Genomic DNA, 57671 nt, shown 5'->3' on the forward strand with positions numbered 1-57671 from the left:
TGCCGTGGGGAAGGTGTGCCTGTAGCAGGGGCAACACCGCGCACATGCGCCGGAAACGGCCAAAAACCGCAGGCCTGAGCGTCATTGGCGCGACCGATGCGGCTTACCTCATCCTCCGATGGCGTTGTTCAGACCTTCCCTAATTCGATCTCACGCAGCTCTCGAAGCGCGACTTCCGGATCTCTATACAAAAGTTTCTTTGCCTCGTTGAGCCAGGCGCGATCCATATATGGCTCTCAACGACTCACGCCGCAGCCGGCTCCTTGACCTGCGCTTTCACGCCCAGCAGCTGCACGATGCTGCCGGCCGCGTCGCGGCCTTCGGCCACGGCGGTCACCACCAGGTCGGCGCCGCGTACGCAATCGCCGCCGGCGAACAGGCGCGGGTTGCTGGTCTGGTAGGGCAGGCGGCCGTTGCCGTCGGATGGGGCGACGATGCGGCCGTTGCTGCCGGCTTCCACGCCCTGCGCTGCCAACCAGTCCGGCAGGGTCGGCGAGAAGCCGAAGGCGATGATCACCACGTCCGCTTCCAGCAGCGATTCGCTGCCTTCCACCGGCACCGCGTTGCGGCGGCCGCTGGCGTCGGGTTCGCCGAGTCGGGTTTCGACCACGGTCACGCCGATGGCTTCGTCGTCGGCGCCGGATTCGATCGACAGCGGCTGGCGGTTGAACAAAAAGCGCACGCCTTCTTCGCGCGCGTTGGCCACCTCGCGCGCCGAGCCGGGCATGCTGGCTTCGTCGCGGCGGTAGGCGCAGGTGACCTTGGCCGCGCCCAGGCGGATGGCGCTGCGCACGCAGTCCATGCCGGTGTCGCCGCCGCCCAGCACCACCACGCGCTTGCCGGTGAGGTCGGGCAGGGCCATCTGGTCTTCCCAGCCGGCGATCGGGCGGCCGTGCGGGTCGTTGCCGCCGACGATGCGGCTGTTCTGCACCAGGAACGGCAGTGCCGGCAGCACGTTCTTCAGGTCCTGCCCGGGCAGGCCGCCATCGGTGTAGCGGTAGGCGCCGGTGCCCAGGAAGACGGCATCGTATTCGCCCAGCAGCTGCTCGATGCTGACGTCGCGGCCCACTTCCACGCCCAGGCGGAACTGCACGCCCATGCCTTCGAGGATCTCGCGGCGCTTGCCGATCACCGACTTGTCCAGCTTGAAGCTGGGGATGCCGAACTGCAGCAGGCCGCCGATCTGCTCGTAGCGGTCGTAGACCACTGCCGCGATGCCGGCGCGCACCAGACGGTCTGCGCAGGCCAGCCCTGCCGGGCCGGCACCGATCACCGCCACGCGGTGGCCGCTGGCCTGCACGTTGCCCAGGTCCGGGCGCCAGCCCATCTTGAAGGCGGTATCGACGATGTACTTTTCCACCGCGCCGATGGTGACCGCGCCGAATTCCTCCAGCGTGCAGCTACCTTCGCACAGGCGGTCCTGCGGGCACACACGCCCACACACTTCCGGCAGCGGGTTGGTGGAATGGCACAGCGCGGCGGCTTCTTCGATGCGGTTTTCCTGCACCAGCTGCAGCCACTGCGGGATCGCGTTGTGCACCGGGCATTTCCAGCTGCAATACGGGTTGCCGCAGTCCAGGCAGCGGCCGGACTGATACTGCGCGTCGGCCTTGTCGAACTTGCCGTACAACTCGCCCCAGTCACCGGACGTACGCAGCTCCACCGGAATGCGCGTGGGCATGGTCCGCGGCAGGTCGAGGAATTGGAAGGCTTGCTTGCGGCTCATAGAGAAATCCGTGGCTAATCCCCTTCTCCCGCCTGCGGGAGAAGGTGCCCCGAAGGGGCGGATGAGGGGCAGCAGGGCAGGCGCCCTCACCCCCGGCCCCTCTCCCGCGTGCGGGAGAGGGGAGCAAGACTTACGCGGCGCGCCGCAGCGACTCTGTCAGCGACTCGATGCTGGCGGCCTTGGGTTTGACCAGCCAGAACTTGCCGATGTAGTCGCGGAACTCGTCCAGGATCTGCTGCGCCCAGATGCTGCCGGTCAGCTCGCGGTGGCGGCTGATCAGGGTGTGCAGGTGCTGGCGATGGTTCTCGAAGCCCTCGGCGGAGACGCGGTGGATGTCGATCAGTTCGTGGTTGTAGCGGTCCACGAAGTCGCGTTCGATATCCAGCACGTAGGCCAGGCCGCCGGTGAAGCCGGCGCCGAAGTTCAGGCCGACCTTGCCCAGCACCAGCACCACGCCGTCGGTCATGTATTCGCAGCAGTGGTCGCCGGCGCCTTCCACCACCGCCAGCGCGCCGGAATTGCGCACCGCAAAGCGTTCGCCCGCGCGGCCAGCGGCGAACAGCTCGCCGCCAGTGGCGCCGTACAGGCAGGTGTTGCCCACGATCGGCGTGCTGCGCGCCTCGAAGCGCGCGCCACGCGGCGGACGCACCACCAGCCGGCCACCGGCCATGCCCTTGCCGACGTAGTCGTTGGCTTCGCCTTCCAGCTCCAGCTGCAGGCCACCGGCGTTGAACGCGCCGAAGCTCTGCCCGGCGGTGCCGCGGAAGCGCAGGTTCAACGGCGCATCGCTCATGCCGTGATTGCCGTGCGCCCGCGCGATGGTGCCGGACAGGCGCGCACCGATCGAGCGGTCGGTGTTGTGGATCAGGAAGCGATGGTCGCCACCGGTCTTGTGGGCGATCGCATCGGCGAGCAGGCCGTCCATCTGCGTGGCCAGGCTGTCCGGCGATTCGTACAGGCGCTGGGCGGCGCAGTGGCTGCCGTCGTAGCGCGCGTGGGTCAGCAGGCGCGAGAGGTCGACCTTGACGCCCGGGCGCGGCGAGACGTCCAGCTGCTCCAGCAGGTCGGTGCGGCCGACGATCTCGTCCAGCGAGCGCACGCCCAGGTAGGACAGCCACTGCCGCACTTCTTCGGCCAGCAGGCGGAAGAAGTGCTCCACCCGCTCTGGCAGACCGGTGAAGTAGCCCGCGCGCAGGCGCTCGTCCTGGGTGGCCACGCCGGTGGCGCAGTTGTTGAGGTGGCAGATGCGCAGGTACTTGCAGCCCAGCACGATCATCGGCGCGGTGCCGAAGCCGAAGCTGTCGGCGCCCAGCAACGCGGCCTTGACCACGTCCAGGCCGGTCTTCAGGCCGCCGTCGGTCTGCAGGATGGTGCGCGCCCGCAGGTCGTTGGCCACCAGGGCCTGGTGCGACTCGGCCACGCCCAGTTCCCACGGCACGCCGGCATAGCGGATCGAGCTGACCGGGCTGGCCCCGGTGCCGCCGTCGTGACCGGACACGGTGATCAGGTCGGCGCCGGCCTTGACCACGCCAGCGGCAATGGTGCCGACACCGGCATGCGCCACCAGCTTCACCGACACCAGCGCAGTCGGGTTGACCTGCTTGAGGTCGTAGATCAGCTGGGCCAGGTCTTCAATCGAATAGATGTCGTGGTGCGGCGGCGGGCTGATCAGGCCGATGCCGGGCTTGGCGTAGCGCAGCCGGGCGATCAGTTCGTTGACCTTGTGGCCGGGCAGCTGGCCGCCTTCGCCGGGCTTGGCGCCCTGGGCGACCTTGATCTGCAGCACCTCGGCGTTGACCAGGTATTCCGGGGTCACGCCGAAGCGGCCCGAGGCCACCTGCTTGATCTTGGAGCGCTTCTCGGTGCCGTAGCGCGCCGGGTCTTCGCCGCCTTCGCCGGAGTTGCTGCGCCCGCCCAGGCGGTTCATCGCGATGGCCAGCGCTTCGTGCGCCTCGGGCGACAACGCGCCCAGGCTGATCGCGGCGCTATCGAAACGGCGCAGCACGTCGCTGGCCGGGGCCACCTCGTCCAGCGGGGTCGGGGTGTCGGCACGCTTGAGCTGGACCAGATCGCGCAGCGTGGAGGCCGGGCGCGCATGCACCGCGTCGACGTACTTCTGCCAGTCGCCAGCATCGCCGGTGCGGGTGGCGCGCTGCAGCGTCATGACCACGTCGGGGTTGTACATGTGGTACTCGCCGCCGTGCACGTACTTGAGCAGGCCGCCCACTTCCGGCTTGAGCTGGTCGTTCCAGGCGCGTGCGGTGAGCTCGCGCGCCTCGGTATCCAGCCGTGACAGGCCCACGCCGCCGATGCGTGCGGGCGTCTCGGCAAAGCACAGCTCCACCACGTCCGGGTCCAGCCCGACGATCTCGAACAACTGCGCGCCGCGGTAGCTGGCGATGGTGCAGATGCCCATCTTGGAGATGATCTTGGACAGGCCCTTGTAGATGCCCTTGCGGTAGCGGCGGCCGATCTGCGACTGCTCGCCGCCCTTGCTCAGCTGCAGGATGCCGCGCCGGCCCAGGTCGAACAGGGTCTGGTAGGCCAGGTACGGGTACACCGCGGTGGCGCCGAAGCCGAGCAGGCAGGCCATGTGGTGCGCGTCGCGCGCGGTGCCGGTCTCGATGATCAGGTTGACGTCGCAGCGCAGGCCCACCTTGCACAGGTGGTGGTGCACCGCGCCGGTGGCCAGCAGCGCATGCGCCATCGGCCGGTCCGGGACCGGGTAACGGTCCGACAGCAACAGCATGACGGCGCCATCGCGCGCGGCCGCTTCCACTTCCTGGCAGATGCGTTCCAGGCCGGCCTTGAGGCCTTCCTCCACGCTGTAGGACAGGTCGATCAGGCGGTTGCGCTCGACGTACTGCTCCATCTTCAGCAACTGGCGCAGCTTGCGCTGGCTGAGCACCGGCGAGTTGAGGATGACGTGATTCACCGTCTCCGCGCCGGCGTGGAAGATGTTGGTCTCCTTGCCGAGCTGGGTGGTGAGCGACATCGCGATGCCTTCGCGCAGCGGGTCGATCGGCGGGTTGGTGACCTGCGCGAAGGCTTGGCGGAAGTAGTCGTACAGCGGCCGGGTCTGGCGGCTGAGCACCGCCATCGGGGTGTCGTCGCCCATCGAGCCGGTGGCTTCCTGCTCGGTCTCGGCCAGCGGACGCAGGATCTGCTCCACTTCCTCGGTGCTGAGCTGGAACAGCTTGTGGTAGCTGCGCAGGGTCTGCTCGCTGAAGGGTTCTTCCACCAGCGAGGGGTCGATCAGTTCGGTCTGCAGATAGGTCACGCCCTGCTGCAGCCATTGCTTGTACGGCGCGCGCGCACGGTTGATGCGGTCGATGGCGTCCGAGTCCAGCAGGTCGCCGCGCTTGAGGTCGATCGCCATCATCTCGCCCGGGCCGAGCTTGCCCTTGCGGGTGATGCGCTCGGCCGGCAGCTCCCACACGCCGGCCTCGGAGGCCACCAGGAAATGGCGGTCGGAGGTCAGCATCCAGCGCGCCGGGCGCAGGCCGTTGCGGTCGAGCATGCAGGCCGCGTAGCGGCCGTCGCAGGCCACGATGCCGGCCGGGCCATCCCACGGCTCGGTGTTGAGGCCGTAGAACTCGTAGAACGCGGCCAGGTCGGCGTCCTTGAACTCCAGCGACTGGGTGGCCGGCGGCACCAGGATGCGCAACGCCTGCAACAGGTCCATGCCACCGGCGATCAGCAGCTCCAGCATGTTGTCCAGGCTCTGCGAATCGGAGCCGTGCATGGAGATCACCGGATCGAACTGCGCGATATTGAAGCGCGGGGTCTGCCACACCTTGCTGCGCGCCTGCGCCCAGCGGCGGTTGCCTTCGATGGTGTTGATCTCGCCGTTGTGGGCGAGCAGGCGGAACGGATGCGCCAGCGGCCAGCGCGGCAGGGTGTTGGTGGAAAAGCGCTGGTGGAAGACAATTGCGCTGGAAGACAGGTCGCTGCGCTGCAGGTCCGGGTAGAACGTGCTCAGCTTGTCCGGCAGCACCATGCCCTTGTAGCTGATGCCGTTGGGCGAGAGCGTGGTGACATAGAAGTCCTGCACGCCCTGCAGCTGCTGCTCGGCGCGGCGGCGCGCCAGGAACAGCGCCAGGGTGAAGGCGTCTTCGGTCTGTTCGGCACCGGCATCGACAAACACCTGCTCGATGCGGGGCAACGTATCGCGCGCCAGCTGGCCGCACACGCTGTCGTCGGTGGGCACCACGCGCCAGCCACGGAACTGCACGCCGGCAGTGTGCAGCTGCGCTTCCAGTTCGGTGCGACAGCGTGCGGCATCGGCCTCGTCCAGCGGCAGGAACACCACGCCGGCCGCGTAGCGCGCGCCCAGCGCGATGCCCGCATCGCGGGCCAGCCCGCGCAGGAACGCATCGGGTTTGCGGATCAGCAACCCGCAGCCATCGCCGGTGAGCCCGTCGGCGGCCACACCGCCGCGGTGGGTCATGCGCGAAAGCGCCGCAATCGCGGTGTCCACCAGCGAACGGGAAGGCTGGTCGTCCAGCTGGGCGACCATGCCAAACCCACAGGCGTCGCGTTCGTCGCGCGCGCTGTTGTAGAGACCGTAGTCGTTGAGCCCTTGGCGAGTGCGGGGGGCCATGTCTGCCTCTTAGCGATCTTGGGAGAGCGGCGACGACGTTGCAGCGCTCGATCCGTGGAGCGTTTCGAAGAGGTCACCGGATGATCGACTAGACCACAGTTGATGCGGTGCCGCAATACACCGTTACAGCTGCAACGAGAACCGCGCAAATCCCTTGCGGCAGCTGGCTTGGCGCCGCTCCGGCGAGCGGCGCCAGGCGCTGCTCAGCCGCAGCGCACCGAGGTGACGACGTTCTTGGCATCCACTTCCAGATTCAGCCGCTCGCCGTTGAATTCCATGGTCACCATCTGGCCGGGCTTGAGCACGCGTACCGACTTGGCGCCGGCATCGCTGCGAGCCTGCTCGCCGACGGCATCGGTGATGGGCTGGCCAACCAGCGACTGCACCTGGGTGGCGTCGCAGCTGCCGATCGGCGGCGCTTCGGGGGCCGCGTCGGGTGCAGGCGCAGAGGCCTGCTCGGCCGCGTGCTGGGCCTTGGCAGCGACGGCTTCCTGCTCGTCGGGTTGTGGCTTGTTGCAGGCACTCACTGCAGCCAGCACGACCAGGGAGCAAGTCAGACGGGCAATAGGCAGGACAGCGCGCATCGATGACTCCAGCAAAGGGGGATGCCCAAGCATAAGCACAATTTGCACAACCGGCATGGCTTGCGCACACGCCGTTGTCATTGCGTTGACATGGCCTAGTCCTGCCCGGCCCAACAATCGGCCGACCACCTTCAATGTGCATGCAATGAAAGCCAAACGCGTCCTTCGCAACGCCGCCGTCGCGACCAGTCCTGCCGGCAAGCTCGCTGCTGTTACCGCCGGTGCAGCGGTGGCCACGGCTGCGGTGGCCACCGCTGCCGCCGTCGCACAGGCCAAGGCCACCGCGCGCGCGGCAGGGCTAACCTATGTCAACGACCAGCAGCCCGGCATCAGCCGGCGCAGGGCCGGCAAGAGCTTCAGCTACCGCAGTGCGGACGGGCAGCGCATTGCCGATGCCGATACCTTGCAGCGCATCCGCGCGCTGGCCATCCCACCGGCCTATACCGAGGTGTGGATCTGCGCCAAACCCAATGGCCACCTGCAGGCCACCGGGCGCGACGCGCGCCGCCGCAAGCAATACCGCTATCACGCCGACTGGGCGCAGGTGCGTGGCGAAGGCAAGTTCGAGCGGGTGATCGCCTTCGGCACGGCCCTGCCCAAGTTGCGCCGGCGCCTGCGACGCGATCTGGCACTGCCCGGCTTTCCGCGCGAGAAGGTGCTGGCCATCGTGGTCGCGCTGCTGGCCGACACCCTGGTGCGCGTGGGCAATGCCGAATATGCGCGTAGCAATCGCTCGTATGGACTCACCACGCTGCGCAACCGGCACATGGAATTTCTCAAGGGCGGCCGCGCCCGGCTGAAATTCCGCGGCAAGAGCGGGCAGGAGCACGACATCGAAGTGGACGACAAGCACTTGGTCAAACTGATCCGGCAATGCCAGCAGTTACCGGGGCAATCGCTGTTTCAATACCGCGACGACGACGGCACCCTGCAGCCGGTGGACTCGGGCGAGGTCAACGACTACCTGCGCGAGGCGATGGGCGAGGATTTCACCGCCAAGGATTTCCGCACCTGGGGCGGCACGTTGGCCGCATTGCAGCGCCTGGCCCGGCTGCCGCTGCCCGAGCGCAGCAGCGAACGTGCGCTCAAGCAGGTGCAGAACGATGTCATCCGCGAGGTGGCCGATGCCTTGGGCAATACGCCCTCGGTGTGCCGCAAGGCCTATATCGATCCCTGCGTGTTCGAGGGCTGGCGCGCCGGGCAATTGCAGGCGATGGCCAGCGGCGTGCGCGGCGAGCGGCAGTGGGAAGCGGCCACGCTGCGCTTTTTGACCGACTCGCGCAGCAAGCAACGCAAGGCCAACAAGCCAGGCAATGCGGTCACGCCCAAGCCCGGCCGCCGTCAGCGGGCGGCGTGATGCTGCGGTTCTTTACGAGAACGCGGGTGAAGTCGTTGGGAGCCACAGGCAGCTTGCCCTGAATGGCAAGCTGCTGATCCAGCGCGTGAACGCGTACGCTGAGTTACCACGCACGCAGCGTGCTGGCGGCAATCAATCATCTGCAATCTGCTTCTGGCGGCGCTGTGCCCAGGCATCGCGCACGAAGGTGTAATCGTCCGCGGCATCGCGTCGTATCGTGTCCATCGGCAACATCCGTGCGCGTCCATCGGTGAGTTGCAGGCCGATCAGGGAATTGGCAACGCGCGCATTGTTCATATAGTTGATCGGCGTCAGCTGCTGGTCGGCGACGCGACCAAAGGTATCGCGCACCGTGCCTGGCCCCAGGATCGGCATTACGAAGTAGCGCGAGTTGTCCCAGCCCCAGGCTGCGAAGGCCTGACCCACGTCTTCGCTATACCGCGGCATGCCAAAGCGCGTGGCAGGGTCGAACAGGCCAGCTACGCCAATAGTGCTGTTGACGAGGAACCGCCCCAGTGATTGCCCCGCCTTGCCAGGATGGCCTTGCAGCAACTGGCTGACCGCGGTTCCAGGTTGCCCGAAGTTGGAGAAGAGATTGCGCACGCCGGTCTTGACCGGCCTGGGCGTGACCTTGTCGTATGCCACCGCCAGTGGACGGAACACGACCCTGTCGGCACCGCGGTTGAACGCGTGAATCTTGCGGTTGTACGCCTCCCATGGGTCTCGGACAGCTGCGACGGGGTAGAGCGCCTGGGCATCGCGCTCGGGAGCGTTAGCGGGATTGACCGATGCAGACACGGCAGGGTCCGTGCGTGCTACATCTGGCGAGGCGGATGTCACATTATCGTCAGTCTCGTGACGAATGGTGCTGTCTACCGCCACCACCGGCTGATCGATCTGGTCTGGCATCGGCTGCGAGGCTGGTGGCATCACCAGTGTCGCCGTCGGTGCCGGGCCGATGGACGTCGGCACCGATGTGTGTTTTGCGGCGGGGCGGCTCGCGCAGGCCGATAGCAACAGCAGCGTGCAGGCAGCCGCCAGGTAACGGGGAATCGTCATTGCATGGTCCTTGAAGGGTGAAGTGATGCAAGGGATGGGGCGTCCGACACAACCGAAACCAGCTGCGTAACCGCTCTATGCGATCAGGCGGCACATGTATGACCACAGCAATGGGCCGGCCCACAACGCAGCGACTGCGCCGCCGGCAATGCCCGTCATCCAGCGCAGTTGCGTCAGCCGCCGGCGCCTGGCGTGGTGATGCTGCAGGTCCGGCAGGTCGTGCCATGCCTGCCGATTGCTGGTGGGCGATGGCCGCCGTGAGAGAGTGGAAGTGCGTTGGGAAAACATGCTGCGCTCCGAAGAGAGAAGGCTGCAGTCGGCCGACACTGCACCGGCATCTGGCGAGCGACCAGATGGAGGCAAGCACCGGGTTGGGGCACTGCAGCGCGGTTGCTGGAAGCGATCCTATGGATTCGCTGCGTATCGCGTTTTAAGAGTTTTTTGATCGCCCGCCACCGGTAGGTATGCGTTCACGAATCCCCTGCGACGAACGGGCGCCGGACGGCCCGATCCACGACGGCATGGACGCGATGGGTGAGGCGTGGGTGGTAGCGCTGCTGCGCCGCTGTGCGGGAGTCGCGTCAGGCGCATGGACGACGCGCAGCACTGCCGGAAATACGCTTCATTCCGATGTGCCGCCAAAACCCCAGGCCCCGATTTGCGCGCCCGGGTCAGCGCCGTGCGTGGTTCCATCGCCGTGCGTACGCACGGCCATCGATGCTGGCGCAGGGACAGGCAAAGGGCGCAATCAGCCAGGTGAACGACCTCATCACTGCAGCGGAACACCTCTACCGGCTAGACGTTCACCGACGTGGCACGTGACTTCTTGCGTATCGAAAAGAACACCACGCACTCCAGTGCGACCAGCGCTGCGGCGATCACCATGCCGGTGACCAGCGGATCGTGTCCGGTTCCGCGCAGGCAGAAGCCCACCAGCAGAAAGCACGCGTTGTAGCCGGCAATTCCAAGTGCTGCGGCCAGCAGAAAGGTCCAGAAGCGCACCCGGATCACGCCAGCCGGCAATGCCAGATAGATCCGCGCCACCGGGATCGCCTGGCCGGCCAGCGTGGCCCGGAAATCGTTGCGTCGATAAGACAGCGCAAGGCGGTCGTAAGTCGCAATGCGCAGGAACGCGAAGCGCCCATAGTTGAGCACCAGGGTGCGCACGCGATCGTTGCCGAGCGCGCGGCCGATTTCGTACCAGCTGACCGTCGCCAGCAACGATCCGGTCACGCTGATACCCCAGACCGCCAGCAGCGACGGCACCCCATCGGCAGTCATGCCGATCACCATCAGCATCAGATAGGACGGCACCACCGGGATGAATTTCTCGATGTAGGACATTGCCAGCACGCCTGGCAGGCCGAAGCTCAACACCAGCGTCAATACGTCGTTGGTCTGCATGGCGGCTAGCGCGTGCAGGTGCGGCGTTGCAGACGATAGGTCGTCGCTGGCGGAATGTTCCAATAAGTCCGCCCGATCTTGACCGCCTCCAGATCGAGCGCGTCGAGAACATGCGCCGGCACCGAGCATTTGAGGCCATAGGTAAACAGATACATGCATCCACCCGGCTTGAGATGCATGAAGGCACCACGCACGATGGCGGCCACCTGATGCGCACGCATGTTCAAGAAGCCAAGACCGCAGACCACTGCATCGACGCAGGCCCCATCGAAACGGGGTAACGCTTCCAGATCGGAAACGTCCATCTGCAACACTGTCGCGTGCGGGAAGCGGCGCGCGAGCAACGATGAGAACGTCTGGTTGTATTCGAGCAGAAACAGGTTCTTTTCGCGCACACCCTTGTCGAGCATCGACTGGGTGAATGCCCCGGTACCGGGGCCAAGTTCGAGAACACGCCCGGTACGTTCCGAGAGCTCGGAGGTGATGCTGGAGGCGAGTGCGGGCCCGGAGGGAAGGATTGCGGCAACCGAGCAGGGAGCGGCGATCCATTCGCGAAAAAAAGAAGCCATATACGAACGTGCCATCTATCCTCACAGCGTTGAAAGAGTTGAGCGCAATCTGCGGGACACAATCGCCATCCATTCGATGGTGACACGCATTCGGCACCACAACGCTAAGGCGCCAATCTGTCCGCAGTCTGTCGTTAATGCCGGACCATGGTCGGAAATTCAGCCACGCATCAGCATCGACCGCATGACGGCAATGCTGTATCGACTCGACCCTTGCGACTGCGCGAGACAACCCACGTTGCAAGTGATCGCTGGCTGACGTTGGCTGAATGCACTGCGCAACGGTGAACTGAGCACGGTCGCAGACAGGCTATCGACAGACAGCGCTGCCAGCATGCGTGGCAATCACTTCCTTCCCCGTGTTGCCGCACTGCCGCCGCGCCATGTATGGAGGCGGGGCGCGTTGCTGCCGCACAACGATCCATGAGAACACGATGAGACTTTCAGCCAGCATCGCTTCGGCGATGGCATTGCTGGTGCTGTGTGGCTGCGCCAACCTGGCGCCGCGCTACGTGCGGCCATCGCCGCACATCCCGCAACCGCAAGCGACCTCCGAAGAGCGCTTCGCGGCCAAGGCGCTGGGCGAGGTGTTCGTCAATCCGCGCTTGCGCGATACTGTGGCGCTGGCACTGGAGCGCAATCAGGACCTGGCGCTTGCAATGCTCAATGTGCAACGCGCCAGGGCCAGCTACCGGGTGCGTGATGCTGAGACGCTGCCGACAGTGACGGTGGACGGAACCGTCGCCGATGCCAGCCATCAGCAACCGCAACTTTCGGCCTCGCTCGGATTTGCCAGCTATGAGCTGGATTTCTTTGGACGGGTGAAAAATCTCAAACAAGCGGCCCTGCAGGATGTGCTGCGAAGCGACGAGGACCGACGCAGTGCCTCGCTGAGCCTGATCGCCGAAGTGGCCACTGCATGGCTGAGGCTGGACGCGGACCAGCAGCGCTTTGCGCTGGTGAGCAAGAGCGCGGGCAATCTGCAACGGGTGTACGAGTTGACGCTGGCCCGTTACAACCAGGGTGCGGTCAGTGGGCTGGAGTTGGCGCAGGCGGACACCGCGTTGGCGCAGATTGGCGCCGAGCAGGCTGGCCTGGACGCGCAACTCCAGCAGGACCGCAATGCGCTGACCCTGCTGGCCGGCGTCGAGGTGCCCGAGACGCTGTTACCCGATACCCACGCGCGTGGCGATGCAGCGCTATCGCTCAACGGTCCGTTGCCGGCCGGTGTTCCCTCCTCATTGCTGCTGCGTCGCCCCGATGTCATGGCCGCAGAGCATGCGTTGATCGGCGCCAATGCCAACATCGGCGTTGCGCGTGCGCGGTTCTTTCCCCGCATCGCCTTGACCGGCAGCTATGGCACTGCCAGCACGGCGTTGTCCACGCTGCTTGGCGCAGGTAGCTGGAACATCGCCAGCGCCGCCGCGTTGCCGCTGTTCGATCACGGCGCCAACCGCGCCAATCTGAAGGTGACCGAGCTCGATACTCAGATAGCCCAGGCGCAGTATCAGAAGACACTGCAGACCGCGTTTCGCGATGTGGCCGATGCGTTGGCCATCGGTCGCAGTATTGCCGGGCGACTGCAGGCACAGACGCAACTGATCGATGCCGCCAGCAAGCAGGCGCGCATCGCCGCCGCCAGATACGAGCGCGGACAGACCGGGTTGGTGGACCTGTTGAATGCGCAGCGAGCGTTGTATGCGGCGCAGCAGGGCGGACTGGACACCACGCTGCTGCGCGACAGCAACCTGGTGACCGCCTATCGCGTGCTGGGTGGCGAATGGATGCAGGTACCCACGCCGGGAGGTAGCACGCCGTGAGCCGCTCGATGCCGTGGTTGCAGCGCCTGGGGCGCTACCGTTGGTGGTTGATCGTTGCTGCATTGCTGTTGGTGGGCTGGCTGGTAAAGGTGCAGTTCCTTACGCCACCGAGCGCACCGCAGGTGGCCAGCTCGGCAGTGGTGCTTGGGGATATCGAAGAGACGGTGCTGGCGACCGGCAAAATCAACGCCTCGCAGTTGGTGAGCGTTGGCGCGCAGGTCACCGGCCAGGTGGTGGCACTGCACGTCAAACTCGGAGACTCGGTCAAGAAAGGGCAGCCGATCGCCGAGATCGACGCGTTGCCGCAGCAGAACGCGCTGCGCACCGCGCAGGCGCAAGTGCGCAGCGCGGACGCCAGGTTGACCGCACGGTTGGCGAGCCTGCGTCAGGCCATCCTGGCAGACCGTCGCCAGCGTGCATTGATGGCCGACGATGCGGTGGCCAGGGTCGACGCCGAGGCGGCGGAAGCTGCACTGGCGACGGTGCGTGCGGATATCGAGGCATTACGCGCGGAGCGCGAGCAAGCCACGATTGCGGCAAGCACTGCCGAACTCAATCTGAGCTACACCCGCGTGGTGGCGCCGATGGATGGCGAGGTGGTGGCCATCGTCACCGAGCAGGGGCAGACGGTGAACGCCAACCAGAGCGCACCGACCATCATCAAGCTCGCACGTCTGGACACCATGACGGTCAAGGCGCAGATCTCCGAAGCCGATGTCACCCGGGTGTCGGCCGGGATGGGGGTCTATTTCACCCTGCTGGGCGACTCCGATACCCGCTATCGGGCGGTGCTGTCTGCGCTGGAGCCTGGCCCGACCACGATCACCAGCGATGCCACCGGCGTATCGACAGGCCAGGCAACCAGCGCCGGTAACAACGCGGTGTACTTCAATGGCATCTTCGATGTGCCCAATCCGCAGCGCATCCTGCGCATCGACATGACTGCGCAGACCACGATCGTGCTGGCGCGCGCTCGCGCTGCACGCCTGATCCCCAGTGGTGCGCTGGGCGAGCGGACTGCCGATGGGAGCTACGTGGTCCATGTGCTGACCGCCAGTGGTGAGCGGCAGGTGCGGCGCATTCGTGTGGGGCTCAATAACCGCATCAACGCGCAGGTGATCGCAGGCCTTGAACTGGGCGAGAAGGTGATCACCAGCGACCTCGATACGCCTGTGCAGACGCCTTGATGCGTCGCCGTACCGGAACGGGCAGGCGCGCATCTAACGCCTGTCCCCGATCATCCACTGGAGCCTGAGTCATGCCCGCACTGTTGCAGGTGAGCGCGCTTTGCAAGGAGTTTCCATCCGCCGACGGCAGCGTTGCGATCCTGCGCGATGTCACGTTGCGCATCCATGCCGGGGAGATGGTCGCCATCATGGGTCCATCGGGCTCGGGCAAATCCACCCTGATGAACATCCTGGGCTGCCTGGATCGCCCGACGCGCGGGAGCTACGAAGTCGCCGGGCAGGATATCGGTCAACTCGATCCGGACAGCCTGGCGCGTTTGCGGCGTGCCCATTTCGGCTTCATTTTCCAGCGCTATCAGTTGCTGGGGGAGCTGGACGCGATCGGCAATGTCGAGATTCCTGCGATCTACAACGGTACCGCGGCCGATGCACGCCGTGCGCGCGCGCAGGCGTTGCTGGAGCGCCTGGGGCTGGGGACACGGCTACACCACCGGCCCGGCCAGCTGTCCGGTGGGCAGCAGCAACGCGTGTCGATCGCCCGCGCGCTAATGAACGGCGGCGAAGTCATTCTGGCCGACGAGCCCACCGGAGCGCTGGATCAAGCCAGCGGCAAGGAGGTCATGGCGATATTGCAGGAGCTGCATGCGGCAGGTCACACCATCATCCTGGTCACGCACGACCCGGAGGTGGCGCACGCGCAACGCGTCATCGAGATCCGCGATGGACGGATCGTGGCCGACCGCCAGCTGCGCCCGGCGAGCCCTGGCGCCGCGATCAAGGACGCGCTGGTCGCCGACAGGGCGGGGCGCCTGGCGGACCTGCTGGGACGCTTTGGCGAAGCCGCCCAGATGGCGCTACGTTCGATATTCAACCACCGTCTGCGTACCTTGCTGACCATGCTGGGCATCATTATCGGTATTTCGTCGGTGGTGTCGGTGGTCGCGCTTGGCGAAGGTTCGCGGCGCTCGATCCTGTCCGACATCGATGCGCTGGGCACCAATACGATCGAGGTCATGCCCGGGACCAGCCTCGGCGATCGTGATGCCGACGCGGTGCGGACGTTGAGCGCCGACGATGCCGCCGCGATCGCCGGCCTGGAGTACGTGGACAGCGCCACGCCCTCGATCTCCACCAGCGCCGGCCTGCGCTATGGGCGCCACGATGTCGCAGCCAGCATCACCGGTGTCGGCGACCAGTTTTTCAGGGTACGTGGGTATACGTTCGCGCAGGGCCGTGGCTTCGACGCACACGCCATCCGGGCCAGGGCGCCGGAGGCGGTCATCGACCAGGCTACGGCACGTGCGCTGTTTCCAGGTAGCGTATCGGCGTTAGGCAAGGTGATTCTGGTGGGATCGGTACCGTTGCGGATCGTCGGCGTTGCCGCCAGGCCGACCGCAGCGTTTGCCGGCGACAGTTCGCTCAATGTGTGGCTGCCCTACACCACGGCGATGGCGCGTGTATCCGGTGATACGCGTGTGCGTAGCCTGACGGTGCGCGTGTCCGCGCAGGTGCCAAGCGAGGTAGCCGAGCGTGGTATCGACGCGCTGTTGCTGCAACGGCACGGGCGCCGGGATTTTTTCCTGTCCAATTCCGACAGGGTACGCAAGACCGTCGAACAGACCACGCGCACCATCACCTTGCTGATCTCCTCCATTGCGCTGATCTCGTTGCTGGTCGGCGGCATCGGGGTGATGAACATCATGCTGGTGTCGGTCACCGAGCGGATTCAGGAGATTGGCGTGCGGATGGCGGTAGGCGCGCGTCAGTCCGACATCCTGCGCCAGTTCCTGATCGAAGCGACGCTGGTGTGCCTGGTCGGCGGCACCCTGGGCGTGGCGCTGGCCCTGGGGACGGGCGTGCTCGTTGGTTGGTTGAGTCCGAGTTTCGGAATGGTGTTCTCGCAGTGGTCGATCATCGGTGCGTTCAGCGTGTCTACGGCGATCGGCGTGGTGTTCGGCTTCCTGCCGGCACGGCGTGCGGCACGCCTGGATCCGATCAAGGCGTTGGCGCGCAACTGATATGCGGTGACGCGGACGAAGACGGTCCGCCGCGGCCGTCATCCACGCCAGACAGCGCAGGGCTGCTGGCGCTACGCCGGCGTTGCAAACACAAGTCGGAAGCAGGCGCCTGCGGCGCTATCCGGGACCAGCAGGACGCTGCCGCCGTGGTGACGCATGATGGTTTGCACCAGATCCAGTCCCAGGCCCGCGCCACGGCCGTCCTTGCTGTCGCGATGAAACGCCTCGAAGATGCGTTCGCGCTCGGAATCCTTGACCCCGCGTCCTTCGTCGGCCACATCCACCGTGCCTGCTGCCGAAACCCGGATCGTGATCGTTCCCTGACGTCCGCCATAGCTGATCGCATTCTGGATCAGGTTGGTGAGCGCACGCTCGATGGACACCTCATCGCCCTCCACGTGCACCACCGCAGCATCGGTCTCGAAGGCCACCTCGTAGCCTGCTGCAAATGCCAGCGGTGCCAGGTCGAGCACCACCCGTTCTGCGATCGCAGCCAGGTTCAGACGCGAAAACACCATGGTTCCGGAATCGAGCCGCTGGATGTCCAGCAGCTGCCCGGTCAGTGCGCCGAGCCGCACGGCATCTTCCATCAGCCGCGTCCGCAAGGGGCCGGGCGGCAGCGCAGACAGGCGCGTGGTCAGAATCGCCACCGGTGTGCGCAGCTCGTGCGCGGCATCGGCGATGAATCGCTTGTGCTTGACCAGGGCGGTATCCAGACGCGCCAACGCGTCATTGATGGCCTGCATGAACGGCGCCACTTCGGCCGGTACCTCGTCAACGCCCAGGCGCATGCCGGTGCGATGGAAGTCGATCGATCCGGCCTCTTGCGCGGCCTTGTCCAATCCCTTGAGGCCGCGCTTCACCGCAAACGGCATCACCAGCATGATGGACACCGAGACCAGCGCGACGATCAACAGGGTTTGCCACAGCACCGGCAAGGCCAGCCGCAGCAGTTCCCAGGGACTCACCGGGCCGTTGGCCCAGAACGCGATCTGCACCTGCCCGGCATCGGACTCCACCCAGGCCACGCTTGCGCGCATGTCCGTGGTGCTGGCCCCGCCGACATCGAAGCTTGCCGACTCCACCAACGGCAACGCCGACAGCGCCGGCCGGATGCCCGCCGGCGGCGTCCCCTCCGCAATGCGCTGGCCGTGTTTGTCGGTGACGATGAACCACAGCGTGCTCGACTTGGCGCGCAACTCGGACATGTCTGCACTGGTGCGCATGTACAGCTGGCCCGCGCGGTCGCGCGCAACCGCTTGCGTGAGCGTGTCCAGGGCCTGCAACTCGTAGGCCAGGTTGCCGTTGGGAACCTCCATCGTGGCCTGGACGACCAGGACGATGATGACCATCCCGGCCAGCGAAATCATCGCGGTCTGCGCGGCGGCCAGGCCACGCACCAGACGCCATCGCAACGACGGTGGCTTGCCGGTCATGCGCTCACACTCAACATGTAGCCCACGCCGCGCACCACGTTGATCGCAAGCGCGCTTTCCGCATCGGACAGCTTGCGGCGCAACCGGGAAACGTGGGTGTCCAGCGCATTCGGCTGCACGTCGTCGTCCATCGAAAACACCGCCTGCATCAGCGTGCCGCGCGGCACCATGCGGCCGACGCGCTTGAGCAAGGTTTCGAGCACCAGCAACTCCCGGCGTTTGAGATCCAGCGCCTGGCTGCCGATGGTGGCAGTGCGATTGACGAAGTCGTAGGACAGGTTGCCGGCGGTGACGATATCGGTCTGCAAATGCGCGGGCCGGCGGGCCAGCGCGCGCAGCCGGGCCATCAGTTCTTCCACCGCGAAGGGCTTGGCAAGGTAATCGTCTGCGCCGATTTCCAGGCCGACCACGCGCTCGGACAACTCGGCCAGTGCGGTGAGCACCAGCACGGGCGTGACATTGCCTTGCTCGCGCAGGGTCTTGAGAAACCGCAAGCCATCGCCGTCGGGCAACTGCCGATCAAGAATCATCACGTCGAACGCGCCCAGTTCGGCCGCGCGGGCTGCAGCGGCCAAGGTCGGAGCGTGATCGACGATCATGTCGTACGTTGCCAGGACGTCGCGGATGGCGGATGCCATCTCGGGCTCGTCCTCAACCAAAAGCACCTTCATGGTGACGCTCCTGCCCCGGTGGATCGGTCCTTCTACGCCTGCGACCTGTCGTGAACATGTCTGCGGCACGCGGCCCAGCCTACCGCAGGACCCGGCACTTGCAGCAGGCGGCCACCCTGGCGGACCCAAGCGCAAGGTGCTGCAGCGATCGACCGCTGTGGCGGGCGGCGTTCGCATGGCCGCTTGCGGACGGCCGCGTCGGCACCGCAAGCGCGGTCGCCCTCGAGCGACCGCGACAGACACCGACAGACACCGACAGACCCATGGCCAGGACGCAGCCGGCTGGCCCGCGGGGCTGCTCACTCCACCCGCACTGGCCTGCCGCTTAATGCAGAATTAAACCCACTCCAGGATGCTCTGGCCCTCTATTGCCCACCGACCAGCACCCCATGAAGCTGCTCCTTGTCGAAGACGACACCATGCTCGGCGACACCATCTGCGATGGCGCACAGCAGGGCGGGTGGGAGGTGGACCATGTCGCCAATGCCGCTGCGGCGAAGGTGGCGCTGGTCGATCATGCGTATGCGGCGGTGTTGCTCGATCTCGGTCTTCCCGGCGAATCGGGGCTGTCGGTGCTGCGCGGCATGCGCAGCCGGTGCGACCCCACCCCGGTGTTGATCCTGACCGCGCGTGGGCAGCTGAGCGAGCGCATCATCGGTCTGGATGCCGGTGCCGACGATTACCTGGTCAAACCGTTCCAGTTCGACGAGTTGTGGGCGCGCGTGCGCTCGGTCATCCGCCGCAGTCAGGGCAGCGTGGTGCCGGTCTTCAGCTTCGGCGACGTGAAGGTGGATCGTAGTCGCCGCGCGGTGAGCAAGGCTGGCGTCGATGTGGTGTTGAGCGCACACGAATACCGCACCTTGCTGGCGTTGATCGAACGCCCCGGCCATGTGCTGACCCGCGACCGCCTGCAGGATCTGGTGTACGGGCCGTCCAGCGAGCTGGAGAGCAATACCATCGCGGTGTTCATCCATCAGTTGCGCCGCAAGCTGGGCGAGGACCTGATCAGAACCGTGCACGGCCTGGGCTACGTGGTGGGGCAGCCGACCGGATGAGGCCCCAATCCATCACCGCGCAGCTGTTCATGGTGATCGTCAGCGTGATCGCCCTGTGCTGGGTCGCGGTCATCGCCCTGGTGCTCACGCTGCTCTCGCTCAATCTGGAAAGTACCTGGGACGAAAAGCTCGAAGCCATCGCCACCCAGATTCTGATCACCATTCCGGCCAAGAGCCGGTTCGACACCACGGCCGGCCCCGGCCTGCAATTGCCGGACAGCTTTACCGGTGCGCGTGAAAAGCTGGTGTTCCAGGTCTGGATCGATCGCTCCCGAATGGTGGCGCGCACGCCGGGTGCACCGGATTCGGCACTGCAGCCGTCGTTTACCAATGGAGCGGCCACCACCGTCGTCGATGGAGAACAATGGCGGGTGTCGGCGATCACCGACAAGACCGGGCGGGTCAGCGTCCAGGTCGGCAACCCGCAGAGCGTGGTCGATGCGGACCTGCGCCATGAGGCGTGGCACGCGCTCGCCCTGGCCACCTTGTTGGTGGTGATCGCGGGCGTCGTGATGTGGTTCGTGGTGCGTCGCTCGCTGCAGCCAGTCAGGGCGCTGGGCAAGGCAGTGCGGCGGCGCAAGCACCTGGATCTCACGCCGTTGCCGTTGTCCAGGCTGCCGCGCGAAATATATGCGCTGGTGGCGTCGTTCAACCATCTGCTCGAGCGGCTGGATGCGGCGATCGAAGGCGAACGCCGGTTCATCGGCGATGCCGCGCATGAGCTGCGCACCCCGCTGTCGGCACTGCAGGCGCAGGCAGAAATCGCACTGGGTGCCCCGGATCTGCTCAGCAAGAACCAGGCGCTGTTGAAGCTGCTGCGCGTGGCCAAGCGCAGCACGCGCCTGTCCGAACAATTGCTGGATCTGGCGCGGTTGAACGCAGGGCGTAGCGCATCGATGCATCAACCGACCGAACTCAGCGTGCTGGTGCATCACGTGGCACAGGAATTCGAGGTGCATGCGACCCAGAACGGGCGTGCGCTGTATCTGGACATCCACAGTTGTGTCGTTGCGTGCAACGTGGACGAGATCGGCATCCTGCTGCGCAACCTGGTGGATAACGCGATGCGTTACACCCCCGAGGGCGGCAATATCCTGATCAGCTGCGGCTATGTGATCGATGCGGCCGAACAGGACGCGCAGACCCTCAGCAATGTCTATCTGCAGGTTGCCGACGATGGGCCCGGCGTTCCCGAATCCGAGCGTGAGGCGATCTTCGTCCGCTTCTATCGCGTGGCCGGCACCCCCGTCCGCGGCAGCGGCATCGGGCTGTCGTTGGTCGCCGGTATCGCGGATCTGCACCAGGCACGTATCGAAACCGGGCCAGGTCTGAGCGGGCGAGGGTTTAGCGTGCGCATCGTCTTCCCAGGCAGCGCCGGGGGCTGAATGGATGCTCCGGCATGGCGATGGGAGTTTGCAGGTTGTCGGCCTGGCACCGATCGGCCCGACTGCGCTGGCGGCCGAGGCTGAACGCTTCGCACCGCTACCACGGTGCGCTTAAAGAATTCTTCAACCGACTAAAATTTCTTTAACGGCTGCTTGCAACGATGCCATCCAGCCACTGGTTCGCTGGCGCTTGCGATGCGCTGATCGCTGCGCAGCGCCGAGCTTGCCAACGCAACGCGTCGGCAGCGTGCGCGTAACGCCAGAGCAGGCGCACGCTGCTGCTTTCGGCACCACGCGGCTCCCACTGCCACGCGACCGTGCGCTCGGAGGCTGTCGGGCGTGTTGATGTCCTTCCCTTGCCTCAGACCGCGTAACGACCATGACCCCAACCGACACACCCGCTAGCGCGCATCCCCACGCCGCGTCATCCAGGCGCGGGCCGCGACGCTTCGCAATGCCCCTGCTGTGCTGTCTGCTGGCCAGCGGTGCCATCGCCTCGGGCTGGTGGTGGTCCACGCGCGCCCAGCCGCCGAGCCACGCGCTTGCGATCAGCGCGTTGTCGGTCACGGCGATCACGCCACGTCAGGTCGAGTGGCCAAGCACGCTGTCGGCCACCGGGATCGTGGCGCCCTGGCAGGAGGCGGTGATCAGTTCGCAAAGCAACGGGCTGCGGCTGGTGACGCTCAACGTGGCGGTCGGCGATGTGGTGACGCGCGGGCAGCTGCTGGCACATTTCGATACCGCAACCTTGCTGGCAGCACGCGCAGAACTGCGTGCAGGCCTGGCCAAGGCGCAGGCGGCCGCGGACCAGGCCCAGACCAATCGCATGCGCGCCGTGCGCGTGCAGGCGGCCGGAGCGATGAGCGATCAGGAAGTGCAGCGCTACGTAACCGAAGCGGTAACGGCCAACACCCAGATCGCGGTGGCGCAGGCGCAGCTGGATGCCAACCTGCTGCAACTGCAGCAAGCAGACATCACCGCCCCGGACGATGGCGTGATCAGCGCGCAGAGCGCGACGCTGGGCGCGGTGGCCAGCAGCGGCCAGGAACTGTTTCGCCTGGTGCGTCAGGGCCGCCTGGAATGGCGCGGAGAGTTCACGCCCGAGCAGATCGCGCGCATCGCGCTGGGCCAGCAGGTTCGGCTGCGGCTGCCCGACGGCAGCACCGTGGCGGCACGCGTGCGCCAGATCGCGCCGCTGCTGGATGCGCGTTCCCGGCTTGGTGTGGTGTATGCGGATATCCAGCCCGGCAGCCGGCTGCGCGGCGGGATGTACGTCGATGGTGCAGTGGCCTTGCCGTCCAGCCGCGCGCTGGTGGTGCCGGCGGCGAGCGTGGTGGTGCGCGATGGCCGCAGCCTGGTGTTCCGCATCGTCGGCAGCGGCGCCGCTGCCAGGGTGCGCGCGCTACCGGTGACGGTGGGGCGACGCTTCGGTACCGAGGTTGAACTGCTGCAGCCGTGGACCGACGGCGAGCGCATCGTGGCGCAGGGCGCGGGATTGCTCGCCGATGGCGACACGGTGCTGGTCAAGACCACACCGGCCGGCCCGCTGGTCGGCATGCAGCTGATTCCACGTGGGCCACGATGAATTTCGCTACCTGGTCGCTGCGCAATCCCATTCCTGCGGTATTGCTGTTCTTCCTGCTGACGCTGGCGGGCGTGTATGGCTTCCGCAATCTTTCCATCCAGGCGCTGCCGGATCTGGATCTGCCCACCGTCACCGTCGCCTTGACCCAGCCGGGGGCGGCGCCGGCGCAGCTGGAAACCGATGTGGCGCGCAAGGTGGAAGACTCCCTCGCCAACGTCAGCGGCCTGCGCCACCTGCGCACCACCATCAGCGACGGGCAGGTGCAGATCGTGGCCGAATTCCGCCTGGAGAAATCGCTGTCCGATGCGTTGATCGAAACCAAGGATGCGGTCGACCGGGTACGTTCGTCGTTGCCTGCGGAACTGCTGCAGCCGGCCATCAGTGCGGTGACCGAAAACAGCACGCCGATCCTGACCTATGCGGTGACCTCCACAACGCTGGATGAGACCGCGCTGTCCTGGTATGTCGACGACAGCGTGAGCAAGGCGCTGCTGAAGGTGCCGGGCGTGGGCCGTGTGCAGCGCCTGGGCGGCGTGCAGCGCGAGATACGGGTGGAGGTGGATCCGGTGCAGATGACGGCACTGGGGGTGACCACGTCCGATGTGTCGCGCGCGCTGCAGCAGATGCAGCAGGATTCCTCCGGCGGACGCGTGCAACTGGGCGGTGCCGAGCAATCGGTGCGCACGCTGGCCGGTGTGCGGCAGGCCGCGCAGCTGCCCGGCATGTCGATTGCGCTCGCCAGCGGCGGCAGCGTGCGCCTGGAGCAGATCGCGCGCGTGCACGACGGCATCGCCGACCGTCGGCAGGCCGCGCTGCTGGATGGCAAGCCGGTGATCGGGCTCAGCCTCTATCGCACCAAGGGCTTTGACGAAACCAGGATCGCCGACGGTGTCGCGCAGGCGCTGCAGCAGTTGCAACGGAGCGACACCTCGCTGCGCATCACTCCGGTCTCCGGCACCGTGGCCTACACCCTGGAGCAATTCGAAGGGTCGATGTCGATGCTCTACGAGGGCGCGCTGCTGGCGGTGCTGGTGGTGTGGCTGTTCCTGCGCGACTGGCGCGCCACCCTGATCGCCGCATCGGCGCTGCCGCTGTCCATCCTGCCGGCGTTCGCGGTGATGTGGTGGCTGGATTACTCGCTCAATACGCTGACCTTGCTGGCCCTGGCAGTGGTGGTCGGCATCCTGGTCGACGATGCCATCGTCGAGATCGAAAACATCGAACGTCATCGGCGCATGGGCAAATCCGCGTTTCAGGCCACTGCCGACGCGGTCAACGAGATCGCCTTGGTGGTGATGGCCACCACTGCCACCCTGGTGGTGGTGTTCGTGCCGACCACGTTGATGGGCGGCATCCCGGGATTGTTCTTCAAGCAGTTCGGGTGGACCGCCGTGATCGCGGTGGTGGCCTCGTTGATGGTGGCTCGGCTGATCACCCCGATCATGGCGGCCACCTTTCTGCGCGCGCGCCACGACAATCCAGCCGAACCGACGACCGGCATGGTGACTGCCGGCTATCTGCAGGTGGTGCAGTGGAGCCTGCGGCATCGCGCAGCGACCTTGGGTGCGGCCGGCGTGTTCCTGCTGTTGTCGCTGGCGTTATTGCCGCTGCTGTCCAAGGGCCTGGTGCCGGCCAGCGACCGCGGCTTCATCACCGTTAGCGTCGAGCTGGGGCCGGAAAGCGACATCGGGCAGACCCGCCAGGTCACCGAGCGGGTGCGCGCGGCGGTCGGCCGCATCGACGGTGTCGGCGCGGTGTTCACCAGCATTGGCGGCACTGCGTCCGGGCGCGGTGCCCAGGTGGCGGAGGTGCGCAAGGCAGAGATGACCCTGGTGTTGTCGCCGCGCAAGACGCGTGCGGCGCAGGCGCAGATCGAGCGCGCAGTGCGGCGGGTCCTGGTCAACATCACCGGCGCACGCGTCGCCGTGAGCGGCGGCGGGCCGGGCGAACACCTGTCGATGATTCTCACCAGCGAATCGGAAGACGCCCTCAACGCCACCGCCACGGCGTTCGCAAGCCAGTTGCGCGCGGCCGGTCTGTCGGGTGTGCGCACCACCGCAAGCCTGCAACGCCCGGAACTGGTTGCGCGGCCGATCCAGAGCCAGACCGCCCGTTACGGGGTGAGCAGCGCCGATATCGGCCAGACCCTGCGCACCGCGACCAGCGGCGATTTCGACCCGCAACTTGCCAAGCTCAACCTGGACAACCGGCAGATCAATATCCGCGTGCAGGTCCCCGACCGGGTCAGTGCCGATCTGGAGGCCTTGTCCAATCTGCGCGTGCCATCGCGCGATGGCCTGGTGCCGTTGTCCAGCGTCGCGGTCCTGGCAATGGAAAGCGGCCCGACCGAGATCAATCGCTACGATCGCCAACGCTACGTCACGGTCAGTGCCGACCTGGGCGAGATGCCGTTGAGCAAGGCGCAGGCCTTGGCCACCACGCGTCCGGCCATCCGGCAACTGCCTGCAAACGTGGCGCTGATCCAGTCCGGCGATGCCGAAGTGGCGGCGGAGCTATCGTCCAGCCTGCTGCTGGCGATCGTGATCGCCACCTTGTGCATGCTGTGCGTACTGATCCTGCTGTTCAACGACTTCTTCCAGCCGTTGACCATCCTGTCGGCCATTCCGCTTTCGCTCGGCGGCGCCTTCATCGCGCTGTTGCTGTGCGGCAGCGAGCTCGATGTGCCGTCGATGATCGGCCTGGTGATGTTGATGGGCATCGTCACCAAGAACTCGATCCTGTTGGTGGAATACGCGGTGATCGCAATCGGCGATGGGGCGACCTGCGTCGATGCCGCGCTACTCGATGCGTGCCACAAACGCGCGCGTCCGATCGTGATGACCACCGTGGCCATGATCGCCGGCATGCTCCCAATCGCGTTGGGCTTCGGCGCCGATGCCAGTTTCCGTCAGCCGATGGCCATCGCGGTGATCGGGGGACTGATCAGTTCGACACTGCTATGCCTGGTCGTGGTGCCTGCAGTGTTCAGCTGCATCCACGATGGCCAGACATGGCTGCATCGACGTTGGCGCGGCGCGTTCGGCCGCGTTGATGACGATCCAGCCGGCCAGCCGCGTTCGGCGGACTGAGAACGGCGAACGTCACGACGCAGCCAGCGGGCGAGCGCAGCCCTTGCCCGCGGTGATGCGTTGGCTGCGCTTGCCCGGTGCCGGCCAGATCCCTCCGACCGCCGCCGGCAACGGTGTGCCGGCGCCTTTGGCACCGCGCCAGGCACTTCCGGTTGACCGGCCGGCAGCCGGTACTTCGGGACCGGTGCGCTGGTGATGCGCGCAGGGCGGTGATATGCCAGCCGCGCCGGTGTAGCCACCGTCACGCTGCGGTCCAGGGCCATCGCCTGCGCAGGACTCGCCAGAGCAGACCGCGGTGATTGCAACCCACCGATTCGCGGCCAGGTGCGTTGCGGTCAGCCGCAATACACCGCGGTGATGTTGTTGGTCGGGCCGGTTTCGATGCTCAGGTGATCGCCGCCGCTTTCGCTGGCGCCCTGCGCCGGGTCGGCCAGGCCGCTGGCGGTGGTGCCGCCGGTGGCGCGCTCGCCGCGCCGCACGCTGACCTGCAGGCTGTCGCTGTCGACGCGCGCACGCTCCACCGTCTGCGCCGCTGCGGCCAGACCCACGATGCCGCGGACCTTTTCGATATGGCACTGGCCGGAGATCACGCCGTCGATGGGCTGCACCTGTGCCACCTGGTTGGAGGCGCAGGCGGACAACAACACGGTAGCTGCAAAAGAAACAACAAGACGGATCACAAGGCGCTCCCAAAGTGAAGATGCAGTGCAGCGTGCGTGGAGTGACGTCGCCGTGGCATGAAGATTGCCTCATTTTCCGGCGTCGCCTGGATCGTTCACGGCGGGTAGGCCTGAATCATCCACAGCGGGTAGACTGAGTCGGTCGCCACGAGGAGCATGGAATGGGTCGAAGCCAGTCGCTGTATCCCGATACCGGCAGGCAGCTGATGGCACTGCGTGCCCCAGCTACCAGCAATGTCGTCCCAGCGCGATCCTGATCGCCGCCACGCGTCGTGCGCATCATCCTGGCTACCGAATCGATTCGTCACCCGCTCACCGGCGTAGGACGTTACACGCAGGAGCTTGCCGTGCATCTGGAGCGCTTGCCGCAGATCGAATCGTTGCAGTATCTGCACGGGCGACGCTTGATGCAGCAGCGCCCCGACCCAGGATCGGCATCCACGGTGACGCCGTGGCTGCGCGATCGTTTCTCGCGCATCGAGGTTGCCACGGATGTCTACCGACGTCTCAATAACCTGGCCAAGGCGCGTGCCCTGCGCGGGCAGGACGCGTTGTTTCATGGGTGCAACTACTACGTCCCTGCGTATGCAGGTCCGAGCATCGCAACGTTCCACGATATTTCGATCTATCGCTGGCCGGAATGTCACCGTGCCGACCGGGTGCGCTACATGCGCAAGGAGCTGGCGCTGGCGGTGCGACGCGCACAGCTGATCGTGACGGTGTCCGAGTTCTCGCGGCAGGAGATCGCCGCGCATTTCGGGTTGCCACTCGCGCGTGTTCGCGCGATTCCATTGGCGGCAGATGCGGCATTCCGCCCGCATGCCCCGGCCGAGCTGGCCGCGCCGCTGCAAGCATTGGGCCTGGAGACCGATGCGTACTGCTTATGCGTGAGTACCATCGAACCGCGGAAGAACATCGACATCCTGCTGACAGCATATGCTGCCTTGCCCGCCGCATTGCGTGTTCGCTACCCGTTGGTGATCGCTGGCCACAGCGGCTGGTCGAGCGATTCTCTGCATGCGCGCATGCAACGGGCCGAACAGGCCGGTTGGCTGCGCTATCTCGGTTATGTTCCACAAGACAGCTTGCCGGCGCTGGTGGCCGGTGCGCGCCTGTTCGTGTTTCCCTCGCTCTACGAAGGCTTCGGTCTGCCGGTACTGGAGGCAATGGCCAGCGGCACGCCGGTACTTTGTTCGTCCGCGTCCGCATTACCGGAAGTGGCTGCCGATGCCGCGGCACTGTTCGATCCTGCAGACAGCACGGCCTTGGCCCAAGTGCTGGCGAGAGGTATCGACGATGCGGTCTGGCGCGAGGCCGCGAGTCGGGCCGGGCTGCAGCGCGCCGCTCAGTTCAGCTGGCAGCGTTGCGCTGCAGCGACGGCCGACGTCTACCGACACGTGTTGGCCGCTTGAGCCCCGCATCCTCTCCGCTGCGGGTGCTGCACGTCTACAAGACCAGCTTGCCTGAGACGATGGGCGGAACCGAACAGGTCATACGCACGCTCGCCATGCAATCGCACCGGTGTGCCGTGGACAGCGAGGTGGTGACTCTCTGTGCCGATGGTCGTCTGGCGGGGATCAGCGCGCAGGGGCCTTACACGTTGCATCGCTTTCAACGCGATTTCGAAGTGGCCTCGATGCCGGTATCGATGCGCTTGCTGCGGCACTTCGCGCGCCTGGCCCGGCGCTTCGATCTGATCCACTACCATTATCCTTGGCCGTTCATGGACCTGCTGCACCTGGCGGGCGTAGCCCGAACGCCCTCGGTGCTGACGTATCACTCCGACATCGTGCGGCAACGACACCTGCTGCGCCTGTATCGGCCGCTGCAACGACGATTCCTCGACCGCGTTGACCATATCGTTGCGACGTCGCCGAATTACCGCGCCACCAGCCCGGTCCTGGCCGGTTATCAGACCAAGCTGAGCGTGATACCGATCGGACTGGACCAATCCAGCCACCACACTCCGGACGCCGAACGCGCGCAGCGCTGGCGCACGCGGCTGGGCCCGCGATTCCTGTTGTTCGTCGGTGTGTTGCGCTACTACAAAGGTCTGCAGTACCTGCTGGAGGCCCTCCGCGACACACCGATCCCGGTGGCCATCGTTGGAGACGGACCGGAAGGCGCGCGCCTGCGTCAGCAGGCGCGGCAGCTCGGCCTGACCCACGTCCACTTTCTGGGCGTGCTGGACGATGCCGACAAGCATGCCTTGCTGTCGCTGTGCGAAGGGCTGGTGTTTCCGTCGCATCTGCGCTCGGAGGCGTTCGGCATCACCTTGCTGGAGGCGGCGATGCATGCCAAACCGATGATTTCCTGTGAAATCGGCACCGGCACCAGCTTTGTGAACGTGGCCGGACAGACCGGCCTGGTGGTGGCGCCTGCAGATCCTGTGGCCTTACGCGATGCAATGCGTTATCTATGGAACCATCCGCAACTGGCCAACGCATTGGGGCAGGAGGCGTTGAGCCGTTATCGGCAGTATTTCACCGGCGCGGCGATGGTGCATTCCTATGCCACGCTCTATCGCCAGGTGCATGCTGCCGGATGCGGAGCTGCCGCTCTTGGAGGAAACCAGGGATGAAGGGAGAGGGATGCTGATCAATCCATGCGTAGGCTCGCCGGTCTACCGCCAGGTTGCGGTCACCGGATGAGCTCGCTCGATCCACTGCTGCCGCGCGTCGCCATCGCGACCAGGCGATCTGGCGATCTGCTCGGGTCAGTGGCCGGTCTGGCGAAAATCGCCGACATGGGCGTGGTGGTCGGCACCGGGTTGTTTGCTTATGCCATGCGGGTCGGTCAACCGGCATTGCCGCAGGCGCCCCGCTATACATATGCGCTGCTCGCCGCTGCGGCGCTGACGCTGCTGGTGTTCGGGCGCTTGTCGCTTTACCGCCAGCGGCCGCATCTGGCACCGACGATGGTGGCGGGGCGTGTGTTGACGGGGTGGGCGATCGTGCTGAGCGTGCTGATGTCGATCGGTTTCCTCAGCGCCACCGGGGCGACTTTTTCGCGCCTGTGGTTTCTCTATTGGGCTGGATGCGGCGGTGCTGGTCTGCTCTGCGTGCGGCATGCGATGAGGGGCGCGCTTGCCTGGCTGCATCGCCACGACATCGGGCGGCGGCGCATCGCCCTGCTCGGTCCGTCCGAACGCACCGACGCGTTGGCGACGCGGATCCAGCGTCAGCCGGGCTCCGGAATCGACGTGTTGCAGGTGCCGTCGGATCTGGCGCTTGGCGGCACGGCCGGGCTGTCGTGCTGGCTGGAAGCCCAGCATGTTGGCGAAGTTTGGGTCACCTGGCCGATCCGCGACGAGGCGCGGCTTCGCCATAGCATCGCGCAGCTGGAGGCGTGCGGCGTGGATGCGTGCTGGATTCCGGACCTGTTCGCATTTGGCCCAGACCAGTCTTGTCTGGAGGAGCCGACCGGCCTGCCGATGATGGCGTTGTCGGTCCGTCCGCTCACGGGCCTGTCGCGCCTGCTGAAGGAGGCGACCGACCGTGTGCTTGCCTTGGTCATCGTGGTGGTGAGTGCACCGCTGATGCTGGCCCTGGCCGCGGGCGTCAAGCTCTCCGGCCCCGGACCGGTCCTGTTTCGGCAGCTGCGACAGGGTTGGGACGGGCGCCCGTTTGAACTGTGGAAGTTCCGCAGCATGCAGCTGCACGATGCTGCCACTGCCGCGCCGCAGACCAGCCGGGGCGATCAACGGGTCACGCGCTTCGGCGCCTTCCTGCGGCGTACCAGCTTCGACGAATTGCCGCAGTTTCTCAACGTGCTTCAGGGGCACATGGCCATTGTCGGGCCGCGGCCGCATGCGCTGGCGCACAACGCGCAATACCAGGACGTGGTGCCGAACTACCTGCAACGTCAGCGGGTCAAGCCGGGCATCACCGGCTGGGCGCAGGTCAATGGCCTGCGCGGGGAGACCGACACGGTGGAGAAGATGCGCCGCCGCGTTCAACACGATCTTGCCTACATCCAGCATTGGTCGCTTTGGCTGGACCTGAGCATCATCGCGCAGACTTGCGTGATCGTGCTGTTCGACCGCGACGCCTATTGAACCCGGATCGGGAGTCCCATGCACATCACCTATGTTCTCGGCACCCGCCCTGAAATCATCAAGCTGGCATCGTTGATCGCGGCCAGTCTGCGCGACGGGCTGCACTTTTCGATCGTCCATACCAACCAGCATTACGACGAGGCGATGGACCGGGTGTTCTTCGACGAACTGGGTCTGCCGCCGGCCGACTACAATCTCGGTGTGGGTTCGGCGCCGCATGGCGTGCAGATCGGACGCATGTTGTGCGGCATCGAGCCGGTACTGGCGACGCTGCAGCCGGATGTGGTGGTGGTGCAGGGGGACACCAACAGCGCCTTGGCAGGCGCGATGGCTGCCAACAAGCTGGAGATCGCCGTTGCCCATGTCGAGGCGGGCCTGCGTAGCCGCGACCGCAGCATGCCCGAAGAAGTCAATCGTGTCCTGATCGACCACTTGTCCGACTACCTGTTCTGCCCCACCGCGCTGCAGGCGCAGATCCTGCGCGACGAAGGCCTGACCGGCGCACGCATCCGCATCACCGGCAACACCGTCGCCGACGCAACGCTGGCGCATGCCCAGACCGCGCTGCGCCGCTCGACCATCCTGCAACGCCTGGGGCTGCGCGAAGGCGGCTATCACCTGCTCACCTGCCATCGCCGCTCCAACACTGAAGATCCGGCGCATTTTGCCGCCCTGATGCAGGCAGTGACTTCGATTTCCGAGGAGCAGGGGTTGCCGCTGGTGTTTCCGATGCACCCGCGGCTGGATGCGCTGGGGAGCGCGGCGGCCGCGCGCCATCGCGCACTGCGGGCAATCGGTCCGGTGGGTTACCTGGATATGCTGGCGCTCCAGCAGGGCGCGGCCTTGATCATGACCGACAGCGGCGGGATCCAGGAGGAAGCCTGCATCCTGCAGCGCAAATGTCTGGTGCTGCGCACCAACACCGAGCGGCCGGAAACCCTGCAGATCGGCGGGGCGGAACTACCCCATGGCCTGGACCAGGACGCGCTGCGGACTGCTGCCGATCGCCTGCTGGCGCGCGCGGTGGCATGGCGCAATCCATTTGGCGATGGGCATGCGTTCCGCTGCATCCTCGATACGCTCCTGGCGAGAGACGAACGCGCCAGCGCGCCGCGCCCACGCCTGCAGCACGCCTAGGCAGGCCGCGATGGGTCTCAGCGCGCAAGCCGATTACAACGACGCCGCCTCGCTCAGCGCGCGGCTACGTGCGCGCCGCTTGCGCGTGTTCCTGGAGATGGTACGCGCCTGCCATCTGCGGCAGGGCCATTGCCGGGTGATCGACGTCGGCGGCACGCTCGCCTATTGGGCGCATGTGCCGGATGCCTTCTTTGCCCAACACGCTTGCGAGGTGACCGTGGTCAATCTCGACGACTCCCCGCCGCCGGCAACGCGCACCCATCTGCGTTCGCAATGGGGCGACGGCTGCGCACTGGGGTACGCCGACAACGCTTTCGACATCGCCCACTCCAATTCGGTGATCGAGCATGTGGGCGATGCCGCGCGGATGCGTGCATTCGCCGACCAGATCCGGCGGGTGGCACCGCAGTATTACGTGCAAACACCCAATTACTGGTTCCCGATCGAACCGCATTATCTGGCTCCCGGCATCCAGTTCCTGCCACGGGCCTGGCAGGCAGAACTGTTGTACCGGTTTCCGCTGGGGCGCATCGACCGACCGCAGACGCGCGCGCAGGCACGCTGCTTCGTGGACGAGATCCGCTTGCTGCGCAGGCGCGAGATGGCACGGCTGTTTCCCGAGGCGACGCTGATCGCCGAGCGCTGGTACGGCCTCAACAAATCCTGGATCGCGGTGCGTCGCTGAGCGCGGCATGGTGGGCATACAGCAGCGCCACTGCCAAGGCCGCATGCAGGGAAAAGGGATAGAACAGCGGATAGAAGTCGAAGACGTTCAAGCCCAGCAGGAACAGCAGCCAGATCAGCGCCCAGCCGCGCTCGGCAGGGTTGCGCAGCAACGGCGCCCAGAGCGCCCACACCAGGCATAGACAGGCAAACAGCCCGCACACTCCGGTTTCCGACAACACCGCCAGCAGGCCGTTGTGTGCGTGCAGTTCGCCGCGATCGAAGCGACCACCGGTGTAGTCGGGAACCAGAAACTGGAAGACACCGGCGCCGAGCCCGAACCAGGGATGCGTACGCCATGCCTGAAGAGCACCGGACCACAGATAGGTGCGCCCCAATGAGAATGCGGTCAGCGGGCCTTCGTGTACCGCGCTGGTCATCTCCGCATAGCGCTGCCAAAGCACGAAGCCGGCAACGGCCAGCAAGCCGAGCAAGGCGGACAAGACCGCGCGGCGGCCAGGGCGTGCGTCATTGCGGCGCGACCAGGCCCACCAGAGGATCAATGCGGCTACCGGCAGCAACGGATTACGCACTTCACTCAGCGCCAGCGCTGCGGTCGACGCCAGCACTGCTGCGGCTAGCTGCCCGCGTCCAACTTCGTGACGCTGATACAACTGGATCGTGAGCAACGTAACGATGACGGCAGTCGCCGCCAGCAATGCCGGATGGTCGTACATGCCCGACACTCGCGGCAGATATTTGAAGCTGTCTTGCGCATGGAAGGCCAGCGACACCTTCAGTGCCGGCGACCACTGCAGTCGTACCGCCATGCCCAACAGCAGATTGATCCACACCGCGATCAACGCCGCCAGCGTCGCCGCGCGCGGCCAGTGCGGCCACGCCACCGCCAGATTCAACAAGGCCCATAGCCACAGCAAGGCAGTGGCATAACGCACGGCGTACTTGAATGCCAAGGCCGCATGGTCGGACGCCAACACCGACGCTGCCAGCGCGGCCATGCAGAGCAGGATCGACAGCAATGGCCGGCGCAGGCATGCCGGCACACCATGCCGCCATAACGCCCACGCACTCAGGCCGAGCGCAACGCTACGGATCGCCATCGACCCCAGCGACAGACCAACCCCGAAGTAGCGGCCGGTCAACACCACTTGCTGCAGACAGAACAGCAGATAGAGGCCCAGGCACACGGCCACCAGCCCGGTCTGCGCAGGCCGGCGGGCAGGCGCGCCCGCGGTCATGTGGGCCAGGTCGTCAGCGCCTGTGCGCGGTAGCGTCGGCTGAGGCGGGCGCGCAGCAACAGCACCAGGTACGCGGCATTGGTGCGCAGATAGCGCCAGGCCAGCCGACGAGGTTCCAGCGCGAGCCGAAACAGCCACTCCATGCCACAGCGCTGCATCAGCCGCGGCGCGCGCGGCAACATTCCCGACAGCACATCGAACGAACCGCCCACGCCCATCGCCACGGGCACGCCAAGCGTCTGCCAGTATTTCTCCAGCAGCAGTTCCTTCTTCGGCGAACTGATGCCGATGAACAGATAGCGTGCACCCGACTGGCGAATTGCCGCGATCACCGCGTCCTCCTCGGCGTCGCTGAAATAGCCATCGCGCGTGCCGGCAATGTGCAGACCCGGCCAGTCCGTGCGCAGGCGTTCAGCCGCGGCCGCGACCACCGCCGGACGCGCGCCGAGCAGATAGACCCCGGCACCGCTGCCGGCCGCCTGGGCGCACATGTCCTGCATCAGGTCGATGCCGGCCCTGCGCGGTGGCACGTCCACCCCGAACCAACGCAGGCCCAGGCTGATGCCGGCACCGTCGATGTGCACCACCTCGGCCTGTTCCAACGCCTGGCGCAGCGGCAGCTGGGCACGCGCATCGATCAGTTTGGCGACATTCAAGCCCTCCACCCGGATCGGCGCGCCGCCCTGGACGGCATGCTGCGCACGCAAGAGAATCTGCTCCGGTGGGAGGAGGTCCAACGGACATCCGAAAAAGGACAAGCGAGCCGGCGATGTGGTCAAGGTGCGGGTTCCTGTGCGACCTGAGCATCGTACAGTGCCAGCACCTGCGCTCGCAGGCCCTCCCAGGTGAAGTCCGCCTGGACGCGTGCGATGCGTTCCTGCCCGATCCGCTGCTGTCGCTGCACGCCGATGCACGCTGCCAGCGCGGCGCTGTCGCCGAGCCGGTGCAAGGCCTCCTGCAGACCGATCTGCGCAAGGATCGAGCGATTGCCGGGAATGTCGCTGGCAACTACCGGACATCCATGCAGCAGCATTTCGATCAGCACGGTCGGCATGCCCTCCACCGCCGATGGCAGCACGAAGACATCGGCCTGTGCCGCCATCGCCGCGACGTCGGCATCGTTGACGAAGCCATGGAAGTGCACGCGTGCAGCAACCCCCAATGCCACGGCGCAGGCTTCCAGGCGTGCCCGATCCGGCCCACGTCCGACCACGTGCAGCACGGCCGCGTCCATGCCCGGCTGGGTGAGTGCTGCGATTGCATCCTGCAGCCGCTTGACCGCGTCCAGGCGGCCGACCGACAGCAGCGCGGGCGTACCGCGCAATGCGTGTCGTGGCGTTGCCGGCAGGCATTGCTCGGCGGCGAGCACGGCATTGGGCAGCAACAGGGCGCGCCTGGGCGGCAACTGGCGACGCGAGAGATAGTCCAGCCAATACGCCGACAGCAGCACGGTGGGGTGTGCGCTTCGCAGCAGCAGCTTCTCGACCAGGCGGTCCCAGCACCACTTGCGCGCGCGCTTGCTCACTGCAAGATCGTCGTCGTAATAGCAATGCGGGGTGTAGATCAGACGCCTGCCGCGCAGCCGTGCCAGCGCCCCGGCGATCGCGGCGATCGGCGTGCGTGCACCGTGTACATGCACCACATCGGCCCAGCCGACGTGGTGCCAGAGGTGCCATGCGCTCGCACGCACCACCGCGTAGCCGTGCGGCGAGATGCCGCCATCGGCCAGCGGTGCCAGGATCCGCAGCGTATGCCCGGCGTTGACCAGGGTCACCGCCAACCCATGGATATGCCGCGCCACGCCGCCGCCACCGCCGTGGGGCGCGAAATCCTTGTAGACGTGCAGGATGCGCATCGCTCAGCCCGCGGCCATGCCGGCGGCGGGCATGGCGTGGCCCCTGCGCGTACGCTCGAGCGGTCGTCGCGAGGGCCGCAGGGATTGGCACTGGCGCAATGCGCCACCGAGCAGCAACCAGAATCCCCCGGCGCCGGACACGGTCATCGCGTTGTCGGAGGAGATCAGGGTCGTTGCCATACCGCACAACAGCCAGAACATCGCCAACGCCAGGTGATCTTTGCGTTGGCGATAGGCACGCCACAGCGCGTGCAGGCTCCAGCCGATGAAGGCCAGGAACAGCAGGGCCGCCGGCAAGCCCATCTGATACGCGATGGTAAAGATGGCGCCTTCGCCGCCGCCGAGATCGGTCAGCGCCTGGCGCGCGGCCACCGCCCCCTGGCGGCCCAGCCCGCCGCCCCACAGCACGACCTGATGCAGATCGGCCAGATTGCGCAGCAGCGCGCGCCAGTGGCCGATGGTGGAGCCGTCGCGGAAGTTTACGGCAGTCACCACGATCCCGTAGGAGGCGATCGCCAGCATCAGCGCGATTGCGCCCACCAGCAGCAGCCGCGCCACGGGCGATCGCACCAGGCCGCGTGAGCTGACCAGGTAGCCCAGTACCCCGACGATGCCGGCCAGCATGGCGCCACGCGTGCCCGACATCCACACGCCCACCAGTAACCCCAGGCATGCCAGCAGGGCGCGCCACGGCCAGCGCCGCTGCCACAGGCCCAGTGCCGTCAGTGCCGCGGTGAGCAGGAACTGGCCCTGGGCCAAGGGCGCTGCCACCAGTCCACCGGCGCGGCGCGCGTAATCCTCGCCGCCGAAGAAGTTCCATGGCAGCCCGGTCTCCGGGCTGGTGTCCTTGGGAAGCACGCCTTTCACCTCCGCCAGATAGTCCGGCAGCCGCACGGTCTGCACCCAGAAATCGGTATGCGCCAGGTCCCACACGCCAAACAGCGCGCTGACGATGCCCAACCAGACCAGCGCGCGCGCCCCCCGCCTGACATCATCCGGATGCGGCATGCACCAGTAGCCGGCAAGCACCAGCAGCATCGGCAGCAGCAAGGTTCCAAGCGAGCCGACGACGATGCCGGCGGGCAACCCATGGGCATATCCGACCGGCGCGTAAGCGAGCCCCATCAACCCGAACATCAGGATCATCGCCAGCAACGCACGCGGCATGCGGACCGTCACCAGCGCAATGCCGGCCAGCACGATGAGCATGCCATCGCGCATCGGCCGTAACAGGGCCGCCGCCGGCAGCGCCCCGCCGTGGTAAAGCCATGCCACCACCAGATCGCCCAGATGGATCGCCAGCAGCACCGCCAGCAGCAGGTAGGCCCGCTTCAAGGCGTTGCTTCCAGACGTTGCGGCCATCGCGCATCGGCAGCGAAGGTCTGTTGCAGCCAGTGCCGTTGCTGCACGGCAAATCGCATCCGCGTATCGGCATCGCTGCGCAGCGCATGGACCAGGGCGGACAGCGCGCCGGCATCGGCGACCTGGTGTGCGGGCCGCCCGACCGCCAACGCATCGTGGGACGCGGACGCGGGCCAGGCCATGCCGATCACGTAGTGACCGCGGCAAGCGGCTTGCAGCAGGGCTGTGGAACAGAATCCCACGACCAGGGCCGGACGCACGTTCGCCTCCAGGATCGCGTGCGGGGGAGGCTGGCAGCGCTGGTGCAGTGCCGGCTCTGCATACGGATGGCTGCCTCGCACTTCCTCCGGGTGCAGCAGGATGCGCACGGCCATCCCCTCGGCTTCCAGTGCCAGCAGCGCCCGGGCCAAGGTCAACAGATGCGCGGCGAGGGTGGGGCCGTAGATCGGCGTGTGGGTCTGCGACATCAGGTACAGCGTGGTCGGTGCGGTCGCGGTATCGAGATCGGTCAGCGCCACGGCCGGCCCGTAGCCGATGGCGGTCGGTGCCACCCCGTGATTGCGGTAGACCTGCGCACTGCTGGGTCCCCACAGCAGATGGTGCCGGGCCCGAACCGGGAAGAACTCGTCGGTTGGCAGACCATGCTGGATGCAGACGCTCCGCCAGCCGTCGCCGGCAGCCTGCAGTGCTGCCGCCGCATACATGTCGAAGTCGTTGTGCAACAGCAGCGTGGCTCCAGTGGGGGCTGCGCGCAGCGTCCGTTGCCAGGCGCCGTGCCATAGGCGCTGCCGGAACACGCAGGCGCGCACGATCCAGAGCGAGGCGGCCGCCGGCCCGGACCCGGTGCGGCGCAATGCCAGGGCACGCAACGCCGCCCGCCAGCTGGCCCAGGCCGGCCGGGCGGGCAGTCGTCCCTCGACGCTGCCGCGCAGGCGCGGATGGATCAGCACCGTGCATGCCGCACCCTGCCGCTGCAGATCTGCCAGGTACGGGGCCAGTGCGCCCCAGCCGTTGCTGCCCGGCAGGGTCGCCAGCGCCGTCCACGCCGACAGCACGGGCGGGCGTGGCGGCAGCCGCAGGCACAGCCATGCATCGCGCAGCACGGCCAGCGCAGCACGCAGCCCTGCGCCCCGGCGGCGGGCCAGGAAGTAGATCTCATGGCGTACCGCGGCCGCCTCCGCGCCGAACTGGGCGTGCACGGCCTGCTGGAAGTCAGCGAAGTCCATCGTGTGCCTGGTCCTTGCGCAGCTGGCGGTAGCCACGCCAGCGCTGCAGCTCACCGAACAGGCCTCTGCCGAGAACCCGAATCAGGCCGTGCTTGAGTTGCCGCTGCAGCCGGTTCCTCCGGCTCCATCGGACCGTGTCCAGGCGTGCGTCGACCGCCGCGACCTCGGACGCATCGGCCAGCGTCAGCGGCGTGGCAGCGCGTGGTTGCGCAGGCTGTCGCAGGTGCAGCCAGATATTTTCGGCCAACACACCGCGATCGGAATATGGACCGCAGGAAACGACCTCCAGGCCTGCCGCGCTGACCAGCCGCCGCAGCAACGGCGCCGAAAAATAGCTCAGATGGGCCGGGTGGACATAGTTGCGCGAGCGCCATCCACTCATCAGGTCCGGGACCTCGATCCACGCCTGTCCCTCAGGCACGAGGATGCGCGCCAGCGACGACAGGAACGCGCGCGGGTCGATCAGGTGCTCGAGCACATGGAAGGCGACCACGGCCTCGAACTCCCCGTCGCCCAGCGTCTCCAGCGCAGGCAGGAAGGTCACCGCCGCGCCATCCAGCAGGACGTGGCGATGCGTCACATCCGGTTCGCAAGCCGACAGACGCAGGTCTGGTCGCACGGCGGCCGCGGCGCCAAGAAAGGCACCGAAACCCGAGCCCACTTCCAGCACCCTGGCCGCAGATGCAAGTGCGGGCGCGATCCGCCGGAGCCGGTTGTGCGCGATCCACCGGTCGCCGCGCCACGCAAAGAAGCGCCGTTGGCTACCCCACGGGATTTCGGCGGGAAACAGCTGCCGATAGTCGTGGGCATAGAAGTGCTGCAACGCCGCTTCGGTGAGGTCCGGAGCCAGATACACCGCCGCACATGCCCCGCAGCGGCGCAGCTCCTGGCCCGTCCCCACATAGACTTCCGCCCAGACCGTGCGTTGTGCCTGCGTGCTGCCGCAACAGCGGCAATGCCCGTGGTCGGGCGTCCACAGCGCCTGCGATGTGGGCGGCGCGCTACGCATAGACGCTCCGATACCACAGTGCGACCGAGACGGCGAACCATAACGTGCTGTGGGACCTGCCGCTGGCAAGCTCCTTGCGAAGCCGCGCGACATCCAGCAGCGCGTTCACGCCCGCCGGCAACGTCGCCAGCGCCTGCTGCAGCGGCATGCGGTCGACCAGAAACTGTTCGGCATGTCCAAAGCCGGTGCTCTTGCGCTGTGTGGTCACGCTCGCCGGCAGGCGATCGGCAAACGCGTGCCGCAACATCGCCTTGCCATGGTAGTCGCCCATGCGCTGCTGCGCCGGCGTCGACAACGCGCGCTCGACAACGCGATAGTCCAGGAACGGCGCGCGCACCTCGACCCCGGCGGACATGCTGTTGCGGTCGGTCATGCGCAACACCATCGGTAGATTGGTCGATAGCACGTCGCGACGCAGGCGCGCCTCGATATCGGCGCGGCGATCGACCTGCAACAGCTGCAGCCGCGCCGCCTGGTCGTGCCACAACGCCGAGGACATGCAGGCCACACTCGGCCGATGCCGGCGCAGCAGTGCGCCCAGCGGGCCGACCGGCAGATCCCATGCAAGGCGGTTGAGCAGCAGGCGCGGGTCCACCGCACCGGTGGACAGCAGCCGGATGGCGGTCGGTAGCCGGGCTTGGTGCAGCGCGCTGCGCGCGCTCAGGGCCAGATACAGGCGCACGTACCCACCGAACAGCTCATCGGCACCTTCGCCATTGAGCACCACCTTGTAACCGGCGGCGCGAATGGCGCGATACATGCGGAAACTTGCCAGTATCGACGGCGTACAGAATGGCTCTTCCTGTGCGGCCACCAGTGCCAGTAGCTCCTCCTCGTCCGGAATCGCGCGGACGCGATGAAGGAAGTGACGCTCGCTCTGCCCCAGCGTGCGCATCAGGCTTGCCGCGGCGTCGGTTTCATCGAAGCCGGCTTGTTCGGCATCGTCGTAGCCATAGGTGAAGGCGCCGGCGAAGCAGGTGCGTGGCAGCGCACCGGCCTGCACGCTAAGGGTGGTCAGGATGGAACTGTCCAAGCCGCCCGACAGCAGCGAGACGGTGGGTGCATCCGAGCGCAGACGCAGGCGGGTGGAATCTTCGAGCAACTCCATGGTGGCCTGCGCATCCAGTGGCGCCACCTCACCGGGCAGTGGCCACTGGTGGTACGGCGTGCGCCGGCTGTGACCAGTGGGCGACACCCGGTACAGCCAGCCTGGCGGGACGGCGCGGATGCCTGCGTAAAAGGTCTCGCCGGTGTGGTCGGACAGACCGGTGACCAGGAAGTCGAACACCGCCGCCGGATTGGGGGGCGGGTAACCTCCCAGGCTGGCGGCGATGGCGCGGATCTCGCTGGCCAGTACCAACTGCCGACCGTCATGGTGCAGGTACAACGGTTTGACGCCCAGCCGGTCGCGGCAATAGATCAGATCGCCGCTTGCCTGCTCCAGCAGCACCAGCGCCCACATGCCGTTGCAACGCGGGAACAGGTCCTCGCCCCACGCGCGCCAGCCATGCAGGATCACCTCGGTGTCGCTGTCGGTGCGGAACTGGTGACCCAACGCTTCCAGTTCGCGGCGCAACTCGAGGAAGTTGTAGATCTCGCCGTTGAAGACCACCGTGTTGCCGGTCTCGGTGCAGCGCATCGGCTGGGTGGCGGCGTCGGTCAGGTCCAGGATCGCCAAGCGCCGGTGGCCTAGTGCCGTCGGCACCGGCTGTTCCAGGCACAGCAGACCCTGCGCGTCCGGACCGCGACGGGACAAGGCGTCCAGTGCGCGCTCGGCCAGCGCCTGCAACGGCGCCCCCGCCACGAAGCTGCGCAGCGCGACTATGCCGCACATGGTGGCCTCCGATTCCGGAGGCAGCACAGCGCAATCAAGGTGCAATCAGGCATCACGCGCGTGCTGGCAACGTGGTGTGCAGCAGGCTGCGGCGCTGCCATACCGTCCACGCCACCGGCACCAGCAGTAACGCCGCAAGTGTCATCGTGACCGGGCCGCCACCGAGCGTGACCGCCAGCACCGCCGACAGCAGCGCCGCGTAGCCGCCGGCGTTCAAGCGTAACCCGCACAGGTGCAGGCTGGCCGCCGCAATGGCGAGCACGCTCAGGAACCGCAGCCATAGTAGCCACTGCGGCGCGTGCGCCGCTGCCGCCGCGACCTGCAGGAGCGCGCTGCAGCACACGCCGCCCAACAACAACGGAACCAGCGTCGCTTCGCGATGGCGTCCGATCAACAGGGCCGCCAGCACGCTGCTGAGCAGCGTGGTCGCGCCCGCGGCCAGGACCGGGGTGACCCATGGCAGCCACGCGCGCTGCTCGGCACTGCCCCAGGCCGCTGCCGTCAGCAGCAGCGCCAACGCGCCCACGGCCGCGGCGACCAGCACCAGCGAGACCAGCGCGCTGGCCCACTGCTCGCCCGCCGGGCCGCGCGCGTCGGCCACCAGCAAGCGGTTGAACTGGTTGAACACCCCACTGGCGCCGTTGAGCAGATAGCTCAGGAATAAATACACCGGCAGAAACGCCGGCGCGACCGACGCCAGCAGGAGCGGCGTCAACCGATCGTGCAAAGTGCCGGTGATGCTCAGCAACGACAGTTGCAGCGCGGGGCGCAGCATGCGCCGGCCGCCGCCACGGCGCGGCCGCAGCAACTGCAGCGGTGCGCCGAACACCGCAATGTTGACCAGGGCTTGCAGCAGATATCCCAGGCTGACAGACAGCCCGGCGCCGAACCCGTCGTCCCAGCCTGGCAGCCGTTGCAACACCAGCCAGACGAGGACCGTCGCCGGCATCGCCACCTGCTGCACCATGAATCCCGCCAGCCGCCGCCCCTGGGCAAGCAGCGGTGCCGAATAGCCCACCAGCCCGAGCATCGTCGCCGGAAGCGCCGCCAGCAGATAGCCAAACCCTTCGCCCTGGCCGCGGCTCTGCCACCAGGCGCCGGCGATCCACAGCAGATCCAGCACCACGGTGGCGAGCAGGCGATGCCACAGCGCCTGGCGCCAGCGCGCGTTCCAGCCCGGGGCGTCGGGGTCCTCGCGCAGGAACAGCGAGGCATAGCCCAGATCGGCCAGGAACAGCAGGGTGAGCAGGCCAAGATGCGCCAGTCCTACCTCGCCATAACCCTGCAGCCCGAACCGGCGCAGCAATAGCCATTGGAACAGCAGCGCGCAGCTCTGGCCGAGCGCATACAGCACCGCGCCGGCAACGAATCCCGCGCGCATGCGCTGCGCGGCGATCATGACTGCGCGGCGGAGGCAGGCGTCGGTTCATGGCACAGGAAGGCACGCGAGGCGGCGCCATAGGCGAACCAGGGCTCAAATGCGATACCGAAATGGTCGGCGCACTGCTGCAGCGCCCGACGCTCGCCCTGTTGGCTGTCGGCGCGAAACAGATCGTAGTCGTCGCACAGCAGGACACTGCCTTGCACCAGACGCGGTGCGATCAAGGTCAGTGCATCGTTTGCCGAGCTGTAGAGATCGCAATCCACATGCACGATCGCTGCCTGTGTGTGGCCGATGGCTGCCGCAGAGTCGGCGAACAAGCTTTGTACCAGCTGCAGATCCGGCGCCCTCAGACCGACGGCAGCACAGCGCGCCTGGGCCTGGGCGCGGGAGGCGAGGAAGCTGCCGCCCGCCAGGCTGTCTTCGCCTTCCAGATTGTCCGGCATCCCGGCAAACGTATCGAAACCGTAGAACCGTGGACGCTGCGTCAGAAACGCCGACACGGTTCCCTGCCGACGGTAGGGCAATCGCGTACTGCGCTCGAGATGGCGTCGGTGATGGCGGTAGCACAGCCATGCGTGAGCGAGACTATTGCCGCGATAGACGCCGAACTCGTAGTAGTCGCCCGTCAGCTGCGTGGCGTGTATGTAAGCCCATGCCCGAAATAGCGCGCCGAGCGCATCGTTACGGTGCAGGTTCGCTCCCACGCGCAATCGACGGTAGGCGAGCTTGAGGCGTTCAATGGTCGTCACAGACAAGCCGGACACCTTCGCAAGAACGGGGAATACCGCAGTCGGAGTATCCGGGCTGGGGACGCGCTAACGCAATCGCAGGCCGCACTCCCCATGGAGGCACTCGGTCGCGTTTGGTCAGCGGCAGAGCGAATGTGCCGCAGCGCGGATCCGGCAGTGAATGCCTTGTCGCCGTTGCGCAGGTTCTACGCATTGATCAGACCGATCTCAAGATGGGTGCGTGGTGCCGCTGTTGCGATCGTTCGTCCTGCGATGGCACGGCGCCGATGATGTCGCACGACAACGCGGCGTGTGTGCACGGCAGGTGTTGCGATCAGCGTGGCAGCGGGACGTGATTGCATCGGGCAGGCTCACACGTGATGTCCGGCAGCGGTCGCGTCGGTGGCCGCCAACACGCGCTGCAGTGCCTCGCGCAGGCTCCAGCGTGCCCGCCAGCCCAACACGCGCGCCGCCTTGCCCGGATCGCCCAACTGATGAAGACGGTCGATGCGCCGCTGACGTTGCGGGTCGACTTCCAGGCGCGGCGAGCGCCCGAGCACTGCACCGATCTGCTCCACCAGTTCGGCGACGGAATATTCCACGCCCGAGCACAGATTGAAGACATCGAAGGCCGGGTCCGGCCGCACGTCGTCGAGCAGCGCGATCAGCCCTGCCGCGGCGTCGTCGGCGTGCAGGTAGTCCCGTCGCGGCTGCAGGTTGCCCAGCCGCAAGAGGGGCGCCGCTGCCGGATCGGCCGCCAGTTGCGCCAGCACGTCCGGGATCAGGTGCGCATTGGGATCGTCATGGGCGATGGTGTTGAACAGGCGCGCCGCGCGCCCGCGCCGGCCGGCTTCTGCCGTGCACCACAGCCGCAACTGGGCCTCGTTGCAGAGTTTTGACAGCGCGTAGTTGTCGCGCGCTTCGGTGGCGCTGGCGTGTTCGTCCAGTGCGCCGTCGCCCCAGGCGTAGACCGCGCCGCTGGAAGCGATCACCACCTGTGGCAGCACCGCGTCGCTGGCAGCGTGCAGTACGCTTTCGGTGCCGACCACGTTGACTTGCAGGCAGCGCATGCGCTGCGTCTCGCAGGTGGGGATATGGTGAATGGCAGCCAGATGGATCAGCGCATCGGCGCGGAACGCGCGCAATGCGGCAGCGAGCGTTACGCGATCGCTCACGTCGGCGACGATGGCTGCATGCAGGCCTTGCGGCAGGGACATCCCTCTGGACAGATCGTCCAGTCCCGCGACCGCATCGCCACGCTGCAGCAACGCACTCGCTACGCGTCGCCCGATCATTCCGGCCGCGCCGGTGACCAGTACCCGCTTCATCCAGGCCCCAGCGGGCGCGTGTCGGTTGGCCCAAGCACCCGCTGCCGCACGCGCTGCGGCAACCAGGCGAACAGCGGATCGGCGTGTGCCGACCAGGGAGCGTGCCGGTCGCCATGGCGGCGTGCGATCACATACATCGCCAATGCCAGCGACGAGACCAGTAATACGCCCAAGAAAATCGCCAGGCCAACCAACGCCGGCCGGCGCGACGGAATTGGCGCCGGCGACAACGCCGGGATGGCCCGGTAGCGCACCAGTTGTGCACGCCAGCGCTGTTGCGACAGCGCCAGGTCGATTTCGCTGGCGACCTGCGACAGCCCCGAACCGGAGGGGGTGCCGTTTCCGAAGACGGCGCGTCGGCAGCTCTGTACCCAATCCACCAGGGCCGTGCCCAGATGCAGCGCTGGCGCGCGCTGGTCTACCCGGGCCAGGAAGCGCTGTTTGCCATCCAACTGCTCCAGTTCGCGCTCTACCTGACGCAAGGTGGCCCGCGTCTCGGCGATGGTCGACTGCAATGCCACGATCTGCGCCAGAGGCGAGAGATAGCGCCCACCACCATCGCCGACCGACACGACCGTGTTGGCCTCGTTGCGCCGTAGTTCCGGGTAGCGCTCCAGCAACTGCTGCATATCCGCAGCCTGCTGCTCGTTCTGCTCGATCGCGAAGCGCTGCTGGATCCGATCGATCTGCAACTGCGGGCGTTGTTCGAGCGCCTGTTGGCGCAGGCTATCCAGATAGTCGCGCATTCCGGCCCACAGCACGACCTGACGCACATGCTGCGCAATGGCGTCCAGCTGCCGGTTCGCAGCCGCATCGTCGCGTGCGTTCAACGACACTTCCAATCCCAGCGCGCCGACGCTCTTGGCATCGATGTTGACTTGTTGGCGGATGTCGTCGCGTTCGACCGCGCTGCGGTAGGTCACGTACGTGTCCCAATACTTGCGGCGGACGAAGGCGCGTTGCAGGCGCTCGCGCTGCTCGGGCGGCAGGTTGGTCATGCTGGCGAGCGAGGCCGCCACCAGTTGGCGATCGGCCAGCATCGGTTGCAGTTTGCGCCATTGTTCCAGGGTCATCTGCGGCGTTTCCAGCAGCGCGGTGAGCGCATACAGGGGCCGCGTGGCGACGAGTACGCCGGCCAGTAGCCCAAGCAGCAATGCCAGCGGAATCAGCAGGCGCCCGAACTGCTGGTAGAAGCGCAGGACTTCCAGCAATAGATCGCCCAGGGAGACCTCGTCACGGCGTTCAGGGATCTCTTCTATACCCGGCATCAGATCTTCGCTGCGATTCAAGGAGGCATGGGAGCGCCATGCCGTACCGCCATCACTGTGCCACAGCGGTTGCAGCGGCGGCAACGCAGCTATGCGTGAGTGCGACCGCGTCCTGCAATGCGCAGCCCGCACCACAATGTGGCGGTCAACACGGCCTCGGTGGCGATCACGGCGATGGCGGCACCGTGCACACCGTACTGGTGGGTGAGCAGCAGATTCAGCGCGATGTTGACCACCGCCGCCGCACTGGCGCCGAGCACGTACCAACGCTGCTGGTCGCAAGCGATGGCGGCCTGGGTCAGCACGTAGTTCGGCAGTACGAACACGAACGCGGCAAACAACCAGCCGAGCAGGTGCCCCGCCACCGCGCGATAAGACGCTCCGTACAACAGCTCCATCAGCCAGCTGCCCAGCCAGGCGCCGCTCGCCGCCAGCGCCAGACCCGCCGCGCCGGCCAGCCACAGCGCGCGATCCTCCAGCCGGCGCGCGCGCCCGGCCTGCCCGCGTGCCAGGCGCAGCTGGCGGAACAGCAGCAAGGCGACCGGCATCGCCAGCAACAGCACCCCATCGAACACGCGATATGCGGCGGCGTACTGGCCAACCTCTGCCGCGGGCACCGTTTGCTGCAGGATCACCACGTCGCTGCGACGGTACAGGCCGGTCGCGGTATCGATCCAGAAAAAGCCGGCGGCCGCACGATAGGCCAGCGGCTGTGGCCGCCAGTGCGGTCGATCCTGCAGGCCGCGCCCCAGCCAGGCATAGGCCAGCAGCAGGCCACATGCCCATGCAGCGAAGACCACGCCGGGGTCGTGTCCGAGCAGCAGGACCGCCGTCACCACCAGCACGGCGCTGAGCGCACGCGCACTCGCCAGCCAGCTGGCGTCGCGTTGCCATTGGCCCGCGGCCTTCAATTGCGCCGACACCAGCTGGGTCAGCGTGACTGCACCGAAGCACAGCACCGCCCAGACCAGCGCCGGATCGCCGCCGGCGCGCGTCGCTGCCAGGCTGGCAGCGACCAGTAGCAACGTGGACCACAGCAGATGCCCGCGTGCCAGGCCCGGCAGCGCGCGCGCCATCGTCGCCGCAATACCGGCTGCAACCCCTTCGCGCAGCACCAGGGTGCGCATGCCGGCATCCTGCAGCAGCGCCAGCAAGGTCGCCAGATTGAGCAGGTAGGCGTAGCGGCCGAAGCCCGCTGGGCCCATGCCACGCGCCAGCCAGACCGACAGCGCCAGCGAGACCGCGGCGGTGAACAGGATCGACACCCATTGCGCCGACAAACCGCGCGCCAGGCCACGCCACGCAGGCGGCAGGCGCGGTATCACCGGGCACCGCTCCAGACCGGCGCCACGGCCTGCCATGGGCCTTGCGCCACCAGCCGCCCCTGGTCCAGCACCAGCACGCTGTCGGCCTGTTCCAGCAAGGCCAGCCGATGGCCGATGAGCAGGACAGTCAGGTCGCCATGCAGGCGCTGAATGGCGCTGCGGATGCTTGCTTCGTTGTCGTGGTCCAGCGCGCTGGTCGCCTCGTCCAGGATCAGCAACGCCGGGCGTTGCAGCAGCGCACGCGCCAGTGCCAGCCGCTGGCGCTCGCCGCCGGACAATGGCATGCCGCCCTCGCCGACCGGCGTATCCCACCCCTGCGGCAAAGCATGGACAAACTGGGCGGCCGCCTGATCCAGCGCCGCGTGCAGCGCCTGTTCGCTTGCATCCGGACAGGCGATCAAGAGGTTATTGCGCACGCTGTCGTTGAGCAGGAAGGCGTCCTGGGAGACATAGGCCACCGAGCGGCGCCAGGCCCGTCGTGCGGCCGCATCCAGCACCACGCCGTCGATCTCCAACGTGCCCTGGTCTGGACTCAGCAACCCACTCAGCACGTCGGCCAGCGTGCTCTTGCCGGCACCGGAGGCGCCCACCACGGCGGTGGTGGTTCGCGCCGGCAGCCGCAGCGACAGACCTTGCAGCGCGGGCGTGTCGCGTCCTGCGTACTGGACCTCAACGGTAGACAGCGCGATCGAGGTCGTCAGCTGGATCGGCGGCGTGGCGTCAGCCAGGGGCGGCTCTGCCCAGGTCCGGCTCTCCTGCAGCCGGCGTTTGATCGCGCTGAATGCCGCTGCTGCATGCAGGCAGTACTGGCGTTGTTGTTGCACCGTGGTCAGCAGCGGTACCAGACGCGCGAAGATTGCTACCAAGACGAGCAGCTCGGCTATCGCCATGTGCAGGACCTGCAAGCCCAGGTAGACATAACACGCCAACAGGATCGCGCCGGTGCTTTGTAGCCACGCTTTGGAGGCGCTCAAGCCGCGGGCAAAGCGCAGCTGCTGGGCGTGGATGATGCCGGCGGTCCGTTCGAACGCCGCCAGATACGCCGTTTCGGCACCAAGGATCTTGGCTAGCCGCAGACCGGACAGACGGTCGTGCAGGCCCGCATGCAACCCTTGGTTCGCCTGGGTCAGCTGGCGTCCCAGCAGCGCCACCCCGCGCCGCTGCCCGCCCACAAGGAGCAACGCAACACCGCTCAGCATCGCAACCAGCGCCAGCTTCCAGGACAACGCGAAGGCGGCGAGTAGGTAGAGCGCCGCGGTGATTGCCGAGGCGAACATCGCCAGAGCGTGTCCTAGCCCAACTTCAGCGCGGCCTACATCGCTCAGGATGAGGCTGGCATGGTCGCCGGTGCGCTGGCCCGCCAGCCAGCGCCATTGCGCACCGAGTAGTGCAGCGAAACTGCTGGTGCGCAGCCGTTCGCCCACGCCTTGCTGCAGGCGCGCCGCGAGCTGTTCGCGACCGAACTGGATCGCGTTGCGTACTAACAGCACCAGGCAGAACAGCAGCAGCAAAGGAATCGGCGTGTTTGTCGGCAAGCCAAGTGCTGCCAGCAGGCGCGGCAGTTGGTGCGCCATTCCGGTCGCGGCGCTGGCGCCTTGCATGGCACTCAGCAAGGGCACCAACAGCAGCATGCCGATGCCTTCGGTCGCCGCCGCCAGCACCATCAGCAGCGCCAGCCCGACGCAGCGGCCGCGCGGCGCCAACCGCAACAGGCCGGCAACAAAGCGCAGGATCGTCATCGTGCCTGCCATGTGCGTGGCAGGAAGCAACCCACGCGCGTGAAGCGGTCGGTCCCGTGTCCGCCGGTGACGTGCTGGCTGCCGGCCAACACCCAGGCATGCGCCTGGAGCGCAGATCCGTCTGCGTTACGCGCAACGCCCAGGCACAGCAGATGGGTGACCCGGAACAGGCCTAGCAGGCAATGCGCCGCCAACGCCTGCGCCAGGCAGTTGGATGTCCAGGGCGTGTGGCGTGCCGCCAGCCGCAGGGTGCGGCCGATCTGCAGGGCGCGACGTTGCGCGCGCTCATCCAGGCGCGGCAACGAGGGTGGTACTGCCATCTGGTGGCCCACCCAGGGCGCCAGCTGGCGAAAGCCCACCAGCCGCACGGCGCCCCGCGCCGCGGCCAGCAGCAGCCAGGCCGGCACCAGTAACAGCCGCTCAAATCGCGGCAGGCGCGCGAAGGCGACCAGCCTGCGATGGAAGCCGCTGACAGCGCGGGACAAGCTCACGTCCAACCCTCATCCCACCTCGGGCGATCTTGCGCGGCAATCAGCTCCACCGCCGCGACCTCAGCATGGCGCGCCTGTGCCAGACAGCGTTGTGGTGTCTGCCTGCGTGACTGCAGGACTGACGGCGGAAAGAGCATGGCGCAGGCACGTGTCGAGGGAAGGGCGGCCAACGCGATCGAGCTCATGCCATCACGCGGGTCCGGGTGGCTCCCCGTGGCCGAGGGCCTTGCCGTGTCGGCTAGCCTAGCAAACGTCGGATCGGGCGGGTTGCGCTGGCGACCGCCGCGCAGCCTTGGCGCGGGCGTTCTGCCCAGCGGCCGGCGGCCTAGCGCGATCAGCCACCGCCTCGCTCATGCCAGGCAAGGAAGCCACCGGTCTGCAACCCGTACACCAGCATCTGCAGATAAGCCTCGCGCCTGGGTTCGGCGGCCTGGGCATCGCACGGCCAATCGTCCAGCAATGCTTGCAGTCGCGCTAGGTCGAGCATCCGGCGGGCCAGCGGCGAGTCGTGCAAGGCGTGAAGTTGCCGCTGCATGGCCGCGCGCTGTGCGCTTAGATGCATGAACCAGTCGCCATGCTGCACGCCGACCTGGCGGTTGGCGAAAATCTCCGGCGGCGCGCCACGGGCGGCGAGCAAACGACGCGGCAGCGAACGCCGGACGCCGTCGCGCAGGAATTGGTCCAACGGCAGGCTGCCAAAAAACTCGATGATCCGTCGATCGGCGAGCGGCATGCGGAAATCCACTCCCGAAAGCGCGCGCAGCGTGCCCCAGCCATCCATCGCGGCGGCATGACCCAGCATCCATTCCCGCAGCACATGTACCGAGCGATGGCGTCCACCGAGGCGGATCCGGTAGCGGCTTCGGTCCAGCTGGCGATGCATGTCGAGCTCCCGCGCCAGGTCCGGATGCAACGCGGCAGACTGCATCCAGGCGGCAGCCGGCAACCGATGCCAATAGCGCAGAACCGTCAACGGTGCGAATGGCCGCAGGACATGCCGCTGCACTGCCTTGCGGATACTCAGGTTCTCGGCCCGTGCCAGTGCGCGCGTCTGCGCCGACAGTGTGCGCCACTGGCCAGCGCCGAGCAGTTGCGGTAGCCGTGTCAGGCCGTCGTAACTGAAAAAGGCATTCCCCATTTCGCCACCGATCAGGACGTTGCCGCCTCGTGCGTGCAAGAACCGGTCGATCGGGAAGAACCAGGCCATGTTCAACGGCGAACGGATCGGCTGACCGTTCTCTTGCCACCAGCGCTCGGCGTCGTACTCGCCCCAGTCGCCGCCATCATCGCCGACCATGTGCCAGTCGATGCCGGTATGGCTGGCAGCCAGGAGACGGGCGCGCGGGGATTCGTCATAGTAGTGGGTGCGGTTTGCCGCCGCGGTCGCTCCCCGCGGCACCCGGGTGACGGTCAGCAACGGGGCAGGTGCCAATTGTCGCGCGGCCGAGAGTACGACCGAGCCGCTGTCGAGTCCGCCGGTGAGGCAGGCCGCCACCGGCCCGCGTGCGCGCAGCGCATCGGCAACGGCACGGTCGAGCAGTTCGGCCGCTGCGGCTTCGACATCGGCATCGCTGCCTAACTGCAGCGAACCCGCTTCGGGCAGGGACCACCAGCGCTGCAGGTCGGTCGCGTCCGGCGTCAACAGCATGGCGTGGCCCGGCGGAACCCGGTCGATGGCGCGGTACACCGTGCGATGCGGCCGGCTGCGGTCCATGACCAATTGGTCGGCCAAGCTCTGTTCGTCCAAGTCCCTCGGGATACCGGGTAGTGCGAGCAACGCCGGCAATCGGGTCGAGAAGGCGATCAGACGCGCTCCACGATGGACGAACAGCGAGCGTTGTCCGACCGGGTCGCGTGTCAGCAGTAGATGGCGCTGGTCGGGACGGTACAGCGCCAGCGCAAAGCTGCCCTGCAACCGCGGCAACGCCGCCGTATCCCAACGCTGTAACGCTGCCAGCAGCAGCGCGCCATCCGGCTGCGACAGCGCGGCTGGATGGCCTAGCGCATGGACGAGTTCGCTGCGGGCCGCCAGCCCGCTATCTGCAACCAGGACGGCCCCGGAGGCGCCCACACAGGGCATTGCCTCGTCGGTGTCCTCGGGGGTAAAAAAATGCTGACGGTGCACGATCGCGCACGCGCCGTGGTGCCAGATTCGCGCCGGGCCGATGCTCCGCGCTTGCAGTGCACCTGCCAGTCGGTGGATCGTCTCCGGCTCAACGGGACGGCCATCCAGATGCCAGATACCGGCAAAATCGCTCATCGATCTCCCGCTACACCCGGACGAGGTCGGGCCGGATGGTCTCAGGAGCCGGTGGTTGGACCGAAGCCATCGTTGCCGGTGGTTGCGTTCTGCGCGGTATCGTCGATCGAGAGAAACGACACCACCGGCGTAGACCACACTTTGTGGCCCGGCTGCGGGGTGATGCGGTCGGAAGCTGCCGATTCGTTGGTGTTCATACGATGTCCTCGTGCAGGGAGCCGCAGCGGCTGCTGCGGGGGTGCATGCTTCGTATCATAAGCTGCATACCCATGCACGTCACGGTCATCCGCCACCACGCCCAAATCGACGCTGCCCCGCGCGTTTTCAACCGCGCTCGGTGCTGCAGACAGAACGAACGCGGGGTTCGCTTGGGACCCTGTGCATGAGTTCGCTACGGATTCCCTGGCGCCGTCTGCTGACCCGGACTGGTCTGCGATTGCTGTACCGTGCGGCGCGTCATCGCGAAGGGCGTGAGTATGCCCGGTTGCAGCTCACTGCGCGCGCGCCGCTGTTCCAGGACTACGGCACTACGTCGTTGGACCGTTACCCGGCGCTGTTCGCCTATACACAACGTGCGCTGGCCGAAACGATAGCGCCGCGGTTGCTGTCCTTCGGTTGCTCGACCGGTGAAGAAGTCATCAGCCTGCGCCATTACTTTCCGGATGCCGAAATCACCGGGCTGGATATCCATCCTGGCCATATCGCGCGGTGCCATCAGTGGCTTCGGGCGCACCCGGATCCCGGCGTGATGTTCGCTGTGGCGGGCAACACGGCGGGAGAACGCGACGCGGAATACGACGCCATCTTCTGTCTGGCGGTTCTGCGTCGCGGAGACCTGGCGGCCCATCGTGGCGATCGTTGCGATCACCTCATCAGGTTCGAGGAGGTCGAGGTACAGCTGCTGGATTTCGCCCGCTGCCTGCGCCCGGGCGGCCTGCTGGTGCTGCGGCATGCCAATTTCCGTTTGCGCGATACCCTGGCGGCGCGTTGGTTCGACACGGTGTTGTGCCTGCCGACGTCTGCGCGCGCGGACACGCCACTGTTCGGTCCGGATAACCGGCGGCTACCTGTGCAGGCCGATGCGCAGACCGTCTTCCGCCGCCGCGCTGCGCCCTGCGATGAGCGGATTTGACTGGCCCCGCTTTGCAGCGCAAAGCATCCTGGGTAAGCTCCTGTCTCCATACCGACTTGGCCCAGGGATGCGCATTGCACCGAGCACAATCGTTGCCAGGACGTCTTGCTGTCTTGCCGCAGAGATGGGCGATGAACTGGTCCTCATGAGCACCGAGCACGGGCTGTATCTGTCGCTGGATGCTATCGGCAAGGACATCTGGTGGCATCTGGATCCGCCTTGCGCGTTCGGCATCTTGTGCGATCGCCTGAGTGCCGAATATTCGGCGCCCCGGGACACGATCGAAACCGACGTGGCGGCACTGCTGCACACCTTGCGTGATGCCGGGGCAGTGGAGATGCGCGCCTGACAGACGCATCCGCCCGTCAGACACCACCCACCACGCAGCTGGATCACCACTATTTGTTGTGTGGCTGGCACGTCCGCAGTGCGCTGACGCTGCCCGAGCTGCCGCCATGGTCGGCGACCGCGACGCCGGTCGAAGCGGACGTGGTGATCGAAGAAGCCGAGGTTCCGGATCGGCTGGACATGCGCGACCCGGTGGAGTCGTGGTTGAGCGTTGGTCGCGATGGCTCCGTGCTCTTGCAGGTGCCGCACGTGGTGCGCATCCATGTGCACGCCGGACGGTTGATTCGTGTGCAGCGGCTGAATCCGCACGATGAGAGTTGGCGGCTGTTTTTACTCGGCTCGGCATTGGGCTATCTGTGCCTGCAACGCAGCCTGTTCCCGCTGCATGCTGCCTGCCTACGCATCGGCACACAGACCGTGGCCTTCGCCGGTCATAGCGGCGCAGGGAAGTCCACGCTGGCGGCGGCTTTGCTCAAACGCGGCCACGGGCTGATCAGCGACGATCTCACCGTGATTCGCCCCGACTCGGCCAGCGGCATCATGGTGCTGCCCGCGTTTCCACGGCTGAAACTCTGGCGCGACACGCTGGAGTCGCTGCAATTGCCCATGACCGATGCGCCGCGGGTCCGGCCGGGCATGGAGAAGTTCGACCTGCGGCCTGGCGCAGGGTTCGATGTAGCGCCGGCGCGCTTGGACGCGGTCGTCGTCTTGGGTGATGCCTCCGAGCCCCATGTTCAGCGCCTGTCGCCGCAGCACGCATTGCCGGTGCTGCACGGGTATCTCGCACGCTCGCAAGTGGCCGTGCGGTTGGGTTTGCATGCGGCCACGTTTGCGCAAGCTGCTGCGATCGCCCGCCAGGTGCCCGTCTGGCGCTTGCGGCGTCCACGCCGTTTCGACGCGCTGGACATCACCGTCGACTTCATCGAAGACCATGTCGGCGCATGAGCGGGCGCGGCATTGTCTGGCTCGCCTCGTATCCCAAGTCAGGCAATACCTGGGTGCGTTGCCTGATCGCCAGCCTGCGCAACGGCGGCGCCGCGATGCATCTCGACGCGCTCGCACCGGCGCTGCCCAATGCCGCATCGCGCGCATGGCTGGAGCGCCATCTCGCTGTAGATATCAGCGATCTGACACCGGCCGAACTGCATCTGCTGCGCGGCACGGCTTATCGTCGTTGCGCACTGCAGGCCTTGAGCGTGCTCAAGGTGCACGACAGCTACGATCCCACGCTGTTTCCTGCCGCGGCGACGCTGGGCATCGTCTATATCGTGCGCGATCCGCGTGACGTCGCTCCGTCGTGGGCCGACCACGCCGGGATCGATCTGGATGCTGCCATCCGGCAACTGGGCGAGAGTGCAACCACCCTGAGCGATACCCTGTCCCGATACCGGCCGCAGGCAAGGCAACGCTTTGGCTCATGGTCGGAACATGTGGCCTCCTGGTTGCATGCGCCTGGCCGGCGGTTGCTGGTGCGGTATGAAGATCTATTGGCAAACCCGTTGCAAGAAACGGCGCGTCTAGCCCGCTTTCTCGGCCTGTCTACAGAGCCGGCGCACATCGCACATGCTGTCGCGGCCTGTCGTTTTGAAGTGCTACGCGACAGCGAGGAGCGTCATGGATTTGCCGAGCGCCAGCACGGGCAGGCGCGCTTCTTCCGTCAGGGGCGCGCGGGGGCATGGCGCACCACACTCAGTGCGCCACAAGCGGCACGCGTGCTTGCCCACCATGGCCCCACCATGGCCTGGCTGGGTTATCCGAATGCTTAAGCACTTGCGCAGTACTCAGCGTGTGCAAGACATGCTAGGCGGCCATGCCATCTTCCAGGCGATGCCGGTATCGCCGTAAGCGCGAAAGCCGAGTCGACCATACAGCTCAAGCGCGGGATTGTTCTTGTCGACCTGCAATATCACCTCGCGGCCATCGACCTTTGCTTGCGCCAGTAGCGCCTCGATCAACACTGTTCCAATGCCTTGCCTGCGGCGATCGGGCAGCAGCAGGATATCCAGTAAGCGGACCGTTGTTGCCGCATCGCCACCCAAGTACAGCCGCCCGATCACGTGTTCGCCCTCGGTGACGACCAAGAACAGCACATGCTCCTGGCTGAGCATGTAATGACGCCGCTGCGCGTCGAACTGCTGGTCGATGAACGCCTCCCGGACTGCATCACTCCACGGCAACATTGCGAATTCGGCCCAGCGCTGAGTGCGGAACACAGCGCGCAGAACGGACAAGTCCGCCTCATGCTCGGCACGTATTGCCATTCCCCGCGCCAGCAATGGCGCCGGGCAGGCGAACTGCAGCGGCATCATGGCCTGGGCGGATAGATGCCGTCGGTGGCGCAGATGCAATACCGCAGTGTTGTAAACGGCTGTCGATTTTCGTGTGCTTGGGCCGCCTGTACGCTCGGCGGAAATGCGACCAGCGCAGAGGGCGACAGTGGCACGATTGGCGTGGTCGTCGCCGCTGGTGCGTACGCCAAATGCGAGACTGGTGGCGAGGTCGTCGGGTTGAGCAGGCGCGACAGATAGGCGTTCGGACCCGGCGTGCTGCCGCTCGCTCCCGGTGCGGTACCGGGCGGCATGAACTTGGTGGTGATGGTGTGCGTATGCGGCGGCAACTGCGCCTGCGACACCAGTGCCACGGAATCGGCGCCCTGCAACTGGCCGATGGTGGAGTTGCTCAAGCCTGTCCCTTGTCCCAGGCCGGTGACCGCGCGGCCGCGCAGATCCGGCAATCCAAACGTGCTTTGCTGGTCGCCCCCGTAGATGAAACCAATCACGCCGAACAGCGCCTGATACTGGTTGATGCTGACCGTCTGCCCCATGCAATCGAGCCAGCCATCCGGCGCGAAATTGTAAGGAAACGCGCGCACTTCGCCGATAAAACTATTGGACATGTCGAACTCCTTTGCGATGGCCGGTCACGGCCGCTGCGGGTACAACCCGTTCAGGCAGATCAGATAGTTCAACGTCTGCGTCGCCATGTGGTTGTCGTGTGGCTGGCCGGCGCCGGCCGTATTCACCGCATTGGTGGCCAGCGTATTGGCGGGGGCTGTCCCGGTGGCGGGAGGCGTGAAGTACGCCGCGTCACCCCCCTGGGGGACGGCAGGCAACTGCCCCGTGGGCACCAGCAAAGACGCAGGCGCGTTGAACGCCTGCAGGGCATGCCCATGCGCAGGCATCTCCGCCAGCTGCAGGGTCACCGTTTCGGTACCGAATTTTTGTCCGAGTACGCGCGCGGTCAGTTGCGGGGCCGGCGCGCGCGCTACGCCCTGACCTTGCGAGATCGCAACACGGCCACGCAGGTCCGGCAGGTTGAACGTGGTTTTTCCGTCGCCGCCGTACGTGGTACCGATCAGTGAATACAGCGCCATGTAGTTGTTGATCTGCAGTTGGCGTCCATCGCAGAACGCCCAGTATTCGGGTTCATAATTGCCGGCGAACAAAATAATTTGACTGGTGTAGGCATCCATGGTGTCGTTCCTTTGGGGCCGCGTCAGGGGCGCTGAGGGTAGATGCCGACCGTGCAGATGCAGAAGTTCAGCACCAACGATGGCTGCATGTTGTTGTGGGCGCCGCCGCCGCCTTCCTGGCTCACGGAATCGGCTGCCAGTGCAGTCAGTGTGCCCGTCGATGCATACAGAAAGTGCGGCGCTGGAGGCTCGGCGAGCAGGACGTTGGCGGCGGTCTGCACCGCGGCGGTGGTTCCCGCCGCAGCGACCGCATTCACCATGTGCGTATGCGGAGGAATCTGCGTCGCGGTCAGCGCCACGCTCTCCAGGCCGCCATAGGTGCCGACCGTGTAGACCACCGTGGGCGTGGTGAGCGGGTTGACGCCCTGGCCCACCGGTACACGGCCGCGCAGGTCCGGCAGATTGAACGTGGTCTTGCCATCGCCGCCGAACTGGTTGCCGAGCAGCGAAGCCAGTGCGACGTTGCTGTTGATCGGCAGCTGGCGGCCATCGCACGGCAACCACCCGGCGGGCGCCCAGTCGATCGGAAATAGGCGAATTTCGCCAACAAATGCATCGGTTTCATTCATGGAACGGCTCCTCAACTGTCGGCGCGGTCAAGCGCACGTAATGAAAACCAGAACCGGCCGAGGCCGCAGCTGCGACCTCGCGCACGGCATGGCCGCTACGCGCCCGAGCAAGCCGCGCACGGCGAACGCTGTGCTATTAATAGGGCGCGACATGCATAGCGCACCGGCACTGGGCTGCCACGACAGGACACCGCCGCACGCGGCGCGCAACGATGTGCATCGATCACGACTTCGCTAAGTTTCCCTCGCAATCCGCAGATGCAGATATGACCCCTGGTAGCGAACGTAGCACAAGCCGCAGACGCGCTAGGGTGAGCGCGTTCACCACTTGCGATTGTCGTGCGGCCGCGTGCTGAAGCGCATTGCGCCGTGACGGCTGAGGACGCTTGCGCGACATGGTCGCCCGCGTTCGGCTATGTGCTGTCGCTATGGCGGCAACACGCTCCTTCTGCCGCTGGATTGCCGGCGGCGGGCGCGCCACCCGATGCGGTTGCGTTCGAACGTTCGCTTGCACAGCACCGCATGGCATTGGCATTGCCTGCCGCCGATACCCTGGCAGCCAGCGTTCCCATCGCAATGCGCGAAGTCTTGCGTCGGCGGCAGCAACGCATGCTGCTGCAGTCCTTGCAGCAGACTGCCGCCATCCGCGAGATGGTGACGGCGCTGCAGCAGGCAGGCATCCGTTGCTGCCTGCTCAAGGGATTGGGGTATGCGGCGCAGTTCGGCCACCTGCACCGCCGCGAAGCGTGCGATATCGATGTGCTGATCGAGCCGCACGCCAGCCAACGCGCGCTGTCGGCACTGAGCACGTTGGGCTATGTGCTGCAATCGGACGCCGCACTCGATCCAGCCGAGTATTGCCGCCACAACCATGCCTTGCCGCTGCGCCATCCTGAAACCGGCGTGGTGCTGGAACTGCATCTGCGGCTGGCCAACCACGAGCGCCAGTTTCCGCTCAGCCAACGGATCTGGCGTGATCATCTCGGCACGGTCGTGT

Annotated in this window: 47 protein-coding genes (1 of these 47 running past the window's edge); 18 read left to right on the forward strand and 29 right to left on the reverse strand. The window is 66.5% G+C overall.

Annotated elements, in window-relative coordinates; genetic code table 11:
* Positions 1 to 244: 244 nt before the first annotated feature.
* The 3 genes from A7D17_RS14875 to A7D17_RS14885 form a co-directional block, all read right to left on the reverse strand.
* Complete coding sequence (locus A7D17_RS14875; protein WP_064509797.1) at positions 245 to 1726, reverse strand: FAD-dependent oxidoreductase; 1482 nt, start codon at positions 1724 to 1726, stop codon at positions 245 to 247.
* Positions 1727 to 1856: 130 nt separating this feature from the next.
* Positions 1857 to 6329 carry a glutamate synthase large subunit gene (gene gltB, locus A7D17_RS14880; protein WP_064509798.1) on the reverse strand — a complete coding sequence of 1491 codons (4473 nt, stop codon included), beginning with the start codon at positions 6327 to 6329 and terminating at the stop codon, positions 1857 to 1859.
* A 203-nt stretch (positions 6330 to 6532) separates the two neighbouring features.
* The gene (locus tag A7D17_RS14885; RefSeq protein WP_064509799.1) at positions 6533 to 6913 is read right to left on the reverse strand and encodes an I78 family peptidase inhibitor; all 381 of its coding nucleotides are present in this window, start codon (positions 6911 to 6913) and stop codon (positions 6533 to 6535) included.
* Between the two features lie 55 nt (positions 6914 to 6968).
* On the opposite strand from A7D17_RS14885, the gene A7D17_RS14890 reads away from it, so the two are divergent.
* Complete coding sequence (locus A7D17_RS14890) at positions 6969 to 8270, forward strand: DNA topoisomerase IB (protein WP_193395352.1); 1302 nt, start codon at positions 6969 to 6971, stop codon at positions 8268 to 8270.
* 132 nt (positions 8271 to 8402) lie between these two features.
* Here the strand turns inward: A7D17_RS14890 and A7D17_RS14895 are convergent, their stop codons facing one another.
* From A7D17_RS14895 to A7D17_RS14905, 3 genes are all read right to left on the reverse strand, one after another.
* Positions 8403 to 9179: an MlaA family lipoprotein gene (locus A7D17_RS14895; protein WP_064509801.1), complete on the reverse strand. Its 777-nt coding sequence runs from the start codon at positions 9177 to 9179 to the stop codon at positions 8403 to 8405.
* Positions 9180 to 10124: 945 nt separating this feature from the next.
* Positions 10125 to 10733, reverse strand: coding sequence for a DedA family protein (locus A7D17_RS14900; RefSeq protein WP_064509802.1), 609 nt, complete (start codon positions 10731 to 10733; stop codon positions 10125 to 10127).
* Positions 10734 to 10738: 5 nt separating this feature from the next.
* Entirely contained in the window at positions 10739 to 11317 is a 579-nt protein-coding gene (locus tag A7D17_RS14905) for a class I SAM-dependent methyltransferase (RefSeq protein WP_064509803.1), read from the reverse strand.
* 419 nt (positions 11318 to 11736) lie between these two features.
* On the opposite strand from A7D17_RS14905, the gene A7D17_RS14910 reads away from it, so the two are divergent.
* The 3 genes from A7D17_RS14910 (at position 11737) to A7D17_RS14920 (ending at position 16327) form a co-directional block, all read left to right on the forward strand.
* Positions 11737 to 13122: an efflux transporter outer membrane subunit gene (locus A7D17_RS14910; protein WP_064509804.1), complete on the forward strand. Its 1386-nt coding sequence runs from the start codon at positions 11737 to 11739 to the stop codon at positions 13120 to 13122.
* The gene (locus A7D17_RS14915) at positions 13119 to 14309 is read left to right on the forward strand and encodes an efflux RND transporter periplasmic adaptor subunit (RefSeq protein ID WP_204377359.1); all 1191 of its coding nucleotides are present in this window, start codon (positions 13119 to 13121) and stop codon (positions 14307 to 14309) included. The genes A7D17_RS14910 and A7D17_RS14915 overlap by 4 nt, the downstream gene beginning before the upstream one ends.
* Positions 14310 to 14380: 71 nt before the next feature.
* Entirely contained in the window at positions 14381 to 16327 is a 1947-nt protein-coding gene (locus A7D17_RS14920; RefSeq protein ID WP_064509805.1) for a MacB family efflux pump subunit, read from the forward strand.
* Positions 16328 to 16398: 71 nt separating this feature from the next.
* On the opposite strand, the gene A7D17_RS14925 is transcribed toward A7D17_RS14920, so the two are convergent.
* Both A7D17_RS14925 and A7D17_RS14930 read right to left on the reverse strand, forming a co-directional pair.
* Positions 16399 to 17763, reverse strand: coding sequence for a sensor histidine kinase (locus A7D17_RS14925; RefSeq protein ID WP_064509806.1), 1365 nt, complete (start codon positions 17761 to 17763; stop codon positions 16399 to 16401).
* Entirely contained in the window at positions 17760 to 18434 is a 675-nt protein-coding gene (locus tag A7D17_RS14930) for a response regulator transcription factor (protein WP_064509807.1), read from the reverse strand. Before A7D17_RS14930 ends, A7D17_RS14925 begins: the two co-directional genes overlap by 4 nt.
* Positions 18435 to 18823: 389 nt before the next feature.
* On the opposite strand from A7D17_RS14930, the gene A7D17_RS14935 reads away from it, so the two are divergent.
* The 4 genes from A7D17_RS14935 to A7D17_RS14950 all read left to right on the forward strand — a co-directional run bounded on the left by A7D17_RS14935 (position 18824) and on the right by A7D17_RS14950 (position 25548).
* Positions 18824 to 19489 (forward strand): response regulator, encoded by a 666-nt coding sequence (locus tag A7D17_RS14935; protein WP_064509808.1) that lies wholly within the window; start codon positions 18824 to 18826, stop codon positions 19487 to 19489.
* A complete protein-coding gene (locus A7D17_RS14940; RefSeq protein ID WP_064509809.1) occupies positions 19486 to 20874 on the forward strand; it encodes an ATP-binding protein in 1389 nt (462 codons plus the stop codon). Before A7D17_RS14935 ends, A7D17_RS14940 begins: the two co-directional genes overlap by 4 nt.
* Positions 20875 to 21328: 454 nt before the next feature.
* Entirely contained in the window at positions 21329 to 22459 is a 1131-nt protein-coding gene (locus A7D17_RS14945; RefSeq protein WP_064509810.1) for an efflux RND transporter periplasmic adaptor subunit, read from the forward strand.
* Entirely contained in the window at positions 22456 to 25548 is a 3093-nt protein-coding gene (locus A7D17_RS14950; RefSeq protein WP_064509811.1) for an efflux RND transporter permease subunit, read from the forward strand. Before A7D17_RS14945 ends, A7D17_RS14950 begins: the two co-directional genes overlap by 4 nt.
* Positions 25549 to 25883: 335 nt before the next feature.
* Here the strand turns inward: A7D17_RS14950 and A7D17_RS14955 are convergent, their stop codons facing one another.
* Complete coding sequence (locus A7D17_RS14955; RefSeq protein WP_064509812.1) at positions 25884 to 26228, reverse strand: hypothetical protein; 345 nt, start codon at positions 26226 to 26228, stop codon at positions 25884 to 25886.
* 272 nt (positions 26229 to 26500) lie between these two features.
* Here A7D17_RS14955 and A7D17_RS14960 point away from each other — a divergent pair, with 272 nt between their 5' ends.
* From A7D17_RS14960 to A7D17_RS14980, 5 genes are all read left to right on the forward strand, one after another.
* Positions 26501 to 27640 carry a glycosyltransferase family 4 protein gene (locus tag A7D17_RS14960; protein WP_064509813.1) on the forward strand — a complete coding sequence of 380 codons (1140 nt, stop codon included), beginning with the start codon at positions 26501 to 26503 and terminating at the stop codon, positions 27638 to 27640.
* Positions 27637 to 28809, forward strand: a complete 1173-nt coding sequence (locus A7D17_RS14965) for a glycosyltransferase (protein ID WP_275655084.1) — start codon at positions 27637 to 27639, stop codon at positions 28807 to 28809. Before A7D17_RS14960 ends, A7D17_RS14965 begins: the two co-directional genes overlap by 4 nt.
* A 66-nt stretch (positions 28810 to 28875) precedes the next feature.
* Positions 28876 to 30285 carry an undecaprenyl-phosphate glucose phosphotransferase gene (locus A7D17_RS14970; protein WP_064509815.1) on the forward strand — a complete coding sequence of 470 codons (1410 nt, stop codon included), beginning with the start codon at positions 28876 to 28878 and terminating at the stop codon, positions 30283 to 30285.
* Between the two features lie 18 nt (positions 30286 to 30303).
* Complete coding sequence (wecB, locus tag A7D17_RS14975; RefSeq protein ID WP_064509816.1) at positions 30304 to 31422, forward strand: non-hydrolyzing UDP-N-acetylglucosamine 2-epimerase; 1119 nt, start codon at positions 30304 to 30306, stop codon at positions 31420 to 31422.
* Positions 31423 to 31432: 10 nt separating this feature from the next.
* Positions 31433 to 32107, forward strand: coding sequence for a class I SAM-dependent methyltransferase (locus A7D17_RS14980; RefSeq protein WP_064509817.1), 675 nt, complete (start codon positions 31433 to 31435; stop codon positions 32105 to 32107).
* On the opposite strand, the gene A7D17_RS14985 is transcribed toward A7D17_RS14980, so the two are convergent.
* From A7D17_RS14985 to A7D17_RS24600, 16 genes are all read right to left on the reverse strand, one after another.
* Entirely contained in the window at positions 32076 to 33344 is a 1269-nt protein-coding gene (locus tag A7D17_RS14985; RefSeq protein WP_064509818.1) for an O-antigen ligase family protein, read from the reverse strand. The two genes, A7D17_RS14980 and A7D17_RS14985, sit on opposite strands and share 32 nt — an antisense overlap.
* Positions 33341 to 34081 carry a WecB/TagA/CpsF family glycosyltransferase gene (locus tag A7D17_RS14990; RefSeq protein WP_204377360.1) on the reverse strand — a complete coding sequence of 247 codons (741 nt, stop codon included), beginning with the start codon at positions 34079 to 34081 and terminating at the stop codon, positions 33341 to 33343. Before A7D17_RS14990 ends, A7D17_RS14985 begins: the two co-directional genes overlap by 4 nt.
* A 38-nt stretch (positions 34082 to 34119) precedes the next feature.
* Positions 34120 to 35199 carry a glycosyltransferase family 4 protein gene (locus tag A7D17_RS14995; protein ID WP_064509820.1) on the reverse strand — a complete coding sequence of 360 codons (1080 nt, stop codon included), beginning with the start codon at positions 35197 to 35199 and terminating at the stop codon, positions 34120 to 34122.
* Between the two features lie 3 nt (positions 35200 to 35202).
* Positions 35203 to 36534, reverse strand: coding sequence for an O-antigen ligase family protein (locus A7D17_RS15000; protein WP_064509821.1), 1332 nt, complete (start codon positions 36532 to 36534; stop codon positions 35203 to 35205).
* A complete protein-coding gene (locus A7D17_RS15005; protein ID WP_064509822.1) occupies positions 36531 to 37787 on the reverse strand; it encodes a hypothetical protein in 1257 nt (418 codons plus the stop codon). Before A7D17_RS15005 ends, A7D17_RS15000 begins: the two co-directional genes overlap by 4 nt.
* Positions 37774 to 38796, reverse strand: coding sequence for a class I SAM-dependent methyltransferase (locus A7D17_RS15010; protein ID WP_064509823.1), 1023 nt, complete (start codon positions 38794 to 38796; stop codon positions 37774 to 37776). Before A7D17_RS15010 ends, A7D17_RS15005 begins: the two co-directional genes overlap by 14 nt.
* Positions 38789 to 40630, reverse strand: coding sequence for an asparagine synthase (glutamine-hydrolyzing) (gene asnB, locus A7D17_RS15015; RefSeq protein ID WP_064509824.1), 1842 nt, complete (start codon positions 40628 to 40630; stop codon positions 38789 to 38791). The genes A7D17_RS15010 and asnB overlap by 8 nt, the downstream gene beginning before the upstream one ends.
* 52 nt (positions 40631 to 40682) lie before the next feature.
* Positions 40683 to 42029: a hypothetical protein gene (locus A7D17_RS15020; RefSeq protein WP_064509825.1), complete on the reverse strand. Its 1347-nt coding sequence runs from the start codon at positions 42027 to 42029 to the stop codon at positions 40683 to 40685.
* Positions 42026 to 42763, reverse strand: a complete 738-nt coding sequence (locus A7D17_RS15025) for a TylF/MycF/NovP-related O-methyltransferase (protein ID WP_239692215.1) — start codon at positions 42761 to 42763, stop codon at positions 42026 to 42028. Before A7D17_RS15025 ends, A7D17_RS15020 begins: the two co-directional genes overlap by 4 nt.
* 350 nt (positions 42764 to 43113) lie before the next feature.
* Positions 43114 to 44070 carry an NAD-dependent epimerase/dehydratase family protein gene (locus A7D17_RS15030; RefSeq protein ID WP_064509826.1) on the reverse strand — a complete coding sequence of 319 codons (957 nt, stop codon included), beginning with the start codon at positions 44068 to 44070 and terminating at the stop codon, positions 43114 to 43116.
* Positions 44067 to 45359, reverse strand: a complete 1293-nt coding sequence (locus tag A7D17_RS15035) for a hypothetical protein (protein ID WP_064509854.1) — start codon at positions 45357 to 45359, stop codon at positions 44067 to 44069. The genes A7D17_RS15030 and A7D17_RS15035 overlap by 4 nt, the downstream gene beginning before the upstream one ends.
* A 68-nt stretch (positions 45360 to 45427) precedes the next feature.
* A complete protein-coding gene (locus A7D17_RS15040) occupies positions 45428 to 46699 on the reverse strand; it encodes a lipopolysaccharide biosynthesis protein (RefSeq protein ID WP_239692205.1) in 1272 nt (423 codons plus the stop codon).
* Positions 46660 to 48402: an ABC transporter ATP-binding protein gene (locus A7D17_RS15045; protein ID WP_064509856.1), complete on the reverse strand. Its 1743-nt coding sequence runs from the start codon at positions 48400 to 48402 to the stop codon at positions 46660 to 46662. The genes A7D17_RS15040 and A7D17_RS15045 overlap by 40 nt, the downstream gene beginning before the upstream one ends.
* Positions 48399 to 48893, reverse strand: a complete 495-nt coding sequence (locus A7D17_RS15050) for a lasso peptide biosynthesis B2 protein (protein WP_064509855.1) — start codon at positions 48891 to 48893, stop codon at positions 48399 to 48401. The genes A7D17_RS15045 and A7D17_RS15050 overlap by 4 nt, the downstream gene beginning before the upstream one ends.
* Before the next feature lie 334 nt (positions 48894 to 49227).
* A complete protein-coding gene (locus A7D17_RS15055; protein WP_064509827.1) occupies positions 49228 to 51153 on the reverse strand; it encodes an asparagine synthetase B family protein in 1926 nt (641 codons plus the stop codon).
* Between the two features lie 41 nt (positions 51154 to 51194).
* A complete protein-coding gene (locus A7D17_RS24600) occupies positions 51195 to 51350 on the reverse strand; it encodes a hypothetical protein (RefSeq protein WP_162841734.1) in 156 nt (51 codons plus the stop codon).
* Positions 51351 to 51361: 11 nt separating this feature from the next.
* On the opposite strand from A7D17_RS24600, the gene A7D17_RS15060 reads away from it, so the two are divergent.
* The 4 genes from A7D17_RS15060 (at position 51362) to A7D17_RS15075 (ending at position 54399) form a co-directional block, all read left to right on the forward strand.
* Positions 51362 to 52285, forward strand: coding sequence for a class I SAM-dependent methyltransferase (locus A7D17_RS15060; RefSeq protein ID WP_239692206.1), 924 nt, complete (start codon positions 51362 to 51364; stop codon positions 52283 to 52285).
* Between the two features lie 145 nt (positions 52286 to 52430).
* Positions 52431 to 52634 carry a PqqD family protein gene (locus A7D17_RS15065; protein ID WP_239692207.1) on the forward strand — a complete coding sequence of 68 codons (204 nt, stop codon included), beginning with the start codon at positions 52431 to 52433 and terminating at the stop codon, positions 52632 to 52634.
* 56 nt (positions 52635 to 52690) lie between these two features.
* Complete coding sequence (locus A7D17_RS15070; RefSeq protein ID WP_239692208.1) at positions 52691 to 53578, forward strand: HPr kinase/phosphorylase; 888 nt, start codon at positions 52691 to 52693, stop codon at positions 53576 to 53578.
* Positions 53575 to 54399, forward strand: coding sequence for a sulfotransferase domain-containing protein (locus A7D17_RS15075; protein ID WP_064509831.1), 825 nt, complete (start codon positions 53575 to 53577; stop codon positions 54397 to 54399). Before A7D17_RS15070 ends, A7D17_RS15075 begins: the two co-directional genes overlap by 4 nt.
* Positions 54400 to 54414: 15 nt before the next feature.
* On the opposite strand, the gene A7D17_RS15080 is transcribed toward A7D17_RS15075, so the two are convergent.
* The 4 genes from A7D17_RS15080 to A7D17_RS15095 are packed head-to-tail and all read right to left on the reverse strand — an operon-like array spanning position 54415 to position 56674.
* A complete protein-coding gene (locus A7D17_RS15080; RefSeq protein WP_239692209.1) occupies positions 54415 to 54939 on the reverse strand; it encodes a GNAT family N-acetyltransferase in 525 nt (174 codons plus the stop codon).
* Complete coding sequence (locus A7D17_RS15085; RefSeq protein WP_064509833.1) at positions 54939 to 55529, reverse strand: phage tail protein; 591 nt, start codon at positions 55527 to 55529, stop codon at positions 54939 to 54941. The genes A7D17_RS15080 and A7D17_RS15085 overlap by 1 nt, the downstream gene beginning before the upstream one ends.
* A gap of 24 nt (positions 55530 to 55553) precedes the next feature.
* The gene (locus A7D17_RS15090; RefSeq protein ID WP_064509834.1) at positions 55554 to 56105 is read right to left on the reverse strand and encodes a phage tail protein; all 552 of its coding nucleotides are present in this window, start codon (positions 56103 to 56105) and stop codon (positions 55554 to 55556) included.
* A 23-nt stretch (positions 56106 to 56128) separates the two neighbouring features.
* Positions 56129 to 56674, reverse strand: a complete 546-nt coding sequence (locus tag A7D17_RS15095; protein ID WP_064509835.1) for a phage tail protein — start codon at positions 56672 to 56674, stop codon at positions 56129 to 56131.
* A gap of 369 nt (positions 56675 to 57043) precedes the next feature.
* Here A7D17_RS15095 and A7D17_RS15100 point away from each other — a divergent pair, with 369 nt between their 5' ends.
* A protein-coding gene (locus A7D17_RS15100; protein WP_064509836.1) for a nucleotidyltransferase domain-containing protein crosses the window boundary here: on the forward strand, positions 57044 to 57671 show its 5' portion. 560 nt of this gene lie beyond the right edge of the window; 628 of the gene's 1188 nt are visible here — the first part of the coding sequence; it begins with the start codon at positions 57044 to 57046; its stop codon lies beyond the right edge, outside the window.

Origin of the sequence: Xanthomonas floridensis, from assembly GCF_001642575.1 — a bacterium.
Classification (GTDB): Bacteria; Pseudomonadota; Gammaproteobacteria; order Xanthomonadales; family Xanthomonadaceae; genus Xanthomonas; species Xanthomonas floridensis.

What these genes read in the sequence shown, in the direction of transcription:
- A7D17_RS14875 (WP_064509797.1), bottom strand. Translation starts at nt 1,726, where the DNA reads ATGAGCCGCAAGCAAGCCTTCCAATTCCTCGACCTGCCGCGGACCATG.
- gltB (WP_064509798.1), bottom strand. Translation starts at nt 6,329, where the DNA reads ATGGCCCCCCGCACTCGCCAAGGGCTCAACGACTACGGTCTCTACAAC.
- A7D17_RS14885 (WP_064509799.1), bottom strand. Translation starts at nt 6,913, where the DNA reads ATGCGCGCTGTCCTGCCTATTGCCCGTCTGACTTGCTCCCTGGTCGTG.
- A7D17_RS14890 (WP_193395352.1), top strand. Translation starts at nt 6,969, where the DNA reads ATGGCTTGCGCACACGCCGTTGTCATTGCGTTGACATGGCCTAGTCCT.
- A7D17_RS14895 (WP_064509801.1), bottom strand. Translation starts at nt 9,179, where the DNA reads ATGCCAGACCAGATCGATCAGCCGGTGGTGGCGGTAGACAGCACCATT.
- A7D17_RS14900 (WP_064509802.1), bottom strand. Translation starts at nt 10,733, where the DNA reads ATGCAGACCAACGACGTATTGACGCTGGTGTTGAGCTTCGGCCTGCCA.
- A7D17_RS14905 (WP_064509803.1), bottom strand. Translation starts at nt 11,317, where the DNA reads ATGGCACGTTCGTATATGGCTTCTTTTTTTCGCGAATGGATCGCCGCT.
- A7D17_RS14910 (WP_064509804.1), top strand. Translation starts at nt 11,737, where the DNA reads ATGAGACTTTCAGCCAGCATCGCTTCGGCGATGGCATTGCTGGTGCTG.
- A7D17_RS14920 (WP_064509805.1), top strand. Translation starts at nt 14,381, where the DNA reads ATGCCCGCACTGTTGCAGGTGAGCGCGCTTTGCAAGGAGTTTCCATCC.
- A7D17_RS14925 (WP_064509806.1), bottom strand. Translation starts at nt 17,763, where the DNA reads ATGACCGGCAAGCCACCGTCGTTGCGATGGCGTCTGGTGCGTGGCCTG.
- A7D17_RS14930 (WP_064509807.1), bottom strand. Translation starts at nt 18,434, where the DNA reads ATGAAGGTGCTTTTGGTTGAGGACGAGCCCGAGATGGCATCCGCCATC.
- A7D17_RS14935 (WP_064509808.1), top strand. Translation starts at nt 18,824, where the DNA reads ATGAAGCTGCTCCTTGTCGAAGACGACACCATGCTCGGCGACACCATC.
- A7D17_RS14940 (WP_064509809.1), top strand. Translation starts at nt 19,486, where the DNA reads ATGAGGCCCCAATCCATCACCGCGCAGCTGTTCATGGTGATCGTCAGC.
- A7D17_RS14945 (WP_064509810.1), top strand. Translation starts at nt 21,329, where the DNA reads ATGCCCCTGCTGTGCTGTCTGCTGGCCAGCGGTGCCATCGCCTCGGGC.
- A7D17_RS14950 (WP_064509811.1), top strand. Translation starts at nt 22,456, where the DNA reads ATGAATTTCGCTACCTGGTCGCTGCGCAATCCCATTCCTGCGGTATTG.
- A7D17_RS14970 (WP_064509815.1), top strand. Translation starts at nt 28,876, where the DNA reads ATGAGCTCGCTCGATCCACTGCTGCCGCGCGTCGCCATCGCGACCAGG.
- wecB (WP_064509816.1), top strand. Translation starts at nt 30,304, where the DNA reads ATGCACATCACCTATGTTCTCGGCACCCGCCCTGAAATCATCAAGCTG.
- A7D17_RS14980 (WP_064509817.1), top strand. Translation starts at nt 31,433, where the DNA reads ATGGGTCTCAGCGCGCAAGCCGATTACAACGACGCCGCCTCGCTCAGC.
- A7D17_RS14985 (WP_064509818.1), bottom strand. Translation starts at nt 33,344, where the DNA reads ATGACCGCGGGCGCGCCTGCCCGCCGGCCTGCGCAGACCGGGCTGGTG.
- A7D17_RS14995 (WP_064509820.1), bottom strand. Translation starts at nt 35,199, where the DNA reads ATGCGCATCCTGCACGTCTACAAGGATTTCGCGCCCCACGGCGGTGGC.
- A7D17_RS15005 (WP_064509822.1), bottom strand. Translation starts at nt 37,787, where the DNA reads ATGGACTTCGCTGACTTCCAGCAGGCCGTGCACGCCCAGTTCGGCGCG.
- A7D17_RS15010 (WP_064509823.1), bottom strand. Translation starts at nt 38,796, where the DNA reads ATGCGTAGCGCGCCGCCCACATCGCAGGCGCTGTGGACGCCCGACCAC.
- asnB (WP_064509824.1), bottom strand. Translation starts at nt 40,630, where the DNA reads ATGTGCGGCATAGTCGCGCTGCGCAGCTTCGTGGCGGGGGCGCCGTTG.
- A7D17_RS15020 (WP_064509825.1), bottom strand. Translation starts at nt 42,029, where the DNA reads ATGATCGCCGCGCAGCGCATGCGCGCGGGATTCGTTGCCGGCGCGGTG.
- A7D17_RS15030 (WP_064509826.1), bottom strand. Translation starts at nt 44,070, where the DNA reads ATGAAGCGGGTACTGGTCACCGGCGCGGCCGGAATGATCGGGCGACGC.
- A7D17_RS15040 (WP_239692205.1), bottom strand. Translation starts at nt 46,699, where the DNA reads ATGGCAGGCCGTGGCGCCGGTCTGGAGCGGTGCCCGGTGATACCGCGC.
- A7D17_RS15045 (WP_064509856.1), bottom strand. Translation starts at nt 48,402, where the DNA reads ATGACGATCCTGCGCTTTGTTGCCGGCCTGTTGCGGTTGGCGCCGCGC.
- A7D17_RS15055 (WP_064509827.1), bottom strand. Translation starts at nt 51,153, where the DNA reads ATGAGCGATTTTGCCGGTATCTGGCATCTGGATGGCCGTCCCGTTGAG.
- A7D17_RS24600 (WP_162841734.1), bottom strand. Translation starts at nt 51,350, where the DNA reads ATGAACACCAACGAATCGGCAGCTTCCGACCGCATCACCCCGCAGCCG.
- A7D17_RS15065 (WP_239692207.1), top strand. Translation starts at nt 52,431, where the DNA reads ATGAGCACCGAGCACGGGCTGTATCTGTCGCTGGATGCTATCGGCAAG.
- A7D17_RS15075 (WP_064509831.1), top strand. Translation starts at nt 53,575, where the DNA reads ATGAGCGGGCGCGGCATTGTCTGGCTCGCCTCGTATCCCAAGTCAGGC.
- A7D17_RS15080 (WP_239692209.1), bottom strand. Translation starts at nt 54,939, where the DNA reads ATGCCGCTGCAGTTCGCCTGCCCGGCGCCATTGCTGGCGCGGGGAATG.
- A7D17_RS15085 (WP_064509833.1), bottom strand. Translation starts at nt 55,529, where the DNA reads ATGTCCAATAGTTTTATCGGCGAAGTGCGCGCGTTTCCTTACAATTTC.
- A7D17_RS15090 (WP_064509834.1), bottom strand. Translation starts at nt 56,105, where the DNA reads ATGGATGCCTACACCAGTCAAATTATTTTGTTCGCCGGCAATTATGAA.
- A7D17_RS15095 (WP_064509835.1), bottom strand. Translation starts at nt 56,674, where the DNA reads ATGAATGAAACCGATGCATTTGTTGGCGAAATTCGCCTATTTCCGATC.